Origin of the sequence: Mycobacterium tilburgii, assembly GCF_902168065.1 — a bacterium.
In the GTDB taxonomy this organism is placed as follows: domain Bacteria; phylum Actinomycetota; class Actinomycetes; order Mycobacteriales; family Mycobacteriaceae; genus Mycobacterium; species Mycobacterium tilburgii.
In genome coordinates this window covers 1-48,061 of record NZ_LR655714.1, presented here as the reverse complement: position 1 = coordinate 48,061, position 48,061 = coordinate 1, and the positions used below count along the sequence as shown (strand labels likewise).

Below are 48,061 nucleotides of genomic sequence, written 5' to 3'. Positions count from 1 at the left end.
CCCCTCCGCTGCGTCTCCGCGCCCGCCCCCCTGCCCGCCCACCCCGAGCGCGGCACCGAGATCGCGGGCCAGCGCCCGAATATAGGTTCCCGACGAGCAGTCGACCTCGACGTCCAGATCGATCAGTCCGGCGTCGCGCCGGGTCGACAGGATCTCGAACCGGTCGATCCGCACCGGGCGAGCCTTGAGTTCGACGTCCTGGCCCGCACGCACCAGTTGATACGCGTGACGGCCCCCGACCTTGATCGCGCTGACCGCCGACGGCACTTGTTCGATGTCACCGCGAAGCCCGACGACCGCGGCCGCGATTTGCTCGTCCGTCAGGTGGGCAGCCGAAATGGTTTGCCGGAGTTCACCTTCGGCATCCTCGGTGGAGGTGGTCTGACCCAGCCGAACGGTGGCCGAATACGATTTCGCAGACGCCGTCAACAGGCCGAGGGTCTTGGTGGCACGGTCGATCCCGATCACCAGCACACCGGTGGCCATCGGATCCAGCGTCCCGGCGTGGCCGACCCGGCGCGTGGCAAAGATGCTGCGGCAACGACCCACGACGTCGTGACTGGTCATTCCGGCCGGCTTGTCGACGATGACCAGCCCGGGACCGCTCGGCCCGCCCGAGCCTTCGGTCATAGCACGATCGCGGTGAGCACGAGACCCCGCTCGACCGACCAACGGCCGGTCAGTTCGGTCAGCGGCGGCCCCGACAATGCCTCCGGATCGATCAGGATCCGGGAGACGAATGTGCCGGTCGCCGCTCCCGCGCCGTCGGCCTCGAAGGTGGTCTGGGCGTCTTCGAAACCCAGCCATCGCTTCGTCAGCGGAAACCACGCCTTGTACGTTGATTCCTTGGCGCAAAACAGAATTCGATCCCAATGCAAACCCGCTGGCATGACCTGCGGGATCTCGCCGCGCTCAGCGGGAAGGCTGATCGCGTCGAGCACGCCGTGCGGCAGCTTATCGTGAGGTTCGGCGTCGATCCCCACCGAACGCACCGCGCTGCTGCGCCCCACCACGGCGCCGCGATAACCCGTGCAGTGGGTGAGACTGCCGACCGCGCCGTCCGGCCAGCGCGGTTCGCCCTTGTCGCCCTTGAGGATCGGCATCAGCGGCAGGCCCAGCTCACCGAGCGCGACCCGGGCACAGTGCCGGACGGTGATGAACTCGTTGCGCCGCTTGGCCACCGACTTGGCGATCAGCGGCTCCTCTTCGGGCAACGGGGTCAGGCCGGGCGGGTCGGAGTACACCTCCGAATACGCCATGCCCTGCGTAGCCGGTAGCACCGACGACACCAGCGTGTCGGCGCTCATCGGGACTGCCGTTGCTGCAACCGCTCCCGGAATTTCGCGGACTGCTCCCGCATCTCCTGGGTGATGGTGAAGTGTCCGCCGAATTCGTTAAGGTAGCCCGGTGCGTAGCGCGGATCGGGCAGCACCTGACGCAACCAACTGAACGGCTTGCGGCGCCGCCACTCCCGAGGGTAGCCCACCGAGACCTCCTCGAAGCGCACATCGTCGTACCAGGTGGTGCGCGGGATGTGCAGATGGCCGTAGACCGAGCAGAACGCGTTGTAGCGGGTGTGCCAGTCGGCGGTATTGGTGGTGCCGCACCACAGCGAGAACTCCGGGTAGAACAGCGCATCGCAGGGTTCGCGCACCAGCGGGAAGTGATTCACCAGAACGGTAGGCGTCATCCAGTCGAGTTGCTCGAGGCGGGCCCGGGTGATGTCCACGCGTTCCCTGCACCAGGCGTCGCGGGTGGGATAGGGCTCCGGCGACAGCAGAAACTCGTCGGTGGCCACCACGTTGCGCTCGCGCGCGATCTCCAGACCCTGAGCCTTGCTCAGCGCCCCGTTCGGCAGAAACGTGTAGTCGTAGAGCAGAAACATCGGCACGATCGTGGCCGGGCCGCCGCGCTCGGTCCACACCGGAAAGGGATGTTCCGGCGTGACGATGCCCATCTCGTCGCACATGTTGACCAGGTAGTCGTAGCGGGCTTTGCCGAAAACCTGGTTGGGATCCCGATTGGTCGTCCACAGCTCGTGGTTGCCCGGCACCCAGATCACCTTGGCGAACCGGCGTCGCAGCAGGTCGAGCGCCCAACGAATCTCGTCGGTACGCTCGGCAACGTCACCGGCCACGATCAGCCAGTCGTCGGGAGAGGACGAATACAGCGATTCGGTGACCGGCTTGTTGCCCAAGTGCCCGGTGTGCAGATCCGAGATTGCCCACAACGTCGGTTGGGAGGCCTGCTGGCCGCCGTGCGTCGAGTCCCGGGTCACCACGAGGAACCAGCCTAACGACTCGGCCGGGCGATCCCAGTCCCGCTGGGGCGTTCGGCGCCCGGTTTGGGCTTAGCTGCGACCTCGCGCACGTGACTTGTACACTCCCGGCAAGGACCGCCGAGGGTAGGGAGTGTCATGTTCACCAAGGTGCGCCTGATCGGGGTGCTCGGCGCGGTGATGACAGCGGTCATGTTGGGGTGGCAAGGTTGGCCGCCCGCACGGACCGACAGCGGCAACACGTTTCAGCTACGGTCGACAGCGCAGCCGCTGAAGACCACGATGAAGAGTCCCATCATCGCAACCACCGACCCGCGGCCTTTCGACGCGTGCGAGGACATCCCCTTCGCCGTCCTGCAGCGCCTCGGCCTGGCCTTCACGCCCCCCGAACACGAGGACGGCCTGCGATGCCACCTGGATGCGGGCAATTACCAGCTGGCCGTCGAGCCAATCATTTGGCGTACCTACGAACAATCGCTGCCGCCCGACGCGCTCGAGACGACGATCCAGGGACACCGAGCAGCGACGTATTGGGTGCTCAAACCGACCTACCACAACAGCTACTGGTTCTTCTCCTGCATGGTGGCGTTCAAAACCAGCTACGGCGTCCTGCAACAGGCGCTGTATTTCTCGACAGTCTACTCCAACCCCGAAGTCGACTGCCCGTCCACCAATCTGCAACGGGCCAACGATCTCACCCCGTACTACAAGTTCTGACCCCTGCCGAACAGCAAACGACCCGGCCTTAAACCTGGAGGCGTGAGCATCACATCGACACGTCCCGGTGAACCGGCGCTGCGCACCGTCACCAAGCTCGGCGACAACGCGGTCGGGCGGTTGTTGGATCTGCGACCGGCCACCACCGGCTACACAGTGGACCGGGTCGAAATACCGATGGGCGACGGGGTCCGGCTGGTGGCCGACCACTACGCGCCAACCACCACCAGCCCCGTCGGGACCGTCCTGGTGCGCGGACCATATGGTCGCGGGTTTCCGTTCATCGCTGCTGTTCGCCCGGCCGTATGCGTCGCGTGGTTATCACGTCGTATTGCAAAGCGTGCGTGGGACTTTCGGGTCAGCGGGGGAATTCGAGCCGATGGTTCACGAAGCCGAAGACGGGGCTAACACGGTCGCCTGGCTGATCGAGCAGCCCTGGTTCACCGGCCGGCTCGCAACCCTGGGACCGTCGTATCTAGGTTTCACCCAGTGGGCGATCCTGCAGAACCCGCCACCGCAGTTGGCCGCGTCCGTCATCACGGCGGGTCCACACGATTTCGCCGCCTCGGTGTGGGGCAAGGGATCCTTTGCGGCGGCTGACTTTTTGGGGTGGAGCGACATGATCTGCTCATCAGGAAGACCCGCTGCGCTTCGAGGCCGCCGTGCGCCAGCTGCAAGCGCCGCGCAGGGTGGCCGGAGCGGTGGCCGAGGCGCTGTTCGGCGCGGCGGCTCGGCGGATGCTCGGCAGCGGGGCGCCGTGGTTCGGACCACCCTCATGCCGCGTTCCCCGGTCGGCGGCTGAGATGACTCCACTATTCCTGCTTCTGATGACCCACTTCATTTTTCGTCATATCTGCCGCGCCTAAACGGCCATCCGGCTCGGTACATTGGAACAACACCACGACGGCAGGAAAACGCGTGATCCGACCATCGTTCGGTGGTGCGCTACGCGAGTTGCTGTTCGACGCCCACCACACCGTGGATAACGTGATGAACGCGTTCTTCGCGCAGGAGTATCGCTCTCGTTTTGGGGTTCATTGATCGCCTTCGGCAAGCTGCAAGAAGTGTTGCCGGGCAGACCTATTGGCGTGGGCCGGGCGCAGCAGCCACTCAACCTACTGCTGGTCGCCGCCGTGGGATGCGCGGGGGCAATCGGAGCAGGTCAGCGCGGGCAGCTGCTGTTCATCGGCGTGCTCGTCTTCGCGGCGGTGCTCGGCTTCATGGTGGTGCTGCCGATCGGCGGTGCTGACATGCCGGTGGTGATCTCGCTGCTTAACGCACTGACCGGACTCTCGGCGGCGACCGGGCTCGCCCTCGATAACACGGCGCTGATCGTGGCGGGCATGATCGTCGGGGCCTCGGGCACCATCCTGACCAACCTGATGGCCAAGGCGATGAACCGGTCGATCCCCGCCATCGTCGCCGGCGGATTCGGCGCCTCCGGCGCCAGCGCGGCTTCCGGGACGGCAACCGGTAACCAGACCGTGCGCCAGACCAGTGCCGCCGACGCCGCGTTGCAGATGGGCTATGCCAACCAGGTGATCATCGTGCCCGCTACGGCATGGCGGTGGCCCAAGCACAGCACGCGGTGCGCGAAATGCTCGAGGAACGCGGCGTGGAGGTCCGGCACGCCATCCAACCCGTGGCGGAACGCATGCCCGGTCACATGAATGTGTTATTCGCCGAGGCCGATGTGCCGCCCTACGAGCATCTCAAGGAGCTGGACGAGATCAACGGCGAGTTCAGCCGTGCCGACGTCGCCCTGGTCATTAGCGCCAACGACGTGCCACCCCCGCGGCATGGTCGAACCCGGCCTCGCCGATCTACGGCATGCCGGTCCTGGACGTCGACCAGGCCAAGTCCGTCATCGCATTGAAGCGATCCATGAATCCAGGATTCGCCGGCATCGAGAACGAGCTCTATTTCAACGAGCGAACCTCGATGCTGTTCGGCGACGCAAAATCCTCCGTTGCCGAAATCACCGAGGAGCTAAAAGTTTGTGAATCAACGGCACACGCAGCCGACCGAACTTGACCGTCACGTCAGCGTGGCGGCAAGAAAAGAGCCGAGCATCGGCGCTATAAAAGGAATCGATTTCTATGTCAAAAGTGGTGTACGTCCTTTACGACGACCCGGTAACCGGGTACCCCACCGAGTACTCGCGCGACGGTTTGCCGCTCTGGAGCGTTACCCGGACGGGCAAACGCTGCCGACGCCGGAGGCCATTGACTTCACCCCGAGCACGTTGCTGGGCAGCGTCTCCGGCGAGTTGGGCTTGCGGTCGTGCCTGAAGGGCCTCGGGCATGAGCTGGTCGTGACCTCGGACAAGGACGGCGAGAATTCGGAGTTCGACCAGCACCTTGCCGACGCCGAAATCGTTATCTCGCAGCCTTTTTGGCCGGCCTACCTGACCGCCGAGCGGATCGCCCGTGCTCCCAAGCTGAAGCTGGCCGTCACCGCGGGTATCGGTTCGGACCACTACCATCTTGATGCGGCCATCGAGCACTGCATCACCGTCGCCGAAGTCACCTTCTGCAACAGCATCAGCGTTGCCGAGCACGTCGTGATGATGATCCGCTCGCAGGTCCGCAACTACCTGCCGTCCTACAAGTAGGTCATCGACGGCGGCTGGAACATCGCCGAATGCGAGCAGCGGTCGTACGACCTGGAGGGCATGCACGTCGGCACCATCGCGGCCGGCCGGATCGGGCTCGCGGTGCTGCGGCGGCTGGCTCCGTTCGACGTCCACCTGCACTACACCGACAAGCACTGGCTGCCCGCCGAGGTGAAGAAGGAACTGAACCTGACCTTCCACCCCAGCGTGCAGGACATGGTCCCGCACCTCGACGTGGTCACCATCAACGCGCCACTGCCCCCCGAAACCCGTGGGCTGTTCAACGAAGAGCTGATCGGCACCATGAAGCGGGGCGCCTACCTGATCAACACGGCGCGCGCTGATCTGCGACCGGGACGCCATCAAGCGGGCGCTGGAAAGCGGCCAACTGGCGGGTTACGCCGACGATGTCTGGTTCTCCCAGCCGGCACCGGCCGACCACCCGTGGCGCACCATGCCCCACCACGGCATGACGCCGCACATCTCGGGTTCCACGTTGTCGGCGCAGACTCGGTACGCGGACGTCACCCGGGAAATCGTGGAATGCTACTTGAACGGCAAGCCGATTCGCAACGAGTACCTGATCGTCGACGGCGGCGCGCTGGCCGGTGTCGGGGCACGCTCCTACACCGCGACCGCAAAGTCCGGCGCGGTCTAAGACGAATCGTCCTCCCGGCATCCTGCTAATGCCGACGATCCCGGCTCAGCCGGTGTCGAAATCAACAGTGTTGGCGAGCAGATCGATCGCTCGCCAACCCCGTTCCTTTGCCGCGACCCTCGTCTACCCAGGCCTGCGGCAGTCCGGGCCGGCGGCACACCTCCACAAAATCCGGGACAGCCAGCAAACCCCATGCCCGCGGGCTGGATTTTGCATCCCGTATGCACTTGGCGGAACCAGTGTTTTTGTCGGGAAACTGCTGCGAATTCCACAGTGTCAAAGACCCGCCTTTGAAGAGCCCGGATTGTATGCTGTCTACGAAAACCATCGAATGGGAGTGGGATAATTCATGGCCATCACCGGCGCGCAAAACGGGGCGGGATCGCGAATGAGGCTGGAGCGTCCGGCGCCATTGCGGGAGGCCGCCTACGAGACGCTGATGGAGCTGATCATCACGCGTGAGCTGCGCCCCGGACAGCATCTGGTCGAGAACGAGCTGGCCGCTCAGCTAGGCGTGAGCCGACAACCCATCCGAGAGGCGTTGCAGCGCTTGCAAAGCGAGGGCTGGGTAGATCTTCGTCCGGCCCTGGGCGCGTTCGTACACGTACCCACCGACACGGAGGCCGACGAGCTGTTGAGCGTCCGCACGCTGCTGGAAGCCGAGTCAGCTCGGCTGGCCGCACGTACCGCCAAACCGGCCGAGGTGGAGCGTCTGCGGGACCTGCACCAAACCGGCGAAAAGGCACTCGCCGGCGGTGACAAGGAAGCCCTTGTCACCGCCAACGATGCCTTTCACTCTCATATCGTCGCGATGTCGGCGAACAGCGTCCTGGCGAACCTCATCGGCCAGATCGGCCGCAGGGTGCGGTGGTACTACCAGCCCATCGCGTTATCCCGCGGCAAAGACGCATGGGATGAACACGCCGAGCTGATCGAGGCCATCGCGGCACGCAGTGGCAAGCGTGCCGCGGACCTCATGCGACGTCACACCGAACGCACCCGCGAGATCTACCATCAGCGGCGTCAGGAAGCCGCTGACGGCGCCGAGGGCGTAGCCTGACCCACGATCTCGGAGACCGAGACGTCCTTTCGCGGAACGGCCCGGCTGCCGCAATAACGCAGCGGTGCCCGCGGACAGCAGGGCGCTCCCGGCAGCCACCCGATCGGCACCCGTGTAATCCCAGGCGTCGATCACGCTGGCGCCCACACCAATTCCCAGGATTGAGCCAACGAGCTTGGCGCTGTAGACGATGCCGTAGTTGCTGGCGTTGTTGTTCTCGCCGAAGTAGTGCGTGGTGAGGGTGGCGAACAGCGGATAGAAAGCACCGCCGCCGAACCCGACCAGCACGGCGAAGAAGATGAACGCGATCTCGTTCTTGGCGAGCCCGGTGTGCAGCAGACCGATCAGTGCGGCAACCGATACCAGCAGCGTCTGTTTACGGCCGATCCGGTCCGAGATGGCCCCGGTCGCCGCGCGACCCACGCCGTTGATGATCGAGAGCGCGCCCGCCGACGAGGCCACGATCATCGCCCCGAAGCCGAGGTGCTCGGCGAACGGAACCATGTAACTGATGCCGAACAGCGAGACGCCGGTGGTGATCCCCATGGACAACCACATCAACGGCAGCTGGCCCGTCTTGATGGCCTCTATCGGGGTGAATTGACGCGCGGCGGGCGGGTTCTTCTTCAGACTCGAGGTAGCGGCAGCGGCAGCGTGCTCCAGCGGATCTACATGCGCGGGGCCACCAGTTCCTTCGGCGGGTCCTGGAAAAGTAGCCACATACGCCTACGACCACCAGCATAAAGGCCCCAACCAGGTCGAGTACCCATACGTAGGTGTTGGGGCGCAGCATGTAGCTGAAGATGAAGATGAAAGGCACTGCACCGTAGGCGAACCCACCGCAGACAAAGCCGGTCTTGGCGCCCTGCTTCTCGGGATACCATTTGCCGACGATCGTGATGCCCATCGGGTACACCAGACCGACCCCGCACCCGCCGCACAAGACGAAACCAATGTAGGCCACCACCAGGTTGCCGCTGTGCGCCACGGTGAAGAATCCGAGCGCCGACAACACGGCAGCGGTGATCATGGTGGACCTAGCCGAGGTGATGCCCTTCTCCCTGAGCCGGCCGGCGGGATAGGCGACTGCTGCCTGGAACACGGCTCAGACCGAAAGCAGCCAAAAGGTTTCGGACAAGCTCCAATGGTGGGCATGGCGGAGCGTATCCGCCGCAGCACCGTACCCGTACTCGAAGACGCTGACCGCCATCATCGCGATCCATGGCAGCCAGACCATGCTCACCCGTGATCTGCCGAGCAGCTCACGGTCGGTTTCGCCGATGCGATAGACGCGACCATTGTCATCGACGACCTCGCGATAGGCGAGAGTTGAGGACATCATTGACTCAACTTTCGGGGGGATGGACATGTTGGGATGGCTCGACGGCCGCCTGCGTCCAACGACGGCGCCGTCGAGCCGATGTGTTCTGTGGTTTCCGGAATGCATGCCCAATGGCGGTGCGCGCCCGGTGGTTTCGCGCGCACTTCGCAGTTGATTAACCACGCGGGACGCCCAAAGCTGCAACCGGCCAGCGACGAGCCACCTCGGTGCCACACCGGGTTGCACGCGGTCAATTCCCACAACCGGGTCCTTCCCTGCAGAGCCAGTGGATCTCTAGATGCGTCTCACGTCCGCCTCAGCCCGCGCGCTCAGACCACTCCCGCGCTTCTCATCCGTTCCACTTGCTCTGGCGAATAACCGAGCTCCATACAGATTTGCTGGGTGTGCTCCCCCAGCAGCGGTGGCCGCACTACGTCGACAGACGAGTCGGACAGCCGAAGCGGATTGCCGACGGTCTTGAACGTTCCGCGCTCAGGATGCTCGACGCTGACGATCGCACCCAGCTCTGCCAGGTTCTGGTCCTCGAGCAGCTCCTTGGTGCTCAACACCGGACCACACGGAACGTTGATCGAGTTGAGCGCCTCCATCGCCTTCCACTTGCTGTGTCGTTGGGTCCAGTCTTCGATGAGCGCAAAAACCTTGTCCAACCTCGGGAGTCGGTCCTCCGGAGAATCCCAATCCGGATGATCGGCAAGATCGGGGCACCCGATGAGACGGGCGAGCGGCGCCCACACAGCAGGTTGAACGATGACGTAGATGTAGTCGTTGGGCCCATCGCCCTTGGTGCGCACCGCCCAACCCGGGTGGCCCCCGCCGGAGGCATTTCCCGCCCGCGGCACTTCGTCGCCGAAGTGTTCGTTGGGGTACTCGTGCAGCGGGCCGTGCGCGAGCCGCTGCTGATCGCGCAGTTTCACCCGACAGAGGTTGAGCACGGCGGATTGCATCGCGACCTCCACACGTTGGCCACAGCCGGTGTTGACGCGCTGCAACAGCGCCGCCAGAATCGCGGCGACGAGGTGAACTCCCGTGCCGGAGTCGCCAATCTGCGCGCCGGTGGCAGTAGGCGGACCGTCCTCGAAACCTGTTGTCGCCATAGCACCGCCCATTGCCTGAGCAATGATTTCGTAGGCTTTGAAGTCAAAGTACTTGCCCGGTCCAAAACCTTTAATCGATGCGTAGATCAGGCCAGGATTGATTTCTTGCAGCCGATCCCAACTGAATCCGAAGCGATCGACAACGCCCGGACCAAAGTTTTCCACCAAAACATCGGAGCGAGTTACCAATCTGCTGAAGATTTCCTTACCGTCTTCGCTTTTCATGTTCACGGTCACGCTGCGCTTGTTGCAGTTGAGCATCGTGAAGTAAAGGCTGTCCACGTCAGGGATGTCGCGCAGCTGGCTGCGGGTGATATCCCCACCGTTAGGTGTTTCCACCTTAATGACGTCGGCGCCGAGCCAGGCAAGCATCTGTGTCGCGGAAGGTCCTGACTGGACATGAGTCATATCCAGGACGCGGACGCCGTCTAATGCCTTACCCATGAGATCTCCTTGAGAATTGACGTGACAAACACAGAATGTGTAACCCTACGCGCCGATTAAGCCGCCACCCGTTGAGGTTTCGGGTCGCCCATGACAGGGATGCGATGTCCACCATTACCTCAGCTTTCGGGGCTTTTCGCCCGGCCGATCCTCCGCGCGCCGGAAGACTCCGAAGCAGTGGCTGAACTACAACGGCCGGGGATTCGATTGTGCCTACTGCGGACTATATACCGTATACGACATGTGTCACTAAAACTGCCCCAATTGTCTAGGCCTAGCAAGCACTGCGGCCCGCCTCCGAGTCCCTTGCCGCCGATCGGGTGTTCGCGGTGGGCGGCGAAATTGCGGCACACACACACTTCTTTGCCGAATAACGTTGCGCGCGGCGCGCAGAACCCCTAACGAGTCTTCCATCGCCAGTGGACTCATCTAGACACACGGGGTCAACCAGGGTAATAAAAGTGTATATAATATGCACAACGAGAGCAGGTGACCGCTGACGATGGAATCTCTGTTCTACAGATCAGAGCCCATGGGTGCTCTTACCGGATCGGCGAACGACCGCACGACATTATGGCCCGCTCCCGAAGCTGGATGCTCTGGCTGCCGTGGACTGCGATGGCCGGCACAGCGTGCTCCAATTCGGTTACGGGGTCGCCGTCGTAGCGACGCAACGGTCGAACCATCCGGTCTGCGCCGGCGCGTTCTGGGTTTTGGCGCTATGGGTCGTTATTCAGGCGGGCGCCGCCACGGCTACCCCACCGCTGCGGCGCCGCTCGGGCATCGGGCCGTCAGCGGCGATGCTGATCGGCGCCGACCTAGCGGCCATGGGCCCCTTGACGCTGTCGTGGACGGATGCTCTCGGGTTCACCGCGCTCGGCTATTCGGTCCTGTGCGGTACCGGTTCGGAATTGTCTACCCCACTTGCCTTGCCACTGTTTCGCGTTGGTATCCCGAGCAACGCGGCACGAAGGTCTCGCTGGTGTCCGGCGCATTCGGTGGTGGCACGGTCCCTTTCGTCTTGTTGTTCGCGTTCCTGCTGAACCCACACAATCTCGACGCGGTCTTCACGGCGATCGGACTGTGCGTCCTCGTCGTTGTGACGTTGTGCGGGGCCTTCTTTCAAGATCCGCCGACCGATTAGTGGCCCGCCGAAGTCGACCCGAGACGCCGAGGGCGCGATCCGGTTGTGGAACGACGGGGCGCAGCGCATGTTCGGCTATTCACCGGAGGAGGCGCTCGGGCAAAGCCTGGACACCGGCCGCAGGCGCGCAACGCCCTGTCCTCGGCGTTGCGGGACCGGTTCTTCGCAGCCCTGGCCGACGCCGAAACCGATGACGGAGTCGATGTCGTCATCGTGACCAGCGCGGACCCGGTGTTCTTCGCCGAACTGGACCTCAAAGAGCTGGGCGGCCGACGGCGCTGCCCGACATCTCGCCGCGGTGGCCGTCGATGACCAAGCCGGTGATCGGCGCGATCAACGGCGCCGTGGTCACCGGCGGACTCGAGCTGGTCCTGTACTGCGACATCGTCATCTCCTCGGAACACGCCCGCTTCGCCGACGCCCATGCCCGGGTCGGTCTGCTACCCACCTGGGGTCTCACCGTGCGGCTGCCGCAGAAGGTGGGCGTCGGCCTGGCCCGGCGGATGAGCATGACCGGCGACTGCCTCTCGGCCGCCGATGCGGGCCGGCCTGGTGACCGAGGTGGTGCAGCACGACCAGCTGCTGCCCGCCGCACGCCAGATCGCGACCTCCATCGTCGGCAACAACCAGGACGCGGTGCGCACGCTGCTGGCCTCCTACCACCGCATCGACGAGTCGCAAACCAGCGAGGGGTTATGGCTGGAAGCGATGGCGGCACGGCAATTCCGGACCAGCGGCGACAACATAACCGCGAATCGGGAAGCGTATTGCAACGCGGGCGTGCCCAAGTCCGTTAGCGGCGAGCTTGCGGCGACGGAATTCGCCGTCGGTGAATATCAGCAGGACTTTTTGTCGCCCGCAACGGTAATAGTTAATACTATCCCCCTAACGAGCCGAAACCATTGCGCACGGCAGGAGGAACGATGCGGGGTGCCGCCCGGCTCAGCACACCGGTGCTGGGTGTCCTGAACCTGGTCATCGCCGCGGCGATCGCCTTCGGGCCACACGCGGGCGCCCAGCCACCGCCACGATTTCCCAATCTCGACGGATTCACCGCGGTCCCGGCCGACGGGTATATCACCACGTCGCTGCCCGGCAACTCGCCCCGAATTAATTTCTCCACCCCGAACTCGGTGGTGTGCGACTTCTACGGGGGTCCGGCGCCCGCCCCGCGGCCCTCACAAGAGATTAAGTGCACCGGCGAAATGCCCGGAATAGACGACATCCCCTTTCCCGGTGGCGGTCACCCGAAACCCGGCGACTGCGTCGAGGGATCGGTGAATTTCAGGGGCCCCGGCTACGAGTTGAGCCGAATGACCTACAGCGGATACGGCTGCAATCCGGCCGTGCTGCCCCACACCGGCAAGACGTTGAACGGGGGACAGAAACTGTCCTACCTCAACGTGACCTGCGCGGTGGGCGCGGACAATCTGGTCGCCTGCCTGGACACCACCAGCGGGTACCACGGATTCGTCCTGCAATCCGGCGGGAGTTGGGCGTTCTAGCCGACTCTAACCGAGCGCGGCGCGCAGCGAGGCCACCACCTCATCGATGGACCCGGCGGTCGAATAACCGGCGGCCCGCCGGTGACCACCGCCGTCGAACACTGACGCGACCGCGGCCAAATCCACCTCCGCCTTCGCTCGCATCGAGACCGGCACTGTTGCGGCTCAACCTCTTTGAACACCGCGGCCACCTCTGCCTGTTGCGTGGTGCGCACGATGTCGACGATGCTTTCCACTTCCTCGGGGCGGGAGTTCTTCCAGTCGTCGTTGCCGACCACCGCGTAGACCAGCCCGCGTCCGCCGACCGCGTCGGGAACCAGCTTGCGCCGCCCAGCACTCGCGACAGCAGCGGCAGCCACACGAACGGATGGGTGTCCAGCAGCGTCCTGCTGATCTTCGCGTTGTCCACCCCGATTTCGACCAGCCGAGCCGCCAGCCGAAACGCGCGCTGGCCCACCGGAACGACCCGGTGTCGGTGGGCAGGCCGGCGTAGATGCAGTGCGCGACAATCCGGTCGATCGGTTTGCCCCACGCGTCGAGCAGCTCGGCCACCAACAGTGTCGTGGAGTCCGCAGTCGGGTCGACGTAGTTCACGGTACCGAACAACGCGTTGGAGGCATGATGATCGATCACCAGCACCTGCTGACCGGGGCCGGCCAACGCGCCGAGCGCACCCAGCCGCTTGACGCTCGGAACATCCACGGTCACAACCAGATCGACATCGCGGCGCATCTCGTCCGGGTCGACCAGTAGTTGGCAGCCCAGCAGCGACCGCAACGACTCCGGCAATGTCGACGGTGCGGCGAAGCTGACCGCCACCTCTTTGCCGCTGCGGTGCAGCACCGTGGCCGGCGCCAGCCCCGCGCCGATGGTGTTCGGCATCGGGATGGACATGACAAATCACCGCGACTGCCTTTGCCTCCGAAAGCAATTCGGCGGCCCCGGCGGCGTCGATCCGCTCCCCCGCGACCCGGTCGCGGGCCAGGTCAGTCTTGCGATCTATAATCGTCACCGGTCTCCTCAGCGTCGACCGCTGCCCTCGACGCCGGAGCACTGTCGCGGTATGGATCGGCCTCCCCGGCCGGGTTGGCTCCCACCCGGACCCGCGCCAGGTCGGCATCGGCGGCACGGGCACGGGCCAGCAGCTCCTCCATTCGCTGCACGTTGTCCGACGTCGTGTCGCGCAAGAACGTCAGCGTCGGCGTGAACCGCACCCCTGTGCCCGCCCCGACCTTGGTGCGCAGCGTGCCCTTGGCGCGTTCCAGCGCGGCCGATGCCGCCTCGTAGTCCGGCTCGTCGTCCAGCGTGCGGCCCATCACCGTGTAGAAGACCGTCGCGTCGTGCAGGTCGTTGGTCACCTTCGCGTCGACGATGGTTACCCCCTCCAGCCCCGGATCCTTGATCTCGAATTCGATCGCCGAAGCGACGATCGTGTTGATCCGCTTAGCCAGCCTGCGCGCCCGCCCCGGGTCGGCCACGGCTAGGTCCGCGCTTTCTCGACCAGCTCGAAGGACTCGATGATGTCGCCCTCCTTGATGTCGGAATAGGTCAGCGTCATACCGCATTCGTAGCTCTCGCGGACCTCGGTGACGTCGTCCTTCTCCCGGCGCAGCGAGGAGATGGTCAGGTTGTCGGCGACCACGATGTTGTCCCGCAGCAACCGGGCCTTGGCGTTGCGGCACACGATGCCGGAGGTGATCAGGCAGCCGGCGATGATGCCGACCTTAGAGGACCGGAAGATCGCCCGAATCTCGGCGCGACCCAACTGATTCTCTTCGTAGATCGGCTTGAGCATGCCGCGCAGGGCCTTCTCGATCTCGTCGATCGCCTGGTAGATCACCGAGTAGTACCGGATGTCCACGCCTTCGCGGTTGGCCAGCTCTGTCGCCTTGCCTTCGGCGCGAACGTTGAAGCCGATGATCACCGCGTCGGAGGCCGACGCCAGGTTCACGTTGGTCTCGCTGATGCCACCCACGCCGCGGTCGATGACGCGCAGCTGCACCTCGTCGTCGATCTCGATCCCCATCAGGGCCTCTTCCAGGGCCTCGACCGTACCGGCGTTGTCGCCCTTGAGGATCAGATTCAGCTGACTGGTTTCCTTCAGCGCCGAATCCAGGTCCTCCAGGCTGATCCGCTTGCGCGAGCACGCGGCCAGGGCGTTGCGCTTGCGTGCGCTGCGCCGGTCGGCGATCTGCCGGGCGATGCGGTCCTCGTCGACCACGAGCAAGTTGTCACCGGCTCCCGGCACCGAGGTGAACCCGATGACCTGAACCGGCCGCGACGGCAACGCCTCGTGCACGTCGTCGCCGTGCTCGTCGACCATGCGGCGCACCCGGCCGTAGGCGTCGCCGGCGACGATCGAGTCGCCGACCCGCAGCGTGCCGCGCTGGATCAGCACCGTGGCCACCGGCCCCCGCCCGCGGTCCAGGTGCGCCTCGATCGCCACACCCTGAGCCTCCATGTCGGGGTTGGCCCGCAAGTCCAGCGCCGCGTCGGCGGTCAGCAGCACTGCTTCCTCCAGCGACTCGATGTTGGTGCCCTGCTTGGCGGAGATATCGACGAACATCGTGTCGCCGCCGAATTCCTCAGGGATCAGACCGAATTCGGTGAGCTGCCCGCGAATCTTCTGCGGGTCGGCGCCCTCCTTGTCAATCTTGTTTACCGCCACAACGATTGGCACGTCGGCCGCCTGCGCGTGGTTGATCGCCTCCACCGTCTGGGGCATCACGCCGTCGTCGGCGGCGACCACCAGAATCGCGATGTCGGTGGCCTTGGCGCCGCGGGCACGCATGGCGGTGAACGCCTCGTGACCCGGGGTGTCGATGAAGGTGATCAGCCGCTCGGTGCCGTCGAGGTCGACAGCGACCTGGTAGGCACCGATGTGCTGGGTGATACCACCGGCCTCGCCCTCGCGGACGCTAGCGTTACGGATGGTGTCCAGCAGACGGGTCTTACCGTGGTCGACGTGGCCCATCACGGTCACCACCGGCGGACGGGTCTGCAGATCCTCCTCGCCGCCCTCGTCCTCGCCGTAGGTCAGGTCGAAGGACTCCAGCAGCTCGCGGTCCTCGTCCTCGGGGCTGACGACCTGGACGATGTAGTTCATCTCGCTTCCCAGCAGCTCGAGCGTCTCGTCGCCCACCGACTGGGTGGCCGTCACCATCTCGCCGAGGTTGAACAGCGCCTGCACCAGCGAGGCCGGGTTGGCGTTGATCTTGTCGGCGAAGTCAGACAGCGACGCGCCACGGGCCAGCCGGATGGTCTCGCCGTTGCCATGCGGTAACCGCACCCCGCCGACGACCGGCGCCTGCATGTTCTCGTACTCGGCGCGCTTTGCCCGCTTGGACTTGCGGCCACGCCGTGGCGCGCCACCGGGACGGCCGAACGCACCGGCCGCACCGCCGCGCTGACCAGGACGGCCACCACCGCCGCCGGCACCACCGGGACACCCGTGGAAACCACCACCACCACCGCGCGCGGCACCGACGCCGCCGCCGCGGTAGTTACCGCCACCACCGCCGCCGGGACCACCGGGACGGCCACCACCGCCGCCGCCACCGGGACGGGTCGGACGGAACTGACCACCGCCGCCGGGACGAGGCGGCATGTTGCCCGGCGATGCGCCGCCCGGGCGCGGTGCCCCGGGCCGGGGTGCACCCGGGCGCGGCGCTTGCGGCCGCGGGATGGGCCGGTCGACGGACTGCGCCGACGAGAAGGGGTTATTGCCGACACGCGGGGTCCGCGCCACGGGCCGCGGGATCGGGCCGGGTCGCGGTCCGGGTGTGGCACCGGGCGGCGGCTGCTGGCCGGGAACCTGACCGGGGGCCGCCGCCTTCGCCTGACCCGGCGCCGGCGCGGCGGGCCGTCCGGGCGTCGGGGCCGGCCGGCGCGGCGTGGGTGCCGGGGTCCCGGCGGCCGGGGACGCCTGCGCGGCCGCGGCATCAGTGCCACCGTCGGCGGGCTTTGCCGGGGCGCTAAACGCCTCACCGTTTCCGGTGGGCTTCTGAATCGCCTTGTCCAGCGCCTTGTCGAGTGATTTGTCCGGGCTCTTGGGGCTCTTGCCGGCGGCCGGCTTGCCCCCGCCGAACGACTCGCGCAGCCGGCGAGCCACCGGCGCTTCTACGGTCGAGGACGCTGATTTGACGAATTCACCCTGTTCGTTGAGCCGGGCGAGAACTTCCTTGCTGGTAACACCGAGTTCCTTGGCTAACTCGTGTACGCGGGCCTTACCTGCCACTACATCTCCTGTCTAAGAGGCGACAGTCGTGGGGCCGCGCCTCGGGTGCTAGCTGTAACGCATAGAGGTGGGAGTCATCGGGACTTCACGGTGTGCTCATGTTCTTTGCTACCTATTCTGTTGCCAAGCGAGTCGAGCATTTCCGCGTGATCGAGCAACGCGGACGTGTCCGGAGGACGGTCGATGCGCAACGCCTTGGTGAAAGCCCGCCGCCGAATCGCCTCGTGTACGCACCGCGGCGCGGGATGCAACCAGGCACCCCGCCCCGGCAGCTTTGTCGCTGTGTCAACGATTACGGCGTAATCGCCCTTCCCGCTCGGCACAGCCACCACTCGGAGCAGTTCGGTGGCCAGCTCTCGCTTTCGGCACCCGACACACGTCCGCACTGGTCCACGGGGTTTATCCGGGTGACCTTGCGCCCGTATAGCCCGGGAGCCGAAGGCTCGCGCTGGATCACGGTTCAGTCTAGCGTCACGAAACCGATCGTCAGAACCACCCGCGCCCGCGCCGTCACGCCCGGGCGTGATCCCGCACACCACCGTGTCGAGACTGCGACAACACTGCCCCGATGGCCGCCTTGTCGGTTGCCACGCAAACCGGCGTCGCCAAAGTCGAACGCACACCGGTGATATACGAACGCACACCGGTGATATACGTCAGTGGTCGTGAGCCATCGGGTGGCGGGCTCCGTGTTCCGGCGGGCCGTGGGGCTGTTCGCCGGCAGTGGCGGGAGAATCGCCGCGGATGTCGATCCGCCACCCGGTGAGCCGGGCAGCCAGCCGCGCGTTCTGCCCCTCCTTGCCGATGGCCAGCGACAACTGGAAGTCGGGCACCACCACGCGGGCGGCGCGGGCGGTCTGGTCGATCACCGATACCGACACCACCTTCGCGGGCGACAGGGCGTTGGCAACGAAACGGGCCGGGTCCTCGTCGTAGTCGATGATGTCGATCTTTTCGCCGGACAGCTCGCTCATCACGTTGCGGACCCGCTGTCCCATCGGGCCGATGCAGGCACCCTTCGCGTTGAGCCCCGGCACCCGCGACGCCACCGCGATCTTGGAGCGGTGACCGGCCTCGCGGGCCACCGCGACGATCTCGACCGACCCGTCGGCAATCTCGGGTACCTCCAGCGAGAACAATTTGCGGACCAGGTTGGGGTGGGTGCGCGACAGCGTGATCACGGGCTCGCGCACGCCACGCGTCACGCCGACCACGTAGCAGCGCACCCGGTTGCCATGCTCGTAGATCTCGCCGGGCACCTGCTCGGCTGCCGGGATGACACCCTCGGACGCCTTGGTCTCGGTGCCCATCCGGACGACGACCAGACCGCGCGCGTTCGCGCGGCTGTCCCGCTGGATCACGCCCGCGACGATCTCCCCCTCGCGGGTGGAGAACTCGCCGTAGGTGCGCTCGTTCTCCGCGTCACGGAAGCGCTGCAGCATCACCTGACGTGCGGTGGTCGCCGCAATGCGGCCGAAGCCCTCGGGGGTGTCATCCCATTCGCTGATGACGTTGCCATCCTCGTCGACCTCGCGGGCGATCACCGCCACGACGCCGGTCTTGCGGTCGATCTCGATCCGCGCATCGGCCTGATGGCCCTCGGTGTGCCGGTAGGCGGTCAGCAACGCCGACTTGATCGTCTCGAGCAGTTCGTTGACCGAGATACCCCGATCCACCTCAATGGCGTGCAGCGCGGCCATGTCGATGTTCATGTTCCCGCCTCCGTCCCGTCCGCCTCACCCACACCCGCCAAGTCCAGCTCTGTTCGGGATGGTGGCGAAAACTCAACCTGGACAACGGCTTTCGCGATGCTAGCGAGCGGGATATCGCGCACCACCCACTCGCGACCGTCGCGGACGACCAGCGCCAGCGTGTCGGCACAAGTTGGGCCCACACGGCCGGTCAGCCGCGACCCGTCCGACAACTGCAGATCAACCTTGCGGCCACGCGCGCGGCGGAAGTGTTTTTCGTTGGTCAACGGACGGTCCACGCCGGGCGAGCTGACTTCCAGGATGTAGCTGCCGGGGCCGCCGTCGCGACCGTCCTCCAGGCCGTCGAGCAGTGCCGACGCCGACCGCGAAAGCGCCGCGACCGTGTCAAGGTCCAGCGCGGTGTCGCCGTCCGCGATGACCGTGATCCGAGGGGGGCGCGCGCGGGTGTCGATGACCACATCTTCGATCTCATAACCGGCGCGCGCGAACTCGCCACCGAGTAGCTCGATCACCTGCATCTGAGACGGTAGCCCCGTGGTCACGGCGAGCTCCTCATCTTGAGTTGTCCGGTCATCTGGCTGATGGCGCCGCCCGGCCAGTTCCGTGCGGCTTCCGGTGTCCCGGTGGAACGGGGCGGCGGCCGTTCTGCGAGAACCAGAAACTAACGATACGCCAGGAATCGCGTGTTACGAGGTGATCGCCGAGGTCTGGGCCGACGGCATGGTCCTGGCATCATGCCCGGACCGGTGTGAATGGCAGGATATTGCTGTGCCTAGCGCAGGACCCGTCAGCAGCCGGCGGGGCGTGCTCGCCGGGGGTGCCGCGCTTGCTGCGCTCGGGGTGGTCACCTCCGCCTGTGGCGACGCCCCACCGAAGCCGCCCGCCGTCGAAGAGCTGCAGGGCCCGTTGGAACAGGCCAGACACGACAGCGCGCTGGCCACCGCGGCCGCCGCGGCCGTCAGCAATCCACCGCAGATCGCGGCGGCGCTGTCGGTAGTCGCCAACCAGCGTGCCGCGCACGCCCGGGCGTTGTCCACCGAGATCGCGCGGGCGGCCAACAAGCTGACCACCTCGTCGAGCGAGACATCCAGCCCGAGTCCGGCCGCGCCGGCGGGCTCACCACCGCCGCCACCACCGGTGTCCGACGTGATCAACGCTCTGCGGGCCTCGGCCGACAACGCCACCCGGCTGGTCAGCACCCAGTCGGGCTACCGCGCGGGGCTGCTCGCCTCCATCGCCGCATCGTGCACGGCGTCCTACACGGTCGCCTTGGTGCCGGGAGGGCCGTCGATATGAGCTCCGGCAACGACTCCGACAACGCGGCGCTGTGTGACGCGCTCTCCGTCGAGCACGCGACGATCTACGGCTACGGCATCGTGTCTGCGCTGTCGCCGCCGAGCGTCAACGACCTGGTGTTGGAGGCGCTGCTGCAGCACCGCAAGCGTCGCGACGACGTGATCGCCATGCTGGCCGCGCGTCAGGTCACCGCCCCGCCCGCCGCCGCCCGCTACCAGCTGCCCCTGCTGGTAGCCAGCCCGGCCGACGCGGCCCGCCTGGCGACCCGGATGGAGAACTACGGGGCCACGGCCTGGCGGATCGTCGTCGAGCACGCCGAGACCGCCGAAGACCGCGCCTTCGCCGCGACCGCCCTGACGCAGAGCGCGGTCATGGCCGCCCGCTGGAGCCGCATCCTGGGCGCCTGGCCGATCACGACCAGTTTCCCCGGCGGCAACGAGTAGCCGGCCCATCGCGGGCGGACCAGCGGAGCGGCCGGACTCCGCTATCCGGCGAGGGCCGCCACGATGTCGGTGGCCAGAGAAATACCTGCCGTCAGTGCCCGCGTCTGCCCGCTGAAACGGTCGCGCAGTTCCACCACACCGTCCGCCCAGCCGCGTCCGACCACGACGATCCAGGGCACCCCGAGCAGCTCGGCGTCCTTGAACTTGACCCCGGGTGAGGCCTGCCGGTCATCCAGCAGCACCTCGAGGCCCAGCCGGTCCAGTTCGGCGGCCAGCGCGATGGCCCCCTCCCGCGCCTGCGGGTCTTTGTTGGCGATCACCAGGTGTATATCGAACGGCGCGATCGAGGCCGGCCAGCGCAGGCCCAGCTCGTCGTGCTGCTGCTCGGCGACCACAGCCACCAGCCGCGACACTCCCACCCCGTAGGAGCCCATCGTCAACCGCACCGGCTTGCCGTCCTCGCCGAGCACGTCGACGGCGAAGGCGTCGGTGTATTTGCGGCCCAGCTGAAATATGTGCCCGATCTCGATGCCGCGCGCCATGACCAGCGGTCCGGCCCCGTCGGGTGAAGGATCTCCCTCGCGCACCTCCGCGGCCTCGATGGTGCCGTCATCGGTGAAGTCGCGGCCGGCGACCAGCCCCACGACGTGCCGACCCGGCTCGTCGGCCCCGGTGATCCAGCTGGTGCCGTCCACCACCCGCGGATCCACAAGGTAGCGAACACCGTTGTCCAGCAATGCTTTCGGGCCGATATAGCCTTTGACCAGGAACGGGTACCTGGCGAAGTCGGCGTCGTCGAGCAGCGCGTACTCGGCCGGTTCCAGCGCCGCGCCCAGGCGCTTGTCGTCGACCTCGCGGTCACCCGGGATGCCGATCGCCAGCAGCTCCCAGTCCCCGCCCGGCTGACGGACCTTGACCAGCACGTTCTTCAGCGTGTCGGCGGCGGTGACGGTGCGGCCCAGACCGGCCTCGTTCGCCCACGCCACCAAGCTGGCGATGGTCGGCGTATCGCCGGTGTCGTATACCACCGGTTCGGGAAGTCCGTCGAACGGCCGCGGCTCGGGGCGGGCGGTGATCACCGCTTCGACGTTGGCCGCGTAATCGGACTCCACGCACCGGACGAAGGTGTCTTCACCGATCGGGCTCTCGGCCAGGAACTCCTCCGACGCGCTGCCGCCCATCGCGCCCGACACCGCCGACACGATGACGTAGCGGACCTGCAGTCGGTCGAAGATGCGCTGGTATGCCTCCCGGTGCGCGTGATAGGCGGCCTTGAGACCGGCGTTGTCCACGTCAAAGGAATAGGAATCCTTCATCACGAATTCCCGGGCTCGCAGGATGCCGGCGCGGGGCCGCGCCTCGTCCCGGTATTTCGTCTGGATCTGGTACAGGGTGAGCGGGAAGTCCTTGTAGGAGCTGTACTCCCCCTTGACGGTCAGGGTGAACAGCTCTTCGTGCGTCGGGGCCAGCAGATAGTCGTTATCGCGGCGGTCCTGCAGCCGAAACAGGTTGTCGCCGTACTCCGTCCAGCGGTTCGTCGTCTCGTACGGGGCGCGCGGCAGCAGCGCCGGAAACAGGATCTCCTGGCCGCCGATCGCGTTCATCTCCTGACGGACAACACGCTCGATATTGCGCAGCACCCGCAATCCCAGCGGCAGCCAGCTGTAGAGCCCCGGAGCGATGGGTCGCACATATCCGGCCCGCGCCAGCAGCTTGTGGCTGTGCACTTCAGCGTCGGCGGGTGCATCGCGCAGCGTGCGCAGGAACAGCTCGGACATCCGGGTAATCACAGCGGGCCAGCCTACTGATCGGGCCTGCGCGTCGAACGTCACGCCAGCGCATCGTCGGGCGGCCAACCCCAGACTGGTGTGACGCTCGGCGAGCGGGAAAGGGAGCGGGCGGGGATTACGGCTCGGCGAGGATCACAGCTCGCCGGCGTCGATGGCTTCCTTGACCTCTTGCGCGTGCGCCACCTGCTCCGGGGTGTAGCCGATGAACAGCGCCGCGCCGCCGACGATGACGGCCGCGCCGACTATCCACAGCAGGCCGTAGGTGTAGCCGTGGTCGAGCGCCTGCAGCTGGAAGTCGTTCATGAACTTCACCGGGCCGGTGGTGCCGCCCAGGTACAGCGTGCGCGAGGTGATCACGGCCTGGATGACGGCCAGCACCAGCGGCCCGCCCAGGTTCTGCAGCATCAGCGCGATCGCCGACACCGGGCCGATCTGGTCGAAGCCGACGCCCGCGATGGCCGCCAGGGTCAGCGGGACGACCACCATGCCAATGCCGATCCCGCCGACCACGATCGGCAGCACCAGGTTCGGGAAGTAGGGCACGCCGCGGTGCATGAACGCCCAGCCGTAGATCATCGCAATCAGCAGCAGCCATCCGCCGCCGATGGTCAGCACCCGCGGCGAGAACCGCGACACCAGCTGCGAGGAGATGCCAAGGCTGATGCCCATCGCGATGACGAACGGAATGAACCCGACGCCGGCGTGCAGGGCGCTGTACCCGAGGATGTCCTGGACGTACAGGCCGATGCAGACGGTGAGACTGAACATCACACCGCCGGCCAACAGGATCGCGATGAACGTGACCAGCCGGTTGCGGTCTCGGAACAACGTGAACGGCACGAAGGGGTTTTCAGCAGTCCGCTCCACGATGGCGAACGCGATGCCCGCGGCGACGGCCACCACACCCGGTGCGATGGTGGTGAACGAGATCCAGCCCTTTTCCGGCCCCATCGAGAAGACGAACACGGCGGCCGTGCACGCCAGGGTGGCCAGCATGGCCCCGGCGGCGTCGAGCTTCATCCGCTCGCGGTTGGTCTCCCGCAGCGCGGTGCGGGCCAGGTAGATCATCACCAGCCCGATCGGCACGTTGACCAGGAAGGCCAGCCGCCATGATACCTCGGTCAGCGCGCCGCCGACGACCAGGCCCATCACCGAGCCGGCAGCGGTCATCGCGGCGAACACCGCGGTGGCGGCGTTGCGGGCCGGACCCTTGGAGAACGTCGTTGCGACCAGGGCCAGACCGGTCGGTGATGCGATGGCCGACCCGATGCCCTGCAGCAGCCGGGCGATCACCATCGTGACCTCGTCCCAGGCGACCGCGCACAGCACCGAGGAAATGGTGAACAGCGCGACACCGACGATGAAGGTGCGTTTGCGGCCGATGGTGTCGCCGAGGCGACCGCCCAGCAGCATCAGGCCGCCGAAGGTCAGGACGTAGGCGGTGATCACCCAGCTACGGCCGGCGTCGGACAGGCTCAGCTCGTTTTGAATCTTAGGAAGTGCGACGATCGCGACGGTGCTGTCCATCGTTGCCAGCTGCTGCATGCCGCCGATGGCGATAACCGCCGCGATGAACCGCCGCGACGGCAGCCAGGTCGGGTAATACCTGCTCGTACGGGTGGCAGCGGCACCGGAGGAAGTAGAAGTATCGGCGGGGCATTCGGTGCGTCCCGGGGCCGGACGATCGGGGCGCGCAGCAATCCAATTACGGGCCGCGCGCTCTGTGTCGTTGAGGGCCGTCATAACGGATTACCTTACAGTAATCTTAAGAATAGTTTAAACCCCGAGCGGCGCCGAGGCCCACCACGGGCCCGATCACAACGATCGCCGGAGGTCGAATCCCCTCGGAACGTATTTTCTGCGGCGTGTCGGCCAGGGTGGCCCGCAGGGTGTGCTGAGCCGGAGTCGTCCCGTGCTGCACCACCAGGACCGGCGTATCCGCAGGTCGGCCGCCTTTCAGCAGCACGTCGACGAAGAGTTCGATCCGTTCGACGGCCATCAGCAACACGATGGTGCCGGACAGCGCGGCCAGTGCATTCCAATTCACTAACGATTCCGGATGCCCGGGCGACAGATGCCCGCTGACCACTACGAATTCGTGATTGATGGCGCGATGCGTGACCGGAACGCCCGCCATCGCGGGCACCGCTATGGCACTTGTCACACCCGGGACGACAGTGACCGAGATGCCCGCGTCGGCGCACGCAATGACCTCTTCATAGCCGCGGGCGAACACGAACGGGTCGCCGCCCTTGAGCCGAACGACGAACTTTCCGGCACGGGCCCGTTCGATCATCACGTCGTTGATGGCGTCCTGCGCCATGGCGCGCCCGTACGGGATCTTAGCGGCGTCGATGACGTCGACTTGCGGAGGCAGCTCGGCGAGCAGCTCGGGCGGGGCCAGGCGGTCCGCGACCACGACGTCGGCCTGGGCAAGCAACCGGCGGCCGCGGACGGTGATCAGCTCTGGGTCACCGGGGCCGCCGCCGATCAGGGCCACCTCGCCGCGTGCGACGTCCGGGTTTTCCGCGGTGATCAGGCCCTGCTGGAGCGCCTCCCGGATGGCCGATCGGATCGCCGCCGACCTGCGGTGCTGACCGCCAGACAGCACCCCGACCGACAGCCCGGAGTACTCGAACGACGCCGGTGTCACCGCGCTGCCCTCGACGGCGATGTCGGCGCGTACGCAGAAGATTTGCCGGGCGTCGGCCTCCGCGACGACGGCCGCGTTCACCGCCGGATCGTTGGTGGCCGCGATGGCATACCAGGCCCCGACGAGATCGCCGTCGCGATATTCGCGCAAGGTCAGGGTGATTCCGGTCATCGCCTCGACGGCGCGGGTGGCGCTGCGCGAGATGACGTGCACGTCGGCCCCGCTGGAGATCAGCAGCGGGAGGCGGCGCTGAGCGACCGTGCCTCCACCGACGACGACGACCTTCTTTCCGGTCATCCGCAGTCCTGCGAGGTACGGGCTCTCAGTCACTCGGCAAAGCCTAATGGCAGGGCGGTGGCGAACCGCGGTCGGCGAGTCAGGAATGTAACGCTCGCCAGCTCCCGGCGCGGGCGACGAAGCGCCACCGGATTCGGCACGGCGGCGGGGTGTGTGCAGATACGACGCGTGCACGCCGGCATGCACCACACCGTCGCGGATCGCGGTGGCCGACTGGTCGGCTACTCCCGCCCGGTATACCCACGCCGGCTGGTAGTTCTCGGTGAACGTGAGCACGGTCCAGTGGAACTCGTGACCGACCACGCGAGCCCCGACGGGATACAGCGCCGACTCCGCCACCGCGACCGCCTCGCGATACGCCAACATCAGCTGCGAAGTGAACCGCGCGGTTCCATTCAGCACCCGCACATCGGATACCCGTCGAGCTCGGAGGCCAAGTAGACCAGGCCCGCACATTCAGCGTGCACCGGCGCACCGGACCTGGCGAGCCGCTTGATCTGTTGCCGGACAACATCATTGGCCGACAGCTAGGCGGTGAACTGCTCGGGGAAGCCACCGGGCAGCAGGACGGCGTCGGTGCCGCCGGGCAACGGCTCGGCGAGCGGGTCGAAGTCTACGACGTCGGCGCTGGCGGCGCGCAGCAGCTCGGCCGAATCACCTCCACCCGCACGTCGACGTCACGTGAGATTCATCGTGCCGATCAGCACGAGCCGGGCCTCGTGGGTGTGCGATATGCCGTCGCGTTCGATGTGCACCCGCCCCATCTCCGCGGCGTCGAGCAGGACGTCGACGAGGTGATCGTGCAGCAGGTTGACCTCGTCGATGTAGAGCACGCCGCCGTGGGCCCGCGCCAACAGTCCCGGCGAGAACGCGTGCTCACCGTCGCGCAGCACCTTCTGCAGATCCAGCGACCCGATCACCCGGTCCTCGGTTGCGCCGAGCAGCATTTCGACCAGTCCCCCGCCGGTGCCGTTGCCCGTCGCCGCGGACAGCAGTGCGGCAAGACCGCGCACAGCCGTCGGCCCTTTTCGCCGCGGATCAGCGCGCCGCCGATCTCGGGGCGCACCGCGTACAACAGCAGGGCCAGCCGCAGTTGGTCGTGGCCAACGATCGCGCTAAACGGGTAAGATCTCACCGCTGCGCCGCCACCCCGGAACCGGGCCGCAACATCGGCACGTGCGGGACGCCGTCGTCGAGAAAGTCGTCGCCGTCGCGGACAAACCCGTGCCGGGCGTACATGTCGGCCAGGTAGCTCTGCGCGTTAATCCGGCACGGGTAGTCGCCGACCTCGGCCAGCGCGGCGCGCAGCAGCCGGGTGGTGTGCCCCTTTCCGCGCATGCTGCTTTTCGTGCACAACCGGCCGATCCGGAACGCTTTTTCGCCCCCGGCGTGCTCCTCCATCAGCCGCAGCGTGCAAATCACCTCGCCGTCCGGAGTCTCCAGCCAGAAGTGCCGCGTCTCGACGAAGAGGTCGCGCCCGTCCAGCTCCGGGTACGGGATGGCCTGTTCGACCACGAACACCTCTACCCGCAACTTTAGTAGCCCCGTAAAGGGTTTGGGCGTCAAGGTCTTTGACCCCGCCTCTGTTGTCATTGGCGCCGCTCCTCTTCATCGCTGCACTCTGCATCGTCGACGACGCGCATCATTTCGCGTCGCTCCTCCTCAAAATGCTCATCGGCGAGTGTCATAAGACGTTCAACTGTAGTGCCTTTGCTGTCCACGACCGCACCTCCTCGTAAAGTCGGGGCTTCCTCAGGACAGCTTTGTCCCCAGCGACGGGACCATCGCTTCGAGCCTGGGCAGCCAGGCCTGATAGCGGTCGGCAAAACACCTTGCAGCACGTCGAGCATGATGGGCACGGCGGTCGAGGCCCCCCGCGAGCCGCCGAGCAGGCCGGCGATGCTGCCGTCGGCCGCGCCCACCACGGTGGTACTGAATTCCAGCGCCCCGCCCTTCTCCTTCGTCCGCCGGATCACCTGCACCCGCTGACCGGCGACGGTCAGCTCTTAGTCCGAATTGGCCGCGCTGGGCGCGAATTCGCGCAGCGTCCGCATGCGGTCGGCTCCGGTGAGCCGCAGCTGGCGAATCAGGTAGGCGAGCAGCCTCGTCTCGGTCATGCCGACACCCAGTATCGACACCACGTTGTCCGGGCGGACCGATTGGGTCAGATCACTGGCGTGGCCGTGCTTCAAGAATTTCGGCGACCAGCCGGCGTAGGGCCCGAACACCAGCCAAGACTTGCCGTTGACGAACCGCAGATCGAGATGCAGGCCCCCAGCGGCGGGGCGCCGGGTGCGGGGACACCGTACACCTTGGCCCGGTGTGCGACGGTCAGCGCCGGGTTGTCGGCGCGCAGGAACTGGCCGCCGATCGGGAAGCCGGCGAACCCGCGGACCTCCTTGATGCCGGACTTCTGCAGCAGTGGCAACGCATCTCCCCTGGCGCCGACGAACACGAACTTCGCAGTCTTGCTTGCAGGTTTCGCCGGTGCGCCGGTTGCCGATGTGCAGCGTCCAGCCGCCGTCGCGATTTCGGGTCAGGTTGCGGACCTCGTGACCGAACAGCGCGATGACGCCGCCCCGCACGCAGAAACCCACGAGTTGCCTGGCCAGCGAACCGAGGTCGACGTCGGTGCCATCGGTCGCCCAGTTGAGCGCGAAGGGCTCGGAGAAGTCACGTTTGGCCGCCATAACGGGAGCCGTCGGGCGAACTCGTCGGCATCATCGATCAGCTCGGTGGCGGCAAACAGCGGGTTGGCGGCCAGCGCCTGCCGGCGCCGCCGCAGGTAGTCGACTCGTTCGGCGCCCCGCACGAAACTAGACGTGCGGTACGGCGTGGAGGAACCCGGGGTCGGTGAGGATGCCGTTTTCCACCGCGTAGGCCCAGAACTGGCGAGTCACTTGGAATTGCTCGTTGATTCAGCACCGCCTTGGTGATGTCGATCGACCCCTGAGAGCCGGGGCGCTCGGGGATGTAGTTCATTTCGCACAGCTCTGCGTGCCCGGTGTCGGCGTTGTGCCACGGGCTGCTGCTTTCGGCGGCTACCGCGACCAGCGTGATCGACCACTGTGGTTCGAGGACCCTGAGCAACGCCGCCAGGGCGGCGCTCATGATGCCTGCACCGACCAGCACGACGTCGGTGCGCACGATTGACCCTGACACCGAGACGTTGGTCCTTCCCTTTGCCGTACCCCAGGTTATCCCGGGCGCGTCGTCCGAAACGATCCGTACCGCCCCCCGTACCAGCAAAAGTGACCGCCACGCTAAGCTGGCCTGGTGACTGGCTGGGTACCCGACATCCTACCTGGCTACTGGCAGTACACCATTGCGCTGGGGCCTGACCCGGCCCTCGAGGGCGACATCGTCGCAACGCTGATCCGCCGCGGCCCGGAACCGTCCGCGGCCGGCGGGCACGCGGTGCTCGCGGTGCACGGCTACACGGACTACTTCTTCAACACCGCGCTGGCCGATCATTTCGCCGACCGCGGCTTCACCTTCTACGCGGTGGACCTGCAGAAGTGTGGCCGGTCTCGCCGTGACGGCCAGACCCCGCACTTCATTGCCGATCTGGCGCACTACGATACCGAACTCGAACGCGCACTGGCGCTCATCACCGAGCAGACCGGCGGTGACACCACGGTGCTGGTCTACGGTCACTCGGCCGGTGGTCTGACCGTGTCGTTGTGGCTGGACCGGTTGCGGCGACGAAACCCGAAGGCGCACACCGCGATCAGCGGCTTGGTGCTCAACAGCCCCTTTCTGGATCTGCACGGCCCGGCGATCCTGCGGCTGGGCCTGACCTCTGCAATGATCACCGGCCTGTCGCGGTTGCGCGCCAAGAGCGTGATCCGTCCGTCGAACAAGGGCGGTTACGGCACCACCCTGCACCGCGACTACGACGGCGAGTTCGACTACAACCTGCAGTGGAAACCGTTGGGCGGCTTCCCGATTACCGTGGGATGGCTGCACGCCGTGCGCCGCGGGCAGGCCCGGCTGCACCGCGGGCTCGACGTCGGCGTGCCCAACCTGATCCTGCGATCGGACCACAGCGTGCCCGAAAGCGCCGACACCGCGGCTATGCAACGCGGCGATGCGGTCCTCGACGTCACCCAGATCGCCCGGTGGGCGGGCTGCGTCGGGAACCGCAGCGCCATCGTACCGGTGACCGACGCCAAACACGACGTGTTTTTGTCGCTGGCCAGGCCGCGCGAGGCCGCCTATAAGGAACTGGACCGCTGGCTCGACGACTACCTGCGCACCCACGACGCCGACGCCACCGCGTCCTCCAGAAAGAGCTGAGGACGTGCAAACCTACGACATCGCGATCATCGGAACCGGTTCGGGCAACAGCATTCTCGGTGACCGCTTCGCCGACAAACGGGTGGCCATGTGCGAGCAGGGCACCTTCGGAGGTACCTGCCTGAACGTGGGATGCATCCCGACCAAGATGTTCGTCTACGCTGCAGAGGTCGCCCAGACCATCCGGGACGCGGCGCGCTACGGCATCGACGCCGGCATCGAGCGGGTGCGTTGGGACGACATCGTCTCGCGCGTCTTCGGTCGCATCGATCCGATCGGGGTCGCCGGCGAAGACTATCGCAGCTCCGCGCCCAATATTGATGTGTACAAACAACACACCCGCTTCGGACCCGTCCAGGATGACGGGCGCTACTTGCTGCGCACCGATGCCGGCGAGGAGTTCTCGGCCGATCATGTGGTGATCGCCGCCGGGGCGCGGCCGGTCATCCCCCCGGCGATCCTGGGGTGCGGCGCCCGCTACCACACCAGCGACACCATCATGCGAATCGCCGAATTACCAGAGCATTTGGTGATCGTCGGCGGCGGTTTCGTATCGGCCGAGTTCGCACACATCTTCTCCTCGCTCGGCTCGCGGGTCACCCTGATCGTCCGCGGCTCCGCCCTGCTGCGGCATTGCGACGACGAGCTGTGCGAACGCTTCACCCGCATCGCGTCGACCAAATGGGAACTGCACACCCACCGCAACGTCGTCGGCGCCGAGGATCACGGGTCGGGCATCGCGGTGCACCTCGACAACGGGCACACCGTGCATGCCGACGCCATGCTGGTCGCGACCGGCCGGGTGTCCAACGCCGATCAACTCGATCTCGAACAGGCCGGTGTCGCCGTCGAGGACGGTCTGGTGGTTGTCGACGAATACCAGCGCACCACCGCGCGTGGGGTGTTCGCCCTGGGCGACGTCTCCTCGCACTACCAGCTCAAGCACGTCGCCAACCACGAGGCGCGAGTGGTGCAGCACAACCTGCTCTGCGACTGGGACGACACCGCGGCGATGGCCGCCACCGACCACCGCTACGTGCCGTCAGCCGTGTTCACCGACCCCCAGATCGCCTCAGTGGGATTGACCGAAAACGAGGCCCGCACACAGGGTTACACGGTTTCGGTGAAGATTCAGGACTACGGCGACGTCGCCTACGGCTGGGCGATGGAAGACACCACCGGGATCGTCAAGCTCATCGCCGAGCGCGGCACCGGGCGGTTGCTCGGAGCGCACATTATGGGCTACCAGGCCTCGTCGATCATCCAGCCGTTTATCCAGGCCATGAGTTTCGGGCTCACCGCCACCGAAATGGCTCGCGGGCAGTACTGGATCCATCCGGCGCTGCCCGAGGTGGTGGAGAACGCGCTGCTGGGGCTGTACTGACCGGTCAGTGACCCGCCGACCCGATGCCGTCCTGGCACTGCGGGCACAAGCCGTACAACGTCAGGCCTGCCCGATCCGACAACGCGAACGCGCTGCCGCCATGGCGTGCTCGAGCGCCGAGCTCAACTGCCGCGCCGGTACCTCGATGATCAAGTCGACCTCCGTGCACACCGCGTGGTGATGCGGTGCCGTCGCCAGCCCATAGGTGATGGTGCCGTTGTCGAGGGTCAACGCGTGCAACACCGACTGTTCGACCAGGGTGGTAACCGTGCGGTAGATGGTGGCCAGGTCGGGTGGCTGGGTGCTGGCGGGCAGGCACGCCTGCACCCGTTGGTGGATTTCCGCGACCGACAGGTGCACGTTGACCGGTTCGAACACCGCCAATACCTGAATCCGCGAGGCCATCCGGGCACAGCCCGCGAGCACGCAGGAAATCGCCAATACGTTCGGTGACCACGGGATCGAGAGCTGCGGGTTGAACGTCACCCGGCCGGTCCCCAGGATTGCCAGTATTCGGTGGGTGCAAAGCCAAAGCTCCTGCAACTCGCTTGCATCGAGCTCGCCCCCGAACCTAAGGTTGTGGGCGTCGTTTTCTGCCCGACGAACGTCAACGCCCCTCTACGTACAAGGGACCGATGTCCGCCACGGAACTCGCCGAGCCGCAGCCCAGGTCAGCCAGGCTGCACGGCTTCCTGACCCCCGCGGAATGGGGACGCCTGGGTGTGATGCTAACGGTGATCGTCGCGCTGCACCTGATCGGCTGGGCGACCCTAGTTCTCCTGGTGGACCCGGCGCGACTGAGCGTGGGCGGCAAGGCATTCGGACTCGGCGTCGGGCTGACGGCGTACGCCCTGGGCTTGCGACACGCCTTCGACGCCGACCACATCGCCGCGATCGACAACACCACCCGCAAGCTGATGAGTGACGGGCAGCGCCCGCTTGCCGTCGGCTTCTTCTTCTCGCTGGGCCATTCCACCGTGGTGTTCACGCTGGCGATGTTGCTGGCCATCGGCGCGAAAACTGTGGTCGGGCCGTTCCGGAACGACTCGTCCACGCTGCACCACTACACCGGCCTGATCGGCACCGGCATCTCGGGACTGTTCCTGTACCTGATCGCCGTCCTGAACCTGGTTGTGCTGGCCGGGATTCTGCGGGTGTTTCTTCGGTTGCGGCACGGCCACTACGACGACGTGGAACTCGAGCAGCAGTTGGCGAGCCGCGGCTTTTTCAACCGTTTCCTCGGCCGCTTCACCCGGTCGATCACCAGGTCGTGGCACCTGTATCTGATCGGGTTGCTGTTCGGTCTGGGCTTCGACACCGCAACCGAGATCGCCCTGCTACTGCTGGCCGGCACCAGCGCGGCGGCCGAACTGCCGTGGTATGCCATCCTGTGTTTGCCCGTACTGTTCACGGCCGGCATGTGCCTGCTGGACACCATCGACGGGTCGTTCATGAACTTCGCCTACGGGTGGGCCTTCACCAATCCGGTGCGCAAGATCTACTACAACATCACCATCACCGGGCTGTCGGTCGTGGTCGCCCTGTTGATCGGCAGCATCGAACTCATCGACCTGTTCGCCGCGCAACTCGGCTGGCGGGGCCCGTTCTGGGATTGGGTGGAGAGCCTCGACCTGAACACCGTCGGCTTCGTCATCGTCGGCCTCTTCGCGCTGACCTGGGCGGCGGCCCTGCTCGTCTGGCGATACTGCCGCATCGATGAGAAGTGGGCGCCGGCCACCCAGAGCACGATCTGACGCGGGAACGATCCGCGGGTATTCGTCGCGGCCTGTCCGGAGTAGACGACGGTATGGGCCCGCGCCCGACGGCTGGGAGCCGGCGATGCATGAGCTCTCGTTGTGCGAGGCGATCGCCGGTGTGGTCAACGCGCGCGGCTGGGCGGCACGTCGAGGTGGTTCGCGTCCGGATCGGCGCGCTGCGGCAGGTGGTCCCCGAGTCGTTGTCGTTCTGCTGGACGCTGGTGCGCGACGCGGAGCGCCTGCCCGACGCCGAGTGGAACTCGAGTTCGTCAGCGCCGAGGTGCGCTACCGTTCCTGCGGTCGACAGTCGAAGATCACGTCACCGTGGTCGATTTGCCCGCACTGCGACAGCCCCGACGTGCAGTTGCTACACGGTGACGAGTTCCTGGTGGACGGCGGACCTCGCTGGACGTCACGTGACCAGCGGTCGGTGGCGTCGTGCGGCGCCGCATCGAAAGGTGTTGAGCCATGGGTAGGTTTCATCGGCACGACGACGGGACCGTGCACGCCCACGAGCATGACGGCTCCCTGCACGAGCACGGCGACCACAGCCGATACCAAACCGGCGCGCAACGCATCGACGTGCTGGAGGCGATCTTCGCCGAGAACGACGTTCTTGTCCATGCCAACCGGGCTGCGTTCGGCCGCAACGGCGTCCGTGCGCTGAACCTGATGAGCTCACCGGTGTCCGAAAAGACGACCATCCTGCAAGTGACGCTCGAAGGCCAACTCGCGCTGGTCGACGTCACGGGCGAGCAGCGCAAGGCACTCCGTCCTGACCCGCTCGGCGAAAGCGTCGATATCGAGCTTCTTCTTCGGTGGCGATGCCGTTTGCCGTCAGCACGCCGGACAGCCCCCGCAGCAGCGTGCTCACATGGTCCACGCGACGTCGGTCCGCAATCGAGCACCCGGGCTCCCGGCCAATGCCGGCGGCGCGAAACAGCCGTTCGGTGGCGGGACGCAGCTGTTCGCCCTGCCAGGAGAGCCGCTCGCGTTCCATTCCGTATTCGACCAGGCGTACTGTTTGGCCACGGGCCGAATCGTCGCACACCCGTTGGGTTTTGGCGCGACGACGAGAATTAGCCCGGCCGGCCTCGCAAGACCGCGTGGCGCGGCTTGCCGTCCTCGTCGCCGGTGCCGAGGACATCCACGTCCACGGCGCCGAACCCCGCGGATAGCAGGGCATCGACAATCGGAGTAGTGTCGCCAACCGCACTGAACGGCAGCGCCGCCGCAACGTCGTCGGCGTAATGATGGCTGCCACTTGCGTATTCAGCGAGCAGTCGGCGACCAGGATTCCGCTGGGCACCAGGACACGGCGCCATTCGGCGAAGGCCCGGTCGGGTTCGACCAGCGTCCAGATGAAGTGCCGGCCCGTCACGGCGTCGAAACAGGCATCCGGAAACGGCAGCCGTTCGGTCACACCCTCCACGAACGTGATGGCCAGCTCACGCTCGGCGGCCTCGGCACGCGCGTTCGCAAGCATCGCCTGCGACGCATCGCATACGGTCACCCGATGACGCAAGCTCGGCAAGTAGCAGCGCAACGAACCCGGTGCCGGTGGCGATGTCGAGCACCCGCGAAGACGGCGGGATCGCGCCCAATGCCGCTGTCCACAAATGACGTTCGATATCGGATAAGACGCCGTGGGCGTCCTTCTGGTCGTAGCGTGCGCCCTCCTGCTCCTAGAACGAGCGAATCGCGCTGTGCGCGGCCAGCAGGCCCTCGCTCTCACTTGGCGGCATGGTGATTCACCCTAACGGAGTACAAAGAGGCATGACCACACACGACGAAGCGTCCGCCGAGGGCACGGTGATTGTCGCGGAGACGGGCACCGCACCCTACACCCAGCAGATCACCGCCGGACGCCATCGGCTCATCGCCGACGAACCGGCGACATCGGTGACGACGCCGGGCCCAACCCATATGCCCTGTTGCTGGCCGCGCTGGGCGCCTGTACGTCGATCACGGTGCGTATGATGCGCACCGGAAGGGATGGCCGTTGGAGAATATACGAATCACGTTGCGGTACTCACGGATTCACGCGAAGTACTGCGTCGACTACGAGACCAAGGCGGGCTGGGTCGATCGCATCGAGCGGCACATCGAATTGACCGGAGCCCTCGACGCCGCGCAGCGGGATCGACTGTTGCTGATCGCCGAGCGCTGCCTCGTCCATCAGACGCTCACGTCCGAAGTTCAGATCACCACGTCGCTGGGTGACTAGGCGTCGATCAGCGGCCTGGGCGTCTCGCCCACCGCGGTGATGAGGCCCGGTGTGTGTGTGGCGAATGGCTCGGCAGGTTCACGATCACACCGTCGATTCCAACATCGAGCACCCGGCGCTTGATCTCATCGGCGACCTGCTCGAGCGTGCCGGCACCCACCGCCCGCCGCGCGCCTCCCCCAAGTCGCGGGTCGTGCCAAAGCCGTCCAGCACCACCGTCAACAAGGTGCTGGTCTTTAACGCGGTCGGTGAACACCGCGACCGAGGCGATCACCGGAATCGTCAACCCGGCCGGCGTCGCCGCGGCCATGAACTCTTCGATCATCGCGGGGAAGGACACGTGGTTGAGCACCGCCACGCTCGCGCTCGCGCGCTGCTTGTGCACCAGCCGCTCGGGGCGGGCGTGGACGGGCGGGGCGGTCGGCGTTTCGGGCACCGCCGCGACCATCCCCACCAAGGCGTGCCAGCGCGACCAGCCGCTGCCCGTCCAGATCGAAGGTCTGTGTGACATCGGTGCGCACGTCGTAACCGCGGCCGTCGCCCGTCACGCACATCACCGTGTCGACGCCGACGCTGTGCAGGCCGCGCAGTTCCTGCTCCAGCACGACGCGGTTGTGGTCGAGCTAGAAGTTCGCACCGACCAGCCACGAATATTTCGTCCCGCAGCGGTCCCACGCCCAGCGGATCAAGCGGTCCATGCTTGCAACACAACACCCGCCGCGTCGCAACGCGTAAACTTTTGCGACGACACGCCGGGAAACGCGCACTGGCTCGAGTCTCGAGGAGTGCGGCTAACACAAACACCCCCGGCCAGATGACCGGGGGTGCCGCGCGCTAATCACTCAGTGGTGGTGATGACCGTGGCCGTGGCCATTACCGTGATCGTCGTCCTCGTTGGCCGGCTTCTCGACGACGGCCGTCTCGGTGGTCAGCACCATCCGGGCCACCGATGCCGCGTTCAGCACCGCGGACCGCGTGACCTTGACCGGGTCGATGACACCCTGCTCGACCAGGTCGCCGTACTCCAGCGTCGCGGCGTTGAGCCCGTGTCCGGCGGGTAGCCCGGCGACCTTGTTGACCGCGACCGCCCCGTCCAGGCCGGCGTTGGTGGCGATCCAGTACAGCGGCGCGGTGAGCGCCTCGGCGAACACGTCGACGCCCGCTGCCTCATCGCCACTCAGCGAGGCGCGAAGGTCGTCGAGCGACTTGCCGGCCTGGATGAGCGCCGATCCACCACCCGCGACGATGCCCTCCTCGACGGCCGCCTTCGCGGCGGCGACGGCGTCCTCGACGCTTTCCTTGCGCTCTTTGAGCGCGGTCTCGGTGGCCGCTCCCACCTTGATGACGGCGACGCCACCGGCGAGCTTGGCCACGCGCTCCTGCAGCTTTTCGCGGTCCCAGTCGGAGTTGCTAGCCTCTATCTCGGCCCGCAGCTGCTTGACGCGCTTCTCGACCGCCTCCTTGGAGCCACCGCCGTCGACGATGATGGTGTCGCCCTTGCTAACCACCACGCGGCGGGCCGAGCCGAGCACGTCGGTGCCTACCTCGCGCAGCAGCAGCCCGGCGTCGGGGTTGATCACCTGGCCGCCCGTCACGATCGCCAGGTCCTCGAGGAACGCCTTGCGGCGGTCACCGAAGAACGGCGACTTGACCGCGACGGCCTTGAGGGTCTTGCGGATCGAGTTGACGACTAGCGTCGCCAGCGCCTCGCCCTCGACGTCCTCGGCGACGATCAGCAGCGGCTTGCCCGTTTCGGCGATCTTCTCCAGCATTGGCAGCAGGTCGGGCAGCGAGCTGATCTTCTCCTGGTGCAACAGGATCAACGGGTCGTCGAGCACGGCCTCCTGCGAGTCGAAGTCCGTAACGAAGTAGGCCGACAGGAAACCCTTGTCGAACCCGACGCCCTCGGTGAACTCCAGCTCGGTGTTCAGCGTGGACGACTCTTCGACGCTGACGACGCCGTCGGCGCCGACCTTGTCCATGCCCTCGCCGACCAGCGCACCGATCTGCTCATCGCGCGAGGAGACCGTCGCGATCTGAGCAATACCGTCGCGGCCAGCGACCGGGGTGGCCGCGGCCAGCAGCGCCTCGGACACCGCGTCGACGGCCTTGCTGATGCCCGATCCCAGGGCGATCGGGTTGGCACCGGCGGCGACCATCCGCAGGCCGCCCTTGACCAGCGCCTGCGCCAGCACGGTGGCGGTGGTGGTGCCGTCGCCGGCGACGTCGTTGGTCTTGGTCGCCACGGACTTCACCAACTGGGCACCCAAGTTCTCGAACGGGTCCTCCAGGTCGAGCTCCCGCGCCACAGTGACGCCGTCGTTGGTGATCGCCGGACCACCGAACGCCTTGGCCAGCACCACATGCCAGCCGCGCGGGCCCAGCGTGACCCGCACCGCGTCGGCGAGCTTGTTGACGCCCGTCTCCATGGCGCGGCGCGCGGTTTCGTCATACTCAATCAGCTTGCTCATCAGGGTCCTTTACACGCCCATGAACGCATGCCGCCCCGGAAGTCACCCATGCCTGGACACGGGGATCGCCGGGGCGAAACACGGTTCTTTACTTGGAAACGACAGCCAGCACGTCGCGCGCCGACAGGATCAGGTACTCCTCGTAGTTGTATTTGATCTCGGTGCCGCCGTACTTGCTGTAGATGACGGTGTCTCCCTCCGACACGTCCAGCGGGATCCGCTTGTCGCCGTCCTCGTCCCACCGGCCGGGGCCGACTGCGACGACGGTGCCTTCTTGCGGCTTCTCCTTGGCGGTGTCAGGAATGACCAGACCGGACGCGGTCGTGGTCTCGGCCTCGTTGGCCTGCACGAGAATCTTGTCCTCGAGTGGCTTGATGTTCACCTTCGCCACGATTGGAGCCTCCACTATTTGGATCGGGTCCGGGCGGTCACCCGGACTGGTGTTGGCGGTCGATCCAGGGCTTGCCCGAACCGTCCAGTTACCAGATGAATCGGCGACCGGTCATGCCCTTGGGCCGTCGTCGCGGGTACCGACACAGGGGATAGCCCGATTGCCACCTAGCACTCTATACACGAGAGTGCTAGCACTCAAGGCCGCCTCGCTGCTTCCTCAATTTTTCCGCCGCCAGCTCAACTCACCTGGGCTTTTACCACGGGCAGCCCCGGGTCGCTGGGCACGTCCAACGGCGACGGCGGCGCGCCAGCCGCCACCAGGTGCGCGGCGAACGACGCAATCATCGCCCCGTTGTCGGTACACAGCCGGGGCCGGGGGATCCGCAGCGTCAGGTCCGCCTCGGCACAGCGCTGGGTGGCCAGCTCCCGCAGTCGGGAGTTGGCGGCCACTCCCCCGGCGATCAGCAGGGTCCCGACGCCCAGGTCGGAGGCGGCGCGCACCGCCTTGCGGGTCAGCACGTCGGCGACCGCCTCCTGGAATCCGGCGGCGATCTTGGCGGTCCCCGCATCGGGGTGGCTCTCCACGTAACGCGCGACGGTGGTCTTGAGGCCGGAGAAGCTGAACGCGTACGGCTCATCGCCCGGACCGGTCATGCCGCGCGGGAAGACAGGGATGTCCGCGGCGCCGCGATCACAGCTGTGGGCCAGGTCGTCGAGCACCTTGCCGCCCGGATAACCCAGCCCCAGCAGCCGGGCCACCTTGTCGTACGCCTCACCGGCGGCGTCGTCGACGGTGCTGCCCAGCTCGACGATCGGTTCACCCAGCGACCGCACGTGCAACAGGTGCGTGTGTCCGCCGGACACCAGCAGCGCCACGCACTCGGGCAGCGGACCGTGTTCGTACACGTCCGCGGCAAGGTGCCCGCCCAGATGGTTCACCGCGTAGAACGGCACCCCCCACGCGGCCGAATACGCTTTGGCCGCAGCGACTCCCACCAGCAGCGCGCCGGCCATGCCGGGCCCGATGGTAGCCGCGACGATGTCGGGCTTGGCCACGCTCGCGGCCGCCAGCGCGCGACGCATAGCCGGGCCGAGCGCCTCCAGATGCGCTCGGGACGCGATTTCGGGGACCACGCCGCCGAACCGGACGTGCTCGTCGACGCTGGAAGCTACCTCGTCTGCCAGCAGGGTGATGGTGCCATCGGCGTCGAGCCGCGTGATACCGACTCCCGTTTCATCGCAAGAGGTTTCGATCGCCAGGATGGTCGTCATGTCGCTTCCCGTCGCATTGTGTAAGCGTCCGCACCGCTGACCCGGTAGTAGCGCTTGCGCACGCCGATCTGCTCGAAACCGACGCTGCGGTACAGCGCGATGGCCGGCTCGTTGTCGGTGCGGACCTCCAGGTAGACGACACCGCCGTCGGCGAACTTCAGCAGCTCGTCGAGCAGGCGGCGGCCGAGACCCCGTCCCTGATAGGCGGGGTCGACGCCGATGGTGTGCACCTCATACTCGAACGACGGTCGGCGGCCCAGCCTGGCGATTCCGGCATAGCCGACCAGTGTGTCGGCCATCCGCGCCCCCACGTAATGGTGGTAGGTGCTGGCCAATTCGCGGTTGAACGCGGCGGCGGGCCAAGGGTCGTCGCCGTCGAACAGGCTGGCTTCCAGCTGAGCGCAGCGCTGCGCGTCGGCCGATGTCAGCGCACCGAGGGTCACGGGCTCGCTGCACGCGGTCACTGGTGGGCCGCCAGTGGCTTCGCGTCAGGCCGGCGCAGATACAGCGCGACCAGTGGCGCCGGTTCGGCCGGCAAGTCGGGCACCGCGGCGACAAGCCCGGCCGGGGTGGGATGGACAGGCTCGCACACGGGCAGGCCGAACAGCGCGGCGTGTTCGGGTGAACCGGCGACGGCCCGGGCAGCGCCGGGGTCGACGTCGGCCAGGGCGTTGACGGCCGTACCCTCGACGCGGACTCCGTCTCGGTAACGGGCCCAATAGATTTCGCGGCGCCGGGCGTCGGTGACGACCAAGGTGTCGCCGGAGGTCAGCACGCCGATGGCATCGAGACTGCACACGCCGTGCACCGGGATGCCCAGCGCGTGGCCGTAGGCGGCGGCCGTGGCCATGCCCGCCCGCAGCCCGGTGAACGGCCCGGGACCGCAGCCGACCGCGACGGCGTCGAGGTCGTTCATCGTCAGCCCGGCGTCGGCGAGCGCGGCCAGCGCGTTGGGTGTGAGTCGTTCGGCGTGGGCGCGGGCGTCGACGGTTACCCGCTGGGCCAGCACGGTCCACGCCGTGCCGTCGCGGCGGACCACACCGGCGGTCACGGCCGGGGTGGAAGTGTCCAGGGCGAGAACCAGATTCACGTGTGCGCCCACTGCCAGGTCGCGATCCGCGCGTCGGAGTGGCTAACCTGCTCCAGCCAGATGTCGAGATGGTGCTCGGTCAGGCGCTCGGCCAGGCCCTCGCCCCACTCCACCACAACCACCGCATCTTCGAGCTCGGTGTCGAGGTCCAGCGAATCGAGTTCCGCGAGCAGATCGGCGCCCTGGTGATCAAGCAGCCGGTAGACGTCTACGTGAATCATCGCCGGCGCCCCGGCCCGGCGCGGCGGATGCACCCGGGCCAGCACGTAGGTGGGCGAGGTGACCGGGCCGTCGACGTCCATGGCCTCGGCGATTCCCTTGGCCAGCACCGTCTTTCCCGCCCCGAGCGGGCCGGATAGCACGACGACGTCACCGGCGCGCAGCTCCCGTCCCAGCTGCGACCCGAGCGCGATGGTGTCCTCGACCCGCTCGCAGTTGGCCGTCCCCGATCCCGATCTCAGCGGTGCCCGCTGGTCAACCACGGCGCCACCACCGCTCTTGCATCCGCCGGTACCACAGCGTCATCGGGCCCGGGTCGGTGCGGTTGACCAGCCGGACCAGACCCTCGTTGATGGCCTCGGGCTTGTCCAGCAGGGCAAGATGACTGGCGCCGTTGACTATGACCAGTTCGGATTGCGGCAGCGAGGCGGCCATCTTGCGCGAGTATTCGTCCGGGGTGATCAGATCGTGGTCACCGCAGGCGATCAACGTCGGGATCCGCAGCAATGGCCACAGCCCGGCGGTCTCGTCGTGCACTTCCCGCGCCCGTATAAAGCCGACCAGCGTGGGGGTCGGGGTGCCGTTCATCATCTGCTGGGAGAACGCGTCCAGGCTCCGGCTGACCTGCAGGCCGCTGTAGGACGCGGCCCTCAGCACCGGGCCGATCAGCGCTAGCGACACGTTACGCCCGCGGTGCATGAGTTTGGGAGCCGACCGCGCGGTGAACTGAAATGCTTCCACCGCAGGGTTTTTCAGGATCTCACCGAGCGGCGAGCGAGTACCCCTTCGGCGGCCGAGGAGATCAACGCCACGCCGACGATCCGTGTGCTGTAATGCTCGGGGTATTGCCGGTCGTGGGAGAGCACCGTCATTCCGCCCATCGAATGGCCGACCAGAACGATGACGCCGCGCGGGGCGATGTCGGTCAGCACGCTTTCCAGATCCTGGCCGAGCTGGGTCAGGGTGTAAGTCTCCGGCGATGCCTCCCCGGACCGGCCGTGCCTGGGGTGGTCGTAGAAGACCACCTGCACACGTGGTCCTCATTTTTCGGCGAGCCGTTTGCGCTGAAAGTAGAAGGCGCCCATCCGCAGACAGAAGTCGTGCACGAACACCATCGTCAGTGGCGCGTCCACCGGACCACTTCCCGCACCGCCAGTGGCACCCCGTCGGAGGTGGTCACCACGTAGCTGCGGTCGCTTTGCAGCCGCTCGAAATCCTCGCCGGCGTACGGGTCCTCGATGAGGCTGACGCGTTGCGTCATCGACCGGCGCACCGAGGCGCCGACGATGGTCGCGACCGCAGTCAACCCCGAACCGTCGGCCAGCCACGTCCTTCCCCCCGCGCCGCCGTCGAACCCCCTCATCGCTCAACAGTTTCGGCCTCGCGGTAGGTCCGGGTGACCCGTCCCCGTGGACTGGTCACCACCTCGTAGTGGATGCTGCCGAGAAGGTCGGCCCAATCCTGTGCGGTGGGTTCGCCGTAGGCGCCGGGACCGAACAGGATTGCCTCGTCGCCCTCGGTCACGTCGACCGGGCCGGGGCCCAGGTCGACCAGGAATTGGTCCATGCAGATCCGTCCGACGCCGGGGCGGCGCCGGCCGTTGATCAACACCTCGAGCCGGCCGCCCAGTGACCGGAAGACCCCGTCGGCGTATCCGATCGGCATCAGCGCCACCGTGGTGTCACGTTCGGCGATCCAGGTGTGCGCGTACGAAACGCCTTCGCCAGCGCGCACCGACTTTACCAGTGCGACAGCACATTTCACGGTCATCGCCGGGGTCAGCCCTAGGTCGCCACGCTCGGGGACAGGGCTCAGGCCGTACACCGCGATGCCGGGCCGCACCATGTCGAAGGCCAGGTCGGGACGAGACATCGTCGCCGAGGAATTCGAGAGGTGGGCGATCTCGAAGTGCAGGCCCCGGCCGCACGCCTCGGCCAGCATCTCGCTGAACCTGGTGCACTGAACGTCGTTGATCGCGTTGCCCGACTGGTCGGCGAACACCATGTGTGACATCAGCCCGCGCAGCCGGACGGCGTCCTCGGCGACGGCCCGACGCAACGCGGTCAGCATCGCTGGATAGTGCGCGGGGGCCACCCCGTTGCGGTTCAGCCCGGTGTCCACCTTGACGGTCACCGTGGCGGTGCGGCCGGTGCGGTGCACGGCGTCGAGCAGCTCGTCGAGCTGACGCATTGAGGACATTGCGATCTCGACGTCGGCCTGCAGCGCGGGCCCGAAGTCGATGCCGGGCGGATGCAGCCAGGCCAGCACCGGGGCGGTGATGCCGGCGGCGCGTAGCGCCAGCGCCTCGTCGACAGTTGCCACGCCCAGTTCGACGGCGCCGGCTGTCAGCGCGGCGCGCGCCACCGGGACCGCTCCGTGGCCGTAGCCATCGGCCTTGACAACGGCCATGACCTGGGCGGAACCGGCGTGCTCACGCAGCACCCGCACGTTGTGCGCGATCGCCTCCAGGTCCACGACAGCCTCGGCCACGACGCCAGGCGTCAGGGAGAGCGGGGTAACTGCCACGCCACCATTGTCCCAGAGGACGGGCTGCGGCATGCCGCAGCGTGTGGCCCGGGCGGCGACACGCCGCGGCGGCCGCCCTAAGCGCACACCGAAAACCGTGCGCACACGCGCGACGTCAGTGCGCGAAGTGCTCCGCGCGGTAGTGGCCGCCCGGCTTGAGCTTGTCCAGGGAGGCCAGCGCGATGCGTGCGTCGTCGTGCAGCGCGCGGGCCAGGTCCGCGGAGAGGCCCTCGCGCACCACGACCCGCAGCACCGACACATTGGTGGCGTTGTCGGGCATCGTGTAGGCGGGCACCTGCCAGCCGAAGCCGCGCAGCTCGTGGGAGACGTCGAACTCGGTATAGCCCAGGCCGCGGGCCAGCCGGAACGCCACCACCGGGATCGCCGAGCCGTCGGAGATCAGCTCTGCGTGCTCCCCGGTCCGCAGCTGTTCGCCCAGCCAGCGCGCGGTCGCCGACAACGTCTGCATCACCTGGGTGTAGCCCTCGCGGCCGAGCCGCAGGAAGTTGTAGTACTGGCCCACCACCTGGTTGCCGGGGCGGGAGAAGTTCAGCGTGAACGTCGGCATGTCGCCGCCCAGGTAGTTCACGTGGAACACCAGATCCTCGGGCAGGTACTCCTTGGCGCGCCACACAACGAACCCGACGCCCGGGTAGGTCAGCCCGTACTTGTGGCCGCTGACGTTGATCGACACCACCCGCGGCAGCCGGAAGTCCCATTTCAGTTCGGGGAGGAGGAAGGGTACCACAAAGCCACCGCTGGCGGCATCGACATGCACCGGAACGTCCACCCCGCCGCCCGCCGCTAGCTTGTCTAGCGCGGCGCAGATGTCGGCGATCGGTTCCAGCTCGCCGGTGTAGGTGGTGCCCAGGATCGCGACCACGCCGATGGTGTCCTCGTCGACGGCGTCGACGACCTGCTCGGGTGTGATGACGTACCGCCCCTCCTCCATCGGCAGGTAGCGCGGTTCGACGTCGAAGTAGCGGCAGAACTTCTCCCAGACCACCTGGACGTTGGAGCCCATCACCAGGTTCGGGGTGCGGCCCTTCCAGCCGTCCTTTCCGGAGCCGACCTTCTCGCGCCAGCGCCACTTCATCGCCAGGCCGCCCAGCATCACCGCCTCGCTCGAACCGATGGTGGACACGCCGGTGGCGCTGGACGGGTCGTCGTCGCGCAGGACCTCGGCGTGGAACAGGTCCGCCACCATGCACACGCAGCGCTGCTCGATGGCCGCGGTCGCCGGGTATTCGTCCTTGTCGATCATATTCTTGTCGAACGTCTCGGACATCAGCCGCCCGGCCTCCGGGTCCATCCAGGTGGTGACGAAAGTGGCCAGGTTCAGCCGGGAGCTGCCGTCCAGCATCAGCTCGTCGTGGATGAAGCGGTAGGCGGCCTCGGGATCCATCGACTCGTCGGGCAGCCGCAGCGCCGGCACCGGCGTGGTAAACAGCCGCCCGGTGTAGGCGGGCGTGATCGAGTGGGTGGGCAGCGACGGGTGTTGCGGCATGCGGGTTCCTTTCTCGGGCTACACCTCGGCCAGGGCGGCCCGGATGTGCGGCACGATGCGTGACGCCGACGTGGGCGCCTCACCCGGCCCTGGATCGGTGGCCGAGGCCGCAGCGGCCCGCGCGTGCACGAACGCCCCCGCCGCAGCAGCCTCGGCAGTCGGTAACCCGGACGCCAACAGTGCGCCGATCATCCCCGACAGCACGTCACCGGACCCGGCCGTCGCGGCCCAGGACTGCCCGGCCGGATTGAGGTAGACGGGGCCGCAGGGGTCGGCGATGACGGTGACATTGCCCTTGAGCAGCACGGTGGCGCCCAGTTCGTCGGCCAGCTTGCGGCATGCCGCCACCCTGTCCTCACCCGGCGGGTGCCCCGCCAACCGGGCGAACTCCCCGGCGTGTGGGGTCAGCAGCGTCGGTGCCGCGCGGTTGGCGACCAGCTCCGGGTGAGCCGCCAGGATGGTCAACCCGTCGGCGTCGACGAGCACCGGCAGGTCGGTTTCGAGTGCGAACCATAGCGCGGCGGCGCCGACGTCGTCGGTGCCCAACCCGGGCCCGACGACCCAGGCCTGCACCCGCCCGGCCGACGCGGGCGTGGGCGTCGCGATGACTTCAGGCCACGCCGCGAGCACCTGGCTGTGCCCGCTGCCCGCGTAACGGACCATGCCCGAGGTGGCCGCGACAGCGGCGCCGGTGCACAGCACGGCCGCACCCGGATACGTTGACGAGCCGGCCAGGATTCCCGTCACGCCCTGCGTGTACTTGTCGTCGCGCGGACCGGGTACCGGCCAGCGCGCGGCGACGTCGGCGGCCTCGAAGGCCAACATGTCCGTTTCGGGCAGGTCCAGGCCAATGTCGATCAGCGCGACGCGGCCGCAGTCGGCCAGCGCGTGCACGGGTTTGAGGCCGCCGAAGGTGACGGTGACCGCGGCGCGCACGGCAGGCCCGGTGATCGCGCCGGTCTCGACGTCGATGCCGCTGGGGATGTCGACGGCGACCACCGGGATGTCGGTGCCGTCCGGCCTCTTCGCCGCGGCGAACACCTCGGCAGCGGCCGTGCGCAACGGCCCGGACCCGGAAATGCCGACCACGCCGTCGATGACGAGATCGGTTGTCGCCGGGACCCTCTCCACTACACGTCCGCCGGCTTTGCGGAACGCCGCCAAGCCTTTGCGATGAGCGCGGTACGGGTTGAGCAGCACCGCGTCGGCGGCGGCGCCGCGGCGCCGCAAAAACGTCGCCGCCCATAGCGCGTCGCCGCCGTTGTCACCGGAGCCGACGACCGCACACACCTGCCGGCCGGCGACGCCGCCGGTGCGCTCGGTCAGCTCGCTGATCAGCTCGGTGGCCAGCCCGAACGCCGCACGCTTCATCAAGGCACCGTCGGGCAGGCTGGCCAACAACGGCGCTTCGGCGTCGCGGATCGCTGCCACGGAGTAGTAATGCCGCATCGAATTCAGCATTTTATGCAACGTTGCATTTGCGCACAGTGGTCGTTAAGGAGTCGTCCGTACATTCGGTGACAGCGGCGAATGCGACGAACGGAGGGCGATGGCGCGAACCGATGACGACACCTGGGAACTGGGAAATGGTGTGGGGGCCACGGCAACCGGCGTGGCGGTGGGACGCGCGCTGGCAACGCGGGCGCCTCAGCCGCTGATCAACGACCGTTCGCCGAACCACTGGTGCGTGCCGTCGGCATCGACTTTCACCCGCCTCGCCAACGGCGAACTGGACCCCGCCGCGGTCGACGACAACGGGGACTTCGGGATGCTGGGCATGGCCGACATTATGGGCCTACGCACCCGGTTCTTCGACGACTTTTTCATCACCACGGCCGGCACGGGCATCCGGCAAGCGGTGATCTTGACCTCGGTACTGGACGCCCGCGCCTACCGGCCTGCCCTGGCCGGACGGCATGACGGTATTCGAGATCGACCAGTCGCGGGTCATCGAGTTCAAGACCGCGGCCCTCGCCGAGCTGGGCGCCGCGCCGACGGTCGACCGGCGGGCGGTGGCAGTGGACCTTCGCCACGACTAGCCGGCCGCGCTGCGCACCGCGGGCCTGGACCCCGGCCAACACCGCGTGGAGCGCCGAGGACCTGTTGCCGTTCCTGCCGCCAGACGCCCAGGATCGCCTGCTGGACAACATCACTGAGCTCAGCGCGCCAGGCAGCCAGTTGGCCACCGAGAACGTGCAGGGCGCCAACGACACCGTGCGGTAATAGCCGAACGCATTCGTGAGGTCACCGAGCAGTGGTGCCAGCACGGTTTCGACTGTTCGGACTCGCTGACCGGAACGTTGGTGTCGTGCGCCCCGTGCACCACCAGCAGCAGGGCGACCAGCGCATCGACCCGCCGCAGCGGGGAGAGTTGCTCGAGCAGTTCACGGTCGCCGACCGGATGCCCGAACGTGCTCAGGTCGCTCATACCGCAGATGCTGACGCCGGCGGCGAACAAGCCTGGATGAAACGCCAGGGCCGCCTGCGTCAGGTAGCCGCCGTAGGACCAACCCACACAAGCGATCTGGCGCGGATCGGCTAGCCCGTTGTTCGCCAGGAAGCGCGCGCAGTCGGCGACGTCGTCGATCGCAGCGAACCGCTTCTCCTTGTGGTCGGCGTGCACGAAACTGCGGCCGAATCTGCCGGAGCCGCGGACATTCGGCGCCAGCACCACGAACCCGTCGCTGACCAGTCGGGAGAAGATGTCGTTGTAACCGGACCCGGGCCTGGCCCTCGGGGCCGCCGTGCAGGAACATCACCGCACCCGCCGTGCCGCCGCCGTCCATCGACCGGTACAGTCAGGCGTTGAGTTCCAGCCCGTCGCGGGCCGTGATCGTGTGCGGCTCGGCGAACACCTCGGGAACCTGCGCGACGCGGTCGCACTGGGTGTCGATGGGTTCCCACTCCCGCGAACGCGGGTCGACCAATTCGACGGTCCGGGGCATGGCCGGCCCCTCTACGGTCATCGCGACCATCGCGCCGCCGGCACTGATCGACAACTCCCCGGCGACCGGACCGGGCAGCGGAATGGGTTCGGACTACGTGTAGTCGGTGTACTCGAGAATCTGTAATTCGCTGCGGCCCTGCAGGTTCCACAGCAACGCAACGGTGGACAGGTCATCACTGACGACGAACTCGTCCAGATCACCGTCGGCACGCTCGGCCACCACCGAATACTTGACCCCGTCCAGCGTGACGGTGACTTCCAGTAACCGGGCGTGCTCGCAGCCGTTGTCGCTGCAGATCAGCGCCCGGACGTATCCGTCAGCACCGGTGCCCGGGTTGTACAGCTTCGTCAGCTCACCGCTCAGACCGTACCGGAGCCGACGGGGCTGGTGGTCGTCGAGGATGATCCCGTCGGCCGTCGTGGAGCCGGGATCCGAAGGAAGCAAATCGATTTCGTTCTGTCCGAACAGCATGATCATCTCGTGGTAGCCGCGCGGCCCCACCCGGATGAGCGCCGCCCCGCTCCAGGCGTCGACCAGCCGGCCGCCGGATCGACGGTCCAGCACGACATGCCGGCCGTCGGCCGGATCAATCAGGCAGGACCGGCCGACGCTGTCCTCGCCGATCAGGATCACCGCGACTTGGGTTCCTTCCCAGGCGATCAGCCGCGGTGCCGGCCTCCTGGT

Annotated in this window: 37 protein-coding genes and 17 pseudogenes; 19 read left to right on the top strand and 35 right to left on the bottom strand. The window is 66.9% G+C overall.

What is annotated here, in order from left to right:
* From truB to FQ389_RS11295, 3 genes are all read right to left on the bottom strand, one after another.
* The coding region (gene truB / locus FQ389_RS11305; RefSeq protein ID WP_144207668.1) for a tRNA pseudouridine(55) synthase TruB at positions 1-630 on the bottom strand (630 nt) is incomplete at its 3' end.
* The gene (gene pptT / locus FQ389_RS11300; protein WP_144207665.1) at positions 627-1,307 is read right to left on the bottom strand and encodes a 4'-phosphopantetheinyl transferase PptT; all 681 of its coding nucleotides are present in this window, start codon (positions 1,305-1,307) and stop codon (positions 627-629) included. The genes truB and pptT, both read right to left, overlap by 4 nt.
* Positions 1,304-2,278: a metallophosphoesterase family protein gene (locus tag FQ389_RS11295; protein WP_144207686.1), complete on the bottom strand. Its 975-nt coding sequence runs from the start codon at positions 2,276-2,278 to the stop codon at positions 1,304-1,306. Before FQ389_RS11295 ends, pptT begins: the two co-directional genes overlap by 4 nt.
* A gap of 192 nt (positions 2,279-2,470) precedes the next feature.
* Here FQ389_RS11295 and FQ389_RS11290 point away from each other — a divergent pair, with 192 nt between their 5' ends.
* The 5 genes and pseudogenes from FQ389_RS11290 to FQ389_RS11270 all read left to right on the top strand — a co-directional run bounded on the left by FQ389_RS11290 (position 2,471) and on the right by FQ389_RS11270 (position 7,327).
* Positions 2,471-2,995 (top strand): DUF3558 domain-containing protein, encoded by a 525-nt coding sequence (locus tag FQ389_RS11290; protein ID WP_407662852.1) that lies wholly within the window; start codon positions 2,471-2,473, stop codon positions 2,993-2,995.
* 42 nt (positions 2,996-3,037) lie between these two features.
* Positions 3,038-3,759 (top strand): annotated as a pseudogene (locus FQ389_RS11285) (CocE/NonD family hydrolase); the annotation flags it as partial.
* Positions 3,760-4,011: 252 nt separating this feature from the next.
* Positions 4,012-5,029, top strand: a pseudogene (locus tag FQ389_RS11280) (NAD(P)(+) transhydrogenase (Re/Si-specific) subunit beta); the annotation flags it as partial.
* 65 nt (positions 5,030-5,094) lie between these two features.
* A pseudogene (locus FQ389_RS11275) lies at positions 5,095-6,267 on the top strand (NAD-dependent formate dehydrogenase).
* 349 nt (positions 6,268-6,616) lie between these two features.
* Positions 6,617-7,327 carry a GntR family transcriptional regulator gene (locus FQ389_RS11270; RefSeq protein ID WP_144207659.1) on the top strand — a complete coding sequence of 237 codons (711 nt, stop codon included), beginning with the start codon at positions 6,617-6,619 and terminating at the stop codon, positions 7,325-7,327.
* A gap of 78 nt (positions 7,328-7,405) precedes the next feature.
* Here FQ389_RS11270 and FQ389_RS21620 read toward each other — a convergent pair.
* The 4 genes and pseudogenes from FQ389_RS21620 to frc all read right to left on the bottom strand — a co-directional run.
* Positions 7,406-8,047, bottom strand: a pseudogene (locus FQ389_RS21620) (MFS transporter); the annotation flags it as partial.
* A gap of 16 nt (positions 8,048-8,063) precedes the next feature.
* Positions 8,064-8,429: pseudogene (locus FQ389_RS19980) on the bottom strand (MFS transporter); the annotation flags it as partial.
* Positions 8,430-8,432: 3 nt separating this feature from the next.
* Entirely contained in the window at positions 8,433-8,696 is a 264-nt protein-coding gene (locus FQ389_RS19975) for a hypothetical protein (protein ID WP_260860685.1), read from the bottom strand.
* Positions 8,697-8,977: 281 nt separating this feature from the next.
* Positions 8,978-10,207 (bottom strand): formyl-CoA transferase, encoded by a 1,230-nt coding sequence (gene frc, locus FQ389_RS11260; RefSeq protein WP_144207656.1) that lies wholly within the window; start codon positions 10,205-10,207, stop codon positions 8,978-8,980.
* Positions 10,208-11,189: 982 nt separating this feature from the next.
* On the opposite strand from frc, the gene FQ389_RS11255 reads away from it, so the two are divergent.
* From FQ389_RS11255 to FQ389_RS11240, 3 genes and pseudogenes are all read left to right on the top strand, one after another.
* A complete protein-coding gene (locus tag FQ389_RS11255) occupies positions 11,190-11,351 on the top strand; it encodes an OFA family MFS transporter (protein WP_144207653.1) in 162 nt (53 codons plus the stop codon).
* A 111-nt stretch (positions 11,352-11,462) separates the two neighbouring features.
* A pseudogene (locus FQ389_RS19970) lies at positions 11,463-12,148 on the top strand (enoyl-CoA hydratase); the annotation flags it as partial.
* 126 nt (positions 12,149-12,274) lie between these two features.
* On the top strand, positions 12,275-12,856 hold the full coding sequence (locus tag FQ389_RS11240; protein WP_144207650.1) for a hypothetical protein: 582 nt from the start codon (positions 12,275-12,277) through the stop codon (positions 12,854-12,856).
* A 6-nt stretch (positions 12,857-12,862) separates the two neighbouring features.
* On the opposite strand, the pseudogene FQ389_RS11235 reads toward FQ389_RS11240, so the two are convergent.
* From FQ389_RS11235 to rimP, 6 genes and pseudogenes are all read right to left on the bottom strand, one after another.
* Positions 12,863-13,868: pseudogene (locus FQ389_RS11235) on the bottom strand (DHH family phosphoesterase).
* Entirely contained in the window at positions 13,843-14,334 is a 492-nt protein-coding gene (gene rbfA, locus FQ389_RS11230; RefSeq protein WP_144207647.1) for a 30S ribosome-binding factor RbfA, read from the bottom strand. Before rbfA ends, FQ389_RS11235 begins: the two are co-directional and overlap by 26 nt.
* A 2-nt stretch (positions 14,335-14,336) precedes the next feature.
* A complete protein-coding gene (infB, locus tag FQ389_RS11225) occupies positions 14,337-17,093 on the bottom strand; it encodes a translation initiation factor IF-2 (protein WP_144207644.1) in 2,757 nt (918 codons plus the stop codon).
* Between the two features lie 74 nt (positions 17,094-17,167).
* Positions 17,168-17,416, bottom strand: a complete 249-nt coding sequence (locus FQ389_RS11220) for a YlxR family protein (RefSeq protein WP_313901974.1) — start codon at positions 17,414-17,416, stop codon at positions 17,168-17,170.
* A 333-nt stretch (positions 17,417-17,749) separates the two neighbouring features.
* Positions 17,750-18,805 (bottom strand): transcription termination factor NusA, encoded by a 1,056-nt coding sequence (gene nusA, locus FQ389_RS11215; RefSeq protein ID WP_144207638.1) that lies wholly within the window; start codon positions 18,803-18,805, stop codon positions 17,750-17,752.
* The gene (gene rimP, locus FQ389_RS11210; protein WP_144207635.1) at positions 18,802-19,347 is read right to left on the bottom strand and encodes a ribosome maturation factor RimP; all 546 of its coding nucleotides are present in this window, start codon (positions 19,345-19,347) and stop codon (positions 18,802-18,804) included. Before rimP ends, nusA begins: the two co-directional genes overlap by 4 nt.
* Positions 19,348-19,573: 226 nt before the next feature.
* Here rimP and FQ389_RS11205 point away from each other — a divergent pair, with 226 nt between their 5' ends.
* Entirely contained in the window at positions 19,574-20,101 is a 528-nt protein-coding gene (locus tag FQ389_RS11205) for a hypothetical protein (RefSeq protein WP_144207632.1), read from the top strand.
* Entirely contained in the window at positions 20,098-20,544 is a 447-nt protein-coding gene (locus FQ389_RS11200) for a ferritin-like domain-containing protein (protein ID WP_144207629.1), read from the top strand. The genes FQ389_RS11205 and FQ389_RS11200 overlap by 4 nt, the downstream gene beginning before the upstream one ends.
* Positions 20,545-20,585: 41 nt before the next feature.
* On the opposite strand, the gene FQ389_RS11195 is transcribed toward FQ389_RS11200, so the two are convergent.
* From FQ389_RS11195 to FQ389_RS23100, 8 genes and pseudogenes are all read right to left on the bottom strand, one after another.
* Complete coding sequence (locus FQ389_RS11195; RefSeq protein WP_144207680.1) at positions 20,586-22,334, bottom strand: proline--tRNA ligase; 1,749 nt, start codon at positions 22,332-22,334, stop codon at positions 20,586-20,588.
* A 132-nt stretch (positions 22,335-22,466) separates the two neighbouring features.
* Positions 22,467-24,077: an MFS transporter gene (locus tag FQ389_RS11190; protein ID WP_144207627.1), complete on the bottom strand. Its 1,611-nt coding sequence runs from the start codon at positions 24,075-24,077 to the stop codon at positions 22,467-22,469.
* A 22-nt stretch (positions 24,078-24,099) separates the two neighbouring features.
* On the bottom strand, positions 24,100-25,317 hold the full coding sequence (cobA, locus tag FQ389_RS11185) for a uroporphyrinogen-III C-methyltransferase (protein ID WP_144207677.1): 1,218 nt from the start codon (positions 25,315-25,317) through the stop codon (positions 24,100-24,102).
* Positions 25,314-25,949 (bottom strand): annotated as a pseudogene (locus tag FQ389_RS11180) (hypothetical protein); the annotation flags it as partial. The gene cobA and the pseudogene FQ389_RS11180, both read right to left, overlap by 4 nt.
* Before the next feature lie 21 nt (positions 25,950-25,970).
* Positions 25,971-26,419: pseudogene (locus FQ389_RS11175) on the bottom strand (ATP-binding protein); the annotation flags it as partial.
* A pseudogene (locus FQ389_RS11170) lies at positions 26,416-26,896 on the bottom strand (GNAT family N-acetyltransferase). The pseudogenes FQ389_RS11170 and FQ389_RS11175, both read right to left, overlap by 4 nt.
* A pseudogene (locus FQ389_RS19965) lies at positions 26,874-28,096 on the bottom strand (malate:quinone oxidoreductase). The pseudogenes FQ389_RS11170 and FQ389_RS19965 overlap by 23 nt, the downstream one beginning before the upstream one ends.
* A complete protein-coding gene (locus tag FQ389_RS23100) occupies positions 28,012-28,446 on the bottom strand; it encodes a malate:quinone oxidoreductase (RefSeq protein ID WP_456085323.1) in 435 nt (144 codons plus the stop codon). Before FQ389_RS23100 ends, FQ389_RS19965 begins: the two are co-directional and overlap by 85 nt.
* A gap of 114 nt (positions 28,447-28,560) precedes the next feature.
* On the opposite strand from FQ389_RS23100, the gene FQ389_RS11160 reads away from it, so the two are divergent.
* Both FQ389_RS11160 and mtr read left to right on the top strand, forming a co-directional pair.
* Positions 28,561-29,583, top strand: coding sequence for an alpha/beta hydrolase (locus FQ389_RS11160; protein ID WP_144207620.1), 1,023 nt, complete (start codon positions 28,561-28,563; stop codon positions 29,581-29,583).
* A gap of 4 nt (positions 29,584-29,587) precedes the next feature.
* Positions 29,588-30,967 (top strand): mycothione reductase, encoded by a 1,380-nt coding sequence (mtr, locus tag FQ389_RS11155; RefSeq protein ID WP_144207617.1) that lies wholly within the window; start codon positions 29,588-29,590, stop codon positions 30,965-30,967.
* Positions 30,968-31,027: 60 nt separating this feature from the next.
* Here the strand turns inward: mtr and FQ389_RS11150 are convergent, their stop codons facing one another.
* Positions 31,028-31,510, bottom strand: coding sequence for a transcriptional repressor (locus FQ389_RS11150; RefSeq protein WP_260860684.1), 483 nt, complete (start codon positions 31,508-31,510; stop codon positions 31,028-31,030).
* Positions 31,511-31,602: 92 nt separating this feature from the next.
* Here FQ389_RS11150 and nicT point away from each other — a divergent pair, with 92 nt between their 5' ends.
* The 3 genes and pseudogenes from nicT to FQ389_RS19945 form a co-directional block, all read left to right on the top strand.
* Entirely contained in the window at positions 31,603-32,721 is a 1,119-nt protein-coding gene (nicT, locus tag FQ389_RS11145; RefSeq protein ID WP_144207614.1) for a Nickel transporter NicT, read from the top strand.
* Between the two features lie 85 nt (positions 32,722-32,806).
* A pseudogene (locus FQ389_RS11140) lies at positions 32,807-33,115 on the top strand (hydrogenase maturation nickel metallochaperone HypA/HybF); the annotation flags it as partial.
* A 77-nt stretch (positions 33,116-33,192) separates the two neighbouring features.
* Positions 33,193-33,459: pseudogene (locus FQ389_RS19945) on the top strand (hydrogenase nickel incorporation protein HypB); the annotation flags it as partial.
* 10 nt (positions 33,460-33,469) lie between these two features.
* Here FQ389_RS19945 and FQ389_RS19940 read toward each other — a convergent pair.
* Positions 33,470-34,237 carry a class I SAM-dependent methyltransferase gene (locus FQ389_RS19940; protein ID WP_260860683.1) on the bottom strand — a complete coding sequence of 256 codons (768 nt, stop codon included), beginning with the start codon at positions 34,235-34,237 and terminating at the stop codon, positions 33,470-33,472.
* A 263-nt stretch (positions 34,238-34,500) separates the two neighbouring features.
* On the opposite strand from FQ389_RS19940, the gene FQ389_RS21260 reads away from it, so the two are divergent.
* Entirely contained in the window at positions 34,501-34,704 is a 204-nt protein-coding gene (locus tag FQ389_RS21260) for a hypothetical protein (protein ID WP_313901973.1), read from the top strand.
* Positions 34,659-34,838 carry a hypothetical protein gene (locus tag FQ389_RS22445; RefSeq protein ID WP_407662850.1) on the top strand — a complete coding sequence of 60 codons (180 nt, stop codon included), beginning with the start codon at positions 34,659-34,661 and terminating at the stop codon, positions 34,836-34,838. The genes FQ389_RS21260 and FQ389_RS22445 overlap by 46 nt, the downstream gene beginning before the upstream one ends.
* 351 nt (positions 34,839-35,189) lie before the next feature.
* Here FQ389_RS22445 and FQ389_RS11115 read toward each other — a convergent pair.
* From FQ389_RS11115 to FQ389_RS11065, 11 genes and pseudogenes are all read right to left on the bottom strand, one after another.
* Positions 35,190-35,571: pseudogene (locus FQ389_RS11115) on the bottom strand (methylenetetrahydrofolate reductase); the annotation flags it as partial.
* Positions 35,572-35,793: 222 nt separating this feature from the next.
* The gene (groL, locus tag FQ389_RS11110; RefSeq protein ID WP_144207611.1) at positions 35,794-37,422 is read right to left on the bottom strand and encodes a chaperonin GroEL; all 1,629 of its coding nucleotides are present in this window, start codon (positions 37,420-37,422) and stop codon (positions 35,794-35,796) included.
* Positions 37,423-37,510: 88 nt separating this feature from the next.
* Positions 37,511-37,813, bottom strand: a complete 303-nt coding sequence (groES, locus tag FQ389_RS11105; RefSeq protein WP_144207608.1) for a co-chaperone GroES — start codon at positions 37,811-37,813, stop codon at positions 37,511-37,513.
* Between the two features lie 239 nt (positions 37,814-38,052).
* On the bottom strand, positions 38,053-39,087 hold the full coding sequence (gene tsaD / locus FQ389_RS11100; RefSeq protein WP_144207605.1) for a tRNA (adenosine(37)-N6)-threonylcarbamoyltransferase complex transferase subunit TsaD: 1,035 nt from the start codon (positions 39,085-39,087) through the stop codon (positions 38,053-38,055).
* Positions 39,084-39,551 carry a ribosomal protein S18-alanine N-acetyltransferase gene (rimI, locus tag FQ389_RS11095; protein ID WP_144207602.1) on the bottom strand — a complete coding sequence of 156 codons (468 nt, stop codon included), beginning with the start codon at positions 39,549-39,551 and terminating at the stop codon, positions 39,084-39,086. The genes tsaD and rimI overlap by 4 nt, the downstream gene beginning before the upstream one ends.
* Positions 39,548-40,177 (bottom strand): tRNA (adenosine(37)-N6)-threonylcarbamoyltransferase complex dimerization subunit type 1 TsaB, encoded by a 630-nt coding sequence (tsaB, locus tag FQ389_RS11090; protein WP_144207598.1) that lies wholly within the window; start codon positions 40,175-40,177, stop codon positions 39,548-39,550. The genes rimI and tsaB overlap by 4 nt, the downstream gene beginning before the upstream one ends.
* A complete protein-coding gene (gene tsaE, locus FQ389_RS11085; protein WP_186296372.1) occupies positions 40,174-40,659 on the bottom strand; it encodes a tRNA (adenosine(37)-N6)-threonylcarbamoyltransferase complex ATPase subunit type 1 TsaE in 486 nt (161 codons plus the stop codon). Before tsaE ends, tsaB begins: the two co-directional genes overlap by 4 nt.
* A pseudogene (locus tag FQ389_RS11080) lies at positions 40,652-41,702 on the bottom strand (alpha/beta fold hydrolase). The gene tsaE and the pseudogene FQ389_RS11080 overlap by 8 nt, the downstream one beginning before the upstream one ends.
* Before the next feature lie 53 nt (positions 41,703-41,755).
* On the bottom strand, positions 41,756-42,922 hold the full coding sequence (gene alr / locus FQ389_RS11075) for an alanine racemase (protein WP_186296371.1): 1,167 nt from the start codon (positions 42,920-42,922) through the stop codon (positions 41,756-41,758).
* Positions 42,923-43,037: 115 nt separating this feature from the next.
* Positions 43,038-44,429 (bottom strand): glutamate decarboxylase, encoded by a 1,392-nt coding sequence (locus tag FQ389_RS11070; RefSeq protein ID WP_144207592.1) that lies wholly within the window; start codon positions 44,427-44,429, stop codon positions 43,038-43,040.
* 18 nt (positions 44,430-44,447) lie between these two features.
* Positions 44,448-45,878: an NAD(P)H-hydrate dehydratase gene (locus tag FQ389_RS11065; protein ID WP_144207671.1), complete on the bottom strand. Its 1,431-nt coding sequence runs from the start codon at positions 45,876-45,878 to the stop codon at positions 44,448-44,450.
* A gap of 100 nt (positions 45,879-45,978) precedes the next feature.
* Between FQ389_RS11065 and FQ389_RS22440 the strand changes: the two are divergent.
* A pseudogene (locus FQ389_RS22440) lies at positions 45,979-46,266 on the top strand (class I SAM-dependent methyltransferase); the annotation flags it as partial.
* A gap of 79 nt (positions 46,267-46,345) precedes the next feature.
* Positions 46,346-46,468, top strand: a complete 123-nt coding sequence (locus tag FQ389_RS22435; RefSeq protein ID WP_407662849.1) for a class I SAM-dependent methyltransferase — start codon at positions 46,346-46,348, stop codon at positions 46,466-46,468.
* A gap of 236 nt (positions 46,469-46,704) precedes the next feature.
* Here FQ389_RS22435 and FQ389_RS11055 read toward each other — a convergent pair.
* A pseudogene (locus tag FQ389_RS11055) lies at positions 46,705-48,061 on the bottom strand (alpha/beta hydrolase family protein); the annotation flags it as partial.

Bases quoted from the DNA above. Each gene is read 5' to 3' on its own strand.
- FQ389_RS11290 (WP_407662852.1), top strand. From the start codon at position 2,471: ATGTTGGGGTGGCAAGGTTGGCCGCCCGCACGGACCGACAGCGGCAAC.
- FQ389_RS22435 (WP_407662849.1), top strand. From the start codon at position 46,346: ATGACGGTATTCGAGATCGACCAGTCGCGGGTCATCGAGTTCAAGACC.
- FQ389_RS11240 (WP_144207650.1), top strand. From the start codon at position 12,275: ATGCGGGGTGCCGCCCGGCTCAGCACACCGGTGCTGGGTGTCCTGAAC.
- FQ389_RS11070 (WP_144207592.1), bottom strand. From the start codon at position 44,429: ATGCCGCAACACCCGTCGCTGCCCACCCACTCGATCACGCCCGCCTAC.
- groL (WP_144207611.1), bottom strand. From the start codon at position 37,422: ATGAGCAAGCTGATTGAGTATGACGAAACCGCGCGCCGCGCCATGGAG.
- FQ389_RS21260 (WP_313901973.1), top strand. From the start codon at position 34,501: ATGACCACACACGACGAAGCGTCCGCCGAGGGCACGGTGATTGTCGCG.
- tsaD (WP_144207605.1), bottom strand. From the start codon at position 39,087: ATGACGACCATCCTGGCGATCGAAACCTCTTGCGATGAAACGGGAGTC.
- pptT (WP_144207665.1), bottom strand. From the start codon at position 1,307: ATGAGCGCCGACACGCTGGTGTCGTCGGTGCTACCGGCTACGCAGGGC.
- FQ389_RS11200 (WP_144207629.1), top strand. From the start codon at position 20,098: ATGAGCTCCGGCAACGACTCCGACAACGCGGCGCTGTGTGACGCGCTC.
- FQ389_RS19975 (WP_260860685.1), bottom strand. From the start codon at position 8,696: ATGTCCATCCCCCCGAAAGTTGAGTCAATGATGTCCTCAACTCTCGCC.
- frc (WP_144207656.1), bottom strand. From the start codon at position 10,207: ATGGGTAAGGCATTAGACGGCGTCCGCGTCCTGGATATGACTCATGTC.
- nicT (WP_144207614.1), top strand. From the start codon at position 31,603: ATGTCCGCCACGGAACTCGCCGAGCCGCAGCCCAGGTCAGCCAGGCTG.
- FQ389_RS11065 (WP_144207671.1), bottom strand. From the start codon at position 45,878: ATGCGGCATTACTACTCCGTGGCAGCGATCCGCGACGCCGAAGCGCCG.
- FQ389_RS11270 (WP_144207659.1), top strand. From the start codon at position 6,617: ATGGCCATCACCGGCGCGCAAAACGGGGCGGGATCGCGAATGAGGCTG.
- FQ389_RS11190 (WP_144207627.1), bottom strand. From the start codon at position 24,077: ATGACGGCCCTCAACGACACAGAGCGCGCGGCCCGTAATTGGATTGCT.
- nusA (WP_144207638.1), bottom strand. From the start codon at position 18,805: ATGAACATCGACATGGCCGCGCTGCACGCCATTGAGGTGGATCGGGGT.